Here is a 54,833-nt window from a genome sequence, read left to right as displayed (position 1 = left end):
CCAGCATCTTCCCCAGCACCAAGGCCTCCGCGGGAGACGCGTTCTTCAGCCGCAGCGACGGCAGCAACGCCGGGGACGCCAAGGCCATCGCGTTCGCCTCGCTGGCCAGGGCCGCGCAGCTCCAGCCGGTCCAGGTCGACGGCGCGATGAGCGACGTCGTCAACCAGCAGATCGCGCTCGCCGTCAGCGGCGGCGCCACCTCACGCAAGGCACTCGACGACGCGGCCGCCAAGTGCAACCAGTTGCTGAACGACTGACGCCCCGGAGACTGCACCGATGACCCACCGACGCTGGTTCACCCCGTGGCTGCTCGTCGCGCCCGCACTGCTCTGGCTGGCGGTCTTCAACATCTGGCCCTCGGTCAACACGGTGGTCCTGTCGTTCACCAACGCCAAGCCGCTCGGCGGCGGACGGTTCGTGGGCCTGGCCAACTTCCGCCGGGCCCTCACCGACGACCAACTGGCCGACGCGCTGCTCAACAGCGTGGTCTACATGCTGGTCTGCCTGCCGCTGCTGACCCTGCTGCCGCTGCTGATGGCGGTCCTGGTGGAGAAGAAACTGCCCGGCATCACCGCCTTCCGGACGGCCTTCTACACCCCGGTGATCGCCTCGGCGGTGGTGGTGGCCCTGATCTGGGGCTGGGTCCTGGACGACCGCGGCCTGGTCAACGGCATCAACCAGCAACTCGGCTGGGCCGCCGGCCCGCTGCCCTTCCTCACCGACCGCTGGCTGCTGCTGTTCAGCGCCATCGCCCTGACGGTCTGGAAGGGTCTGGGCTACTACATGGTGATCTACCTGTCGGCGCTCGGGAACGTCGGCCGGGAACTCCACGAGGCCGCCGCCGTGGACGGCGCCGGGGCCGCGCGCCGCTTCTACCACGTGACCCTGCCCGGGGTCCGGGGCACCATGCTGCTGGTCTCGGTGCTCATCTCGGTCTCCGCCCTGCGGGTCTTCTCCGAGCTGTACATCCTCTCCGACGGCACCGGCGGCCCCGGCGGGCGTGACATGTCGGTGGTGATGCTCATCCAGATGTACAGCCGGGGCTTCACCGGGCACCTGGGCTACGCCTCCGCGCTGAGCCTGCTGCTGTTCGCCGTCACCGTCGGGCCGATGCTCCTGCTGCTGCGCCTCAACCGGAAGGCGGCCTGACGATGCCCACCCCGCGACCCGTACGCGGCTTCAACACCACCTCGCCGGCCGAGAGGACGCTGCGCTACCTGCTGCTGGTCCTGGTGCTGTTGCTGACCATCGGCCCGTTCCTCTGGCAGCTCTCCACCTCCCTCAAGGGCCCCGGCGAGGACATCTACACCCGGGCCCCGAGCCTGCTGCCGCAGAGCCCCACGCTCGGCAACTACCTCAAGGTCGCGCAGACCGTCCCGGTCTGGGACTACGCGCTCAACTCGCTGACCGTGGCGGCGATCACCGTCGTGGGCAACACCGTCGGCGCCACCGCCGCCGGCTTCGCCCTCGCGCGGCTGCGCTTCCGCGGCGGGCGGCTCGTCCTCGGGCTGCTGCTGGCCACCCTCGTGCTGCCCGGCGAGGTCACCATCGTCTCCCAGTACGTGACCGTGCGCAGCCTGGGCCTGGCCGACACCCTGGTCGGCGTCGCGCTGCCGGGGGCGATCGGCATGCTCAACGTGCTGCTGATGCGCACCGCCTTCCTCGCCCTGCCCGCCGACCTGGACGCCGCCGCGATCGTCGACGGCGCCAACGTGTGGCAGCGGTTGGTGCACATCGCCCTGCCCAATGTGCGAGGCATGCTGAGCGTGATCGTCATCTTCTCCTTCATCGGGGCGTGGGACGACTTCCTCTGGCCCCTGATCGTGCTCACCGACCCGGACAAGTACACGCTCACCGTCGGTCTGCAGTACCTGAACGGCACCTTCAGCGCCAACCCGAGGCTGATCGCGGCCGGCACGATGATCGCCTTCCTGCCGATCGTGATCGTGTTCGGCACACTCCAGCGCTTCTTCTTCAAGGGCGTGGAAGAGGGCGCCGTCAAAGGCTGAACACCCTACCGAGGAGAACCCACTTGAGCGCCTTCCGTGCCCTGCACGAGGGTTGGACCCTGACCGCGGTCTCCCACGGCGTGCCGGTCGCCGACGTGCCCGCCTCCGTGCCGGGCTGCGTGCACACCGACCTGCTGGACGCCGGGATCATCGAGGACCCGTACCTCGACGACAACGAGGACCGGCTGAGCTGGATCGGCCGCACCGACTGGGAGTACCGCACGTCGTTCCGCTGGAGCGCCGACCAGCACGAGCGGACCGACCTGGTCTGCCGGGGGCTGGACACCGTCGCCGAGCTCACCCTCAACGGTGTGCCGATCGGCCGGACCGCCAACGAGCACCGCTCCTACCGCTTCTCCGTCCGGCACCTGCTCAAGGAGGGCGAGAACACCCTCCGGATCCGCTTCCACTCGGCCCACGCCTACGCCGAGGCGCAGCGGGCGGCGCTCGGCGAGCGGCCCGGCGCGTACCCGCAGCCGTACCAGTTCATCCGCAAGACGGCCTGCAACTTCGGCTGGGACTGGGGGCCGGCCCTGGTCACCGCCGGGATCTGGCGGCCCATCGGGCTGGAGAGCTGGAGCGGCGCCCGCCTCGCCGAGGTCCGGCCCCTGGTCACCCTGGACGAGCGGGGCGAGGGGCGGGTGGAGGTGCACGTCCGGGTCGAGCGCACCGACGAGCGCCCCCGGATGCTGACCGCCCAGGTCGCCGGCGTCCGCACCCGGGTGCTGCTGGCGCCCGGCGAGCGCACCGCCGTCCTCGCCCTGCGGGTGCCGGCCCCCGCCCCGTGGTGGCCGCGCGGCCTGGGCGGGCAGACCCGGTACGCACTGGGCGTCGAGCTCGCCGGCGGGGACGTCGGCGAGTCCTGGCACGGGCGGATCGGCTTCCGGTCCGTCACGCTGGAACGGGCGAGCTTCACCCTGGCCGTCAACGGCACCCCCGTCCAGGTCCGCGGCGTGAACTGGATCCCCGACGACTGCTTCGCCACCCGCGTCACCCGGCCCCGCCTCGCCGAACGCCTGGGCCAGGCCGCCGACGCCCACGTCAACCTGGTCCGGGTCTGGGGCGGCGGCCGCTACGAGAGCGAGGACTTCTACGACCTCGCCGACGAACTCGGCCTGCTCGTCTGGCAGGACTTCCCGTTCGCCTGCGCCGCCTACCCCGAGGAGGAGCCGCTGGCCTCCGAGGTGGAGGCCGAGGCCAGGGAGAACATCACCCGCCTGGCCCGGCACCCGTCCCTGGTCCTGTGGTGCGGCAACAACGAGAACATCGAGGGGCACGCCGACTGGGGCTGGCAGCCCGAGCTCGCCGGCCGCAGCTGGGGCGCCGGGTACTACTACGACCTGCTGCCCCGGCTGGTCGCCGAGCTTGATCCGGCCCGGCCCTACTGGCCCGGCAGCCCCTACTCCGGCAGCCCGGCGGCCGCGCCCAACGACCCCGCCCACGGCACCACCCACATCTGGGACGTCTGGAATCGCGAGGACTACACCCGCTACGGCGACTACACCCCCCGCTTCGTCGCCGAGTTCGGCTTCCAGGGGCCACCCGCGCACGCCACCCTGCGGGCCGCCGTCAGCGGTGAACTCAGTCCCGATTCGTCATTGCTGACGCACCATCAGAAGGCTGTCGAGGGCCAGGTCAAGCTGCTGCGCGGCCTCGCCGGGCACCTGCCACAGCCCACCGGCTACGACGACTGGCACTACCTGACGCAGCTCAACCAGGCCCGCGCCGTCGCCCACGGCATCGAACACTTCCGCGCGCTCGCCCCGCACTGCCGCGGCACCATCCTCTGGCAGCTCAACGACTGCTGGCCGGCCATCTCCTGGTCGGCCGTCGACGGCGCCGGCCGCCGCAAACCGCTCTGGTACGCGCTGCGCCGCGCCTACGCGGAGCGCCTGCTCACCGTCCGCGGCGCCACCGTCGCGGTCGTCAACGACAGCGACCGGCCGTGGAGCGGCGAGCTCTCGCTGCTCAGGTACGGGCTCGGCGGCGAGCCGCTGGCCAAGGAGAGCACCGAGATCACCGCGGCCGCCCGCAGCGTCCTGCGGGTGCCCGTGCCCGCGGCCGTCCTGCACCCCGCCGACCCCGCCGCCGAGCTGCTGGCCGTCACCCTCGGCAGCTCGCGCGCGATCTCCTTCTTCGCCGAGGACACCGCCGTGGCCTTCCCGGCCGCCCGCTACGACGCCCGCGCCGAGGCCGTCGAGGGCGGCTACCGCGTCACCGTCACCGCCCGCACCCTGCTGCGCGAGCTCGCCCTCTTCCCCGACCGGCTGGACCCGGCCGCCCACGTCGACGACATGCTGGTCACCCTGCTCCCGGGCGAGAGCGCCGGCTTCCACGTCACCACCGGCCGGCGGCTCGACCGGGCGGCCCTGCTCTCGGCGCCCGTGCTGCGCTGCCTCAACCAGGCCCCGGCCGGCCCCGCCGCCCCGGCCCGCGGCTGAGCGCCCGCAGCCGAGTGCCGGGGGGCCGGGCCGAGCGGCTCGGGCTTTCCGGTCGCGGGGCCGAGGGGCTCGTGCATCCGGGGCGGCGGACGTATCGTGGCTGCAAGGAAGGCGGGCGTGGCCCAGGGCGCCGCCTCTGCACCACCGCGGCCGGCCCGGCAGAACCGGCCCCGGAACACTCGATCGACGCCCGTCGGCCGTGCCACGCGGATCCGGGACCACTGCGCGGTGACGGAGGCGGCCCATGGCCGATCCGAAGGGGTTTCTCACCACCCCCCGGCTGCTCCCCGAGCGACGGCCGCCGGGGGATCGGGTGCGGGACTGGAACGAGGTCTACACCGGGCAGGGCCTGCTGCCCCTGGTCGCCAAGCAGGCCGAACGCTGCATGGACTGCGGCATCCCGTTCTGCCACCACGGCTGCCCACTGGGCAACCGCATCCCGGACTGGAACCGGCTCGCCTCCTACGCCGCCTGGGAGCGGGCGGCCGGCTGGCTGCTGGCCACCAACAACTTCCCCGAGTTCACCGGGCGGCTGTGCCCGGCCCCGTGCGAGAGCGCCTGCGTCCTGGCGATCAACGACGAGCCGGTCACCATCAAGAGCATCGAGGCCGCGATCGCCGACCGGGCCTGGGAGCTCGGCTGCGAGGAGCCCAAGCCGCCCGACCGCCGCTCCGGGCGCACCGTCGCCGTGATCGGCTCCGGCCCGGCCGGCCTCGCCGCCGCCCAGCAGCTCACCCGGGCCGGGCACCGGGTCACGGTGTACGAGCGCGCCGACCGGATCGGCGGGCTGCTGCGCTACGGCATTCCCTCGTTCCGGCTGGAGAAGCGCCACCTGGACCGCCGGCTGGAGCAGATGCGGGCCGAGGGCACCGAGTTCCGGGCCGCGGTCGCGGTGGGCCGCGACCTCGCGGGCGACGAACTCAGGGCCCGCCACGACGCACTGGTGGTCGCCGTCGGCGCCACCGCGTGGCGGGAACTGCCGGTCCCCGGAGGTGAGTTGGATGGCATCCACCAGGCGATGGAGTACCTCCCGCTGGCCAACCGGGTGGCTGAGGGCGACTTCGCCGACCCACCCCTGACAGCCGAGGGGCGCCGGGTGGTCATCATCGGCGGCGGCGACACCGCCGCCGACTGCCTGGGCACCGCGCTGCGCCAGCACGCCGCCGGGGTGACCCAGCTGGACATCAACCCGGAGCCGGCCACCGCCCGCGCGGACGGCCAGCCCTGGCCGGTGCACCCCAAGGTGTACCGGATCTCCGCCTCGCACGAGGAGGCCAGGGCGCTGGCCCGGCCTCGCCCCGGCCGGCCGCGGGAGCCGGCGGCCGGGCCAGGCGGGTGCGACCCGAGGCTCTTCTCCGCCGTCACGCTGAGCTTCGAGGGGGACGGGCGGGGGCGGGTCGCGGCCGTTCGCCTGGCCGAGGCCGAGCCCGTCGGCCGGCGCCCCCGCGCCGGCACCGACCGGGTGATCGGGGCCGACCTGGTCCTGCTCGCGCTGGGCTTCCGCGGCCCGGACCGGGACGGCGCCCTGGCCGAGCAGCTCGGCCTGGAGCTGGACCGGGCCGGGAACCTGGCCCGTGGCCCTGACTTCGCCGCCGGCCCGGAGGGTGTCTTCGTCGCGGGTGACGCGGGCCGGGGACAGTCGCTGATCGTCTGGGCGATCGCGGAGGGCCGCTCGGCGGCGGCCGCCGTGGACCGCTACCTGCGCGGCTTCACCGAGCTGCCCGCGCCGGTCGCCCCGGCCGACCGCCCGGTCGCGCTCTGACGCCCGGGCCCCGACTCCGGCTCCGCGCCCGCCCTACGGCCGGCCGCGCCCGGCCCTGGTCCCGGTCCCGGCCCCGGCCTTGGTCCCGGTCCCGGCCCCGGGGCCGGGGCTCGCGCCGGGCCGGGCGGCGGGCGGCAGCTCGACCTCGAACCAGACCACCTTGCCGTGGCCGGTGCTGCGACTGCCCCAGCGGTGGGCCAACTCCTCCACCAGGTGCATCCCCCGCCCGCTCTCGTCGCCCTCCCTGGCCCGCCGGGGCCGCGGCGCCTGCGAGTCCAGGTCGGCGACCTCCACCGTGAGCTCGTGGTGGCGGAAGAGCCGCAGTTCGGTGGGCGCGCCCGCGTGCAGCAGCGCGTTGGTGATGAGTTCGCTGGTCAGCAGCTCCGTCTGGTCGCTGAGCGCGCCCAGCCCCCAGGACCTGAGCGTGCTGCGGGTGAACCTCCGGGCGTGCCGCACCATGGCGTGGTCGCCGGTGAGCGGCAGGGTGGCCAGCCGGTCGGCACCGATCGGGCGGGCCTGCGCCATGATCATCGCGATGTCGTCCTCGCTGCCCTGGGTGCCCAGTGCGGCGAGGACGGCGTCACAGGCCTGCTCCAGCGAGTCCCGCCGGTCGGCGACCGTGCGGCGCAGCAGGTCGATCCCCTCGTCGAGGTCCTGACCGCGGCGTTCGACCAGGCCGTCGGTGTACAGCACCAGGATGCCGTCCTCGGGGAGGGTGAACTCCACACTCTCGAAGGGCACTCCGCCCACCCCGAGCGGAGCGCCGGTCGGCAGCGTGACCAGCCGCGCCGAGCCGTCCGGGCCGGCCACCACCGGTGGCAGGTGCCCGGCGGAGGCGGCGGTACAGCTGCGGTCCACCGGGTCGAAGACCACGCAGACGCCGGTCGCGAACTGCCCCTCACCGAAGGCGGCCGTCGCGTCGTCCAGCCGGCGCAGTACCCGGGCCGGGTCGATGTCCAGCTGCATCAGGGTCCGGGCGGCGGTGCGCAGCTGGCCCATCGTGGCGGCCGCCCGGATGCCGTGGCCCATCACGTCGCCGACCACCAGCGCGACCCGGCCGCAGGAGAGCGGCACCACGTCGAACCAGTCGCCGCCGACCTCGCTGGTCACACTGCTCGGCAGGTAGCGGTAGGCGATCTCCAGCCCCACCGCCTGGTGCACCTCCTGCGGCAGCAGGCTGCGCTGCAGGGTGAGCGCGGTGTCCCGCTCGCGCCGGTAGAGGCGCGCGTTGTCGATGCACACCGCGGCCCGGGCCGCCAGCTCCTCGGCGAGCGCCACGTCCGCCGGGCCGAACGGCTCCGGGTTGGCCGTGCGGATGAACTCGGCGCCGCCGAGCACCACCCCGCGCGCCAGCAGCGGCACCATCAGGTACGAGTGCACGCCCGCGTCCAGGCTGGGCTGCACCCGGTCGGGGGAGGCGACGATCCGCCGCAGCTGCGCCTCGTCGACCTCGGCCACCAGGATCGAGCGGCCGGTGCGCAGGCTCTCGGCGTACACCTCGGCGGACTGCGAGGTCTGCCCGACCGAGTCGGCGGCCTCGGCCATCGCCTGTTTGTCGTCGAGTTCGCCGACCGCGACCGCCCGCATCAGCAGCGAGCCGTCGTGCGAGAGCGGGGGTGTCAGCTCGTCCCCGCTGAGCGCGGCGTCCAGCAGATCGACCGTCACGAAGTCCGCGAAGCGCGGGATCACCACCTCCACCAGCTCCTGCGCGGTGCGCTGGAGGTCGAGCGTGGTGCCGATCCGGTTGCTCGCCTCGTTGAGCAGCGCCAGCCGCTGGCGGGCGGTGTTGGCCTGGTCCAGGGCCAGCTGCCGCTCCCGCGCGGTCTCCCGCTCCCGGGTGTAGAGCAGCGCGTTGTCGATCGAGACGGCCGCGCGGGCCGCCAGCTCGCGGGCGAGCGCGAGGTCCTCCTCGTCGTACGGGCGCTCGGTGACGGAGCGGTAGAAGGCGGCGACGCCGACCGGTGAGCCGCGCGCGATCAGCGGCACGATCATGAAGGTGTGCACGCCCTGCTCCACGGCGGCCTGGGCCCGCAGCGGGTCGTGGGTGAGCCAGGCCATCGCCTTCTCGTCCAGGTGGGAGACCAGCACCGGGCGGCGGTGGGTCAGGCTCCAGGAGCGCGGGGTGGTCGGGTGGAAGCGGTGGGTGGAGCCCAGCGGGGCGCTGGGCCACATCCCGGAACCCTCGACCGTGTGGTACGCCATCCGTCGCAGCAGGGCGGAGCGCTCCGCCGGGCTGAACTGCTCGCGCTCGCCCCGCAGCAGCGAGTCCAGCACCTCGACCACCACCGCGTCGGCGAGGCGGGGCGTGGCGACCTCCGCGAGCTCCTGGGCGGTGCGGCCCGGATCGAGGGTGGTGCCGATCCGGGTGGAGGCCGAGTTGACCACGGCCAGCCGTTCCTGCGCCGCCTTGGCGTCGCGCAGGGCCTGTGCCCTGGTTTTGAGGATCTGCTCCTGACGCAGGTACAGGCGGGCGTTGTCGATGGCGACGGCCGCGCGGGAGGCGAGCTCGTCGCCCAGTTTGATGTCCGCCGAGGTGAAGGACTCCCGTTCGCCGCGGCGGGAGTAGACGACCATGCCCAGGACCGCGCCGCGGGCCACCAGCGGGGTGATCCGCACCGGGCGCGAGCGCCGGCCGAGGTAGGCGCGGCGGCGCTCGGGCGGCATCCCGTAGGTCAGCAACGGCAGTTCCCACAGCGGTGCGACCACCGGCCGGCCGGTGGCGAGCGCCTGGGCGTACGCGGAGTCCGGCGGGACGTCGTACACCGTCTCGGTCGGCAGGTCCTCCACCGGGTAGCTCGCGTCCGTGCTGCTCAGGGCCAGCCGCCGGACCGGCTCCGCGGCGGCGGTGGCGGTGTCCAGCGCGGCCGGGCTGGTCTCCGACACCAGCTTGTCCAGGACGAACACCCCGCAGGCGTCGGCGACCCTGGGCACCAACGCCTCGGCCAGCTCGCGGGCGGTCCGGCGCAGGTCGAGCGTGGTGCCGATCGAGGCGGCGGCGTCCACCAGCAGGGCGAGGCGCTCCTGCGCGGCGGCGGCCCGGGACTCGGCCCGGAACCGCGCGGTCACGTCGATGATCGTGGAGCTCACCCCGAGCACCTGACCGCCGGGCTCCTCCAGCCGGAAGTACGAGGCGGACCAGGCGCGCTCGTGCATCGGGTCGCCCGGGGTGCGGCCGTGCGAGCGGGCGTCGACCACCGGCCGGCCGGTGGCCAGCACCTCGCGCATCACCGCCTCGATCTCCGCGCCGTTGACGTTGGGGAGGATCTCCGTCACCCGGCGCCCGAGGTGTTCGCGCACGGACAGGCCGTTCACCTCGGCGAGCGCCTCGTTCAGCCGGACGAAGCGCAGCTCGGTGTCGTAGACCGCCATGCCCACCGGGGACTGGGTGAAGAAGCCGTCCAGGATGGCGAGGTCGGCCTCCACCCGGCGCAGCGCGGTCACGTCGGAGGCTACCGCCAGCACCAGCGGGTGCCCGTTGGGGCCGGCGATGGGGTGGGTGCGGAACTCCAGGTTCACATGGTGGCCGTCGCGGTGGCGCACCGGGAAGACGCCGGACCAGGCCACGCCGCGCAGGATGTTGTCGAACAGCTCCGTGACCTGGGGCCGCTGCTCCTCGGTCACCAGGATCTGGGCGGCCATCGCGCCGACCGCCTCCTCGGCGGTGAAGCCGAGCAGGGCCTGCGCGTCGGAGCTCCAGTGCAGGATGCGTCCGGTGTCCTCGATCAGCGCGGTGGCGATCGGCACCGACAGCAGACCGTCCTGGGACGGCCGTCCGCCAGCCGCAGGCCAGCTGGCACCTGAAGCCGTGCCCTGCTCGTCGATCTGCATGGCACCACCCGGAGGTCGTTTGTCCGTCCTCCATCTTCCCACCGACGGGCCGCGGCCACTCGGGTGAGGGCCTGCCCAGCCCCGGATCCGGGCGCAAAGGCGCAGGTCAGGCCGGCAGGTCAGGCGAGAGCGGCGCCGCGCAGCAGCAGCCAGCAGACGTCCACGGCGGCCAGTGCGAGGGCGGCCAGGAAGGGCAGCCGGCTCTGCGTGCCGGTGCCGGTGCCCCGGTGCCCGCGCGGCGGTGCGGCCGCGGCGAGGGCGAGCGCCGCGGTGGCGGCCAGACCCAGCAGGGCTCCCGGGCCGAGCCGGCCTGCCGGCCCGAGGGCGAGCAGGGCGGAGGCCGCGAGCAGCGCGGCGGCGGCCAGGGCGCGGGCCCCGCCCGCGCCCAGGCGCTGGGGCAGGCCCCGGACACCGGCGGCGAGGTCGTCGTCGATGTCGGGCAGGACGTTGGCGGCGTGCGCGCCCACGCCCAGCAGCGCGCCGCCGGCCATCGCCCACCAGTGCGGCCAGGGCCCGCCGGGCAGCGCCATTGTGATCAGCGCGGGCAGCAGGGCGAAGGCGAGGGCGTACGGGAGCCAGGAGAGCACCGTCCGTTTGACGCCGAGGTTGTAGGCCCAGGCGGCCGCGACCCCGGCCAGGTGGGCGGCGCCGGCCGCCGCGCCGTTCGCCAGCGACAGCGGTACGCACAGCGCCAGCGCGCAGCCGGCCGCGGCGGCCACCGTACGAGGGCGGGCGGCCCCGGAGACCAGGGGCTTGTCGGTGCGCCCGCAGGCGGTGTCCCGCCGCAGGTCCACCCGGTCGTTGCACCAGCCGACCGAGAGCTGCCCGCTGAGCACGGCCAGCGCCACCAGCGCGCTGCCCGCCGGTCCGCGCCCGCCCGCCGCCGCCAGCGCGGTGCTGACGGCGGTGACGGCGGCGGCCGGGGCGGGGTGGCAGGCCTGGAGCAGTCCCAGCGCCCGCCGCTGGGCCGGGCGGTGCGCCGCGGGGAGGTCACCGGCTCCGATGCTGTGCACGCCCCGATGGTAGATCGCACGAAATGCCGTGGATGCGATGTTCCTGATGATTGTTCGGCCCGTGTCTCTATTCTGACGGGATGACATGTATCGCGGCCGTCCACGGCGTGCTCCCGCCGCACCGCTACGAGCAGGGCGAGATCACCGCGGCGGTCGCGGCCCTCTGCCGGACCGAGGGCGCGGGCCGGGCGGTGCTGGAGCGGTTGCACGCCGGCGCCGCCGTCGCGGGCCGGAACCTGGCGCTCCCGCTGGAGCGGTACGCGCAGCTCGACGGCTTCGGGCGCGCCAACGACACCTTCATCGAGGTCGCCCTCGACCTCGGCGAGCGGGCGCTCGGCGCCGCGCTCGCCGAGGCCGGCCTGACGGCCCAGGACGTGGACCTGGTGATCTCCACCTCCGTGACGGGCATCGCCGCGCCGTCGCTGGAGGCCCGGCTGGCCGGCCGGCTGGGCCTTCGGCCCGACGTCAAGCGGGTGCCGATCTTCGGGCTCGGCTGCGTGGCCGGCGCGGCCGGCCTCGCCCGGCTGCACGACTACCTCCGGGGCCACCCCGAGCAGGTCGCCGCACTGCTCTCGGTCGAACTGTGCTCGCTGACCCTCCAACGCGCCGACAGCTCCCCGGCCGGCCTGGTGGCCGGCGCCCTGTTCGGCGACGGCGCGGCCGCCGCGGTCGCCGTCGGCCGGCGCCACCCGCGCCGCCGGGCGTACGCCGGGCCCACCGTCCTCGCCACCCGCAGCAGGCTCTACCCGGGCACCGAACGGGCGCTCGGCTGGGACATCGTGGACAGCGGCTTCCGGATCGTGCTCGGCGCCGACCTGCCCGACCTGGTCCGGCTGCACGTCGGCGAGGAGGTGCGCTCCTTCCTCGCCGAGCACGACCTCAAGCCGCCGGACGTCACGGCCTGGGTCTGCCACCCCGGCGGCCCCAAGGTGCTGGACGCCGTCCAGGAGAGCCTGGACCTGGACGTGCACGCGCTGGAGGTGACCCGGCGCTCGCTCAACGCGGTCGGCAACCTCTCCTCCGCCTCCGTCCTGCACATCCTGCGCGACACCCTCGCGCTGAGCCCGCCGCCGCCGGGCACCCCGGGCCTGCTGCTCGCGATGGGGCCCGGCTTCTGCTCCGAACTCGTCCTGCTGCGCTGGTAGCCGGGACGGCACCGCGCACGAGCGCCGGACACGACGCCGGAAGGGACGAGGATGACCGCCTACACCGCACTGATCCTGCTGGTCGCCGTCGAGCGGCTGGCCGAACTGCTGGTGGCCCGCCGCAACGCCGCCTGGAGCCTGGGCCGCGGGGGAGTGGAGTACGGACGCGGCCACTACCCCGTCATGGTCCTGCTGCACACCGGCCTGCTGGCCGGCTGCCTGGCCGAGACCTGGTGGGCCCAGCGCCCTTACCCGCCCCTGCTCGGCCCGGCGATGCTGGCCCTCGCACTCGGCGCCCAGGCGCTGCGCTGGTGGTGCATCGCCACCCTCGGCCCGCGCTGGAACACCCGGGTCATCGTGGTGCCCGGGCTGCCCCTGGTCGACTCGGGCCCGTACCGGTTGCTGCGCCACCCCAACTACCTGGCGGTCGTGACGGAGGGGGTCGCCCTGCCGCTGGTGCACGGCGCCTGGCTCACCGCCGCGGGCTTCACCCTGCTCAACCTGCCGCTGCTGGCCACCCGGCTGCGCTGCGAGAACGCGGCGCTGGCCGGCCGCGCGCCGGCCGCCGCCGCGGTGGCCCGCGCGTGATCGACCTGCTGGTCGCCGGTGGCGGCCCCGCCGGGCTCGCCACCGCGATCCACGCCGCGCTCGCCGGGCTGGAGGTGGTGGTGGCCGAACCCAGGCCCGCCCCGATCGACAAGGCCTGCGGCGAGGGCCTGATGCCCGGCGGGGTACGGGCGCTGGCGGGCCTGGGCGTCACCGTCGAGGGCCGGCCCATCCACGGCATCAGCTACCTGGACGAGCGCCACCGGGCGGACGCCGCCTTCCGTCACGGCCCCGCGCTCGGCGTACGGCGCACCGCGCTGCACCGCGCCCTGGCGCAGCGGGCCGCCGAGCTCGGCGTACCCGTCCTGCCCGTCCGGGTGGACGACCTGGGCCAGGACGCCGACGGTGTCACGGCGGCCGGTCTGAGCGCCCGCTACCTGGCCGCCGCCGACGGACTGCACTCACCGCTGCGGCGCCGGCTGGGCCTGGAACTGCCCGATCCGCGCACCGCCCGCTACGGCCTGCGCCGGCACTACGCGGTGGAGCCCTGGGCGGACCACGTCGAGGTGCACTGGACGGCCGGCGCCGAGGCGTACGTCACCCCGCTGGGGCCCGGCCTGCTCGGGGTGGCGGTGCTGACCGCCGCCCGGGCGCCCTTCGAGGAGCACCTGGCCCGCTTCCCGGCGCTGGCCCGCCGGCTGCCCGCCCGGGCGGCCACCGCGGTGCGCGGCGCCGGACCGTTGCGCCAGCGGGTGCGCTCCCGGGTCGCGGGGCGGGTGCTGCTGGTCGGTGACGCGGCCGGGTACATCGACGCGCTCACCGGGGAGGGCCTCTCGCTCGCCCTCGCCGGTGCGGCGCAGCTGGTGCACTGTGTGCGGACGGACCGCCCGCAGGAGTACGAGCGGCGGTGGCGACGGGTGTCCCGGCGTCACCGCCTGCTCACCGACGGGCTGTTGTGGCTGCGGTCCTGCCCGCCGTTGGCCGGGCGGATCGTGCCGGCGGCCGCCCGGCTGCCGCGCACCTTCACCGCCCTGGTCAACCAGCTGGGCTGACGCCCAGCCGGGGGCGTCACTTCACGGTGAGGGTGCCCGTCATGAACGGGTGGATGGTGCAGATGTAGGGGTAGCTGCCGGGCGCGGTGGGGGCGGTGATGGTCGCGGTGGCGCCGCCGGCGAACGGGCCGGTGTCGAAGGCGCCGCTCTGGGTGGACGTCATGGTGTGCGCGATGCCGTCCTGGTTGAGGACGGTGATGGTCGTGCCGGGGGCGACGGTGAGGTTCGCCGGGTTGAAGGCGAAGTTCTTGATGGTGACGGTCGCGGCGGTGGTGGTGGCGGTGGCGGTCGCCGAGCCGGAGGCGGAGGGGCTCGCCGAGGCGGAGGCCGACTCCGACGCGGACGGTGACGCCGTGGTAGGCGCCGGAGTGGGGGAGGCGCTGGCCGACGCGGACGGGCTGGGGGACACCGAGGGCGAGGTGGTGGCGGAGCCGCCGCCGCTGCTGGAGCAGCCAGCCACGCTCAGCAGGACACAGCCGAGCGCGGCCGCCAGGGTGCGACCGCGCGGGCGGCGGGGGAGGGGCAGGGGCATGCGGGTTCCCTTCGGGTGCGCGGCTCCGGCCACCCAGCCCCCGGCGCACCGGGGGTGACGGGCCGGAAGGACCGGTCCACAGTGGCCGCACCACCCCGGTCCGGCACGCGGACCACACCCTCACCGCGCCCCGATCCACCCGATCGGGCGGGGCAAACGGCCTACCCGCACCGCCCTGCCCCCGGCGCCCGGACTGCCCGGCGGGGGACTCCCAAAAGATTTCCGAGATTCTTCGCCGGGCGTTGAGTACCCGGCCGCCGCGCACCGTACTGACTGGTGTGAGCGGGAAGGCGGCCGAGTCAACACCCCGGCGTCCTCCCGCGACTGTCGGAACCTCATCTCAGGGAGCACCTCTCATGCGCAGCATCGTCCGCACCTCCGCCGTCACCGCGTCCGCCATAGCCCTGATCGCCCTGGCCACCGCGTGCGGCCCGGAGAACTCGCAGGACAGCGGCACGGCCGCGGCGCCCGCCGCCACCGCAGCGGCCGCCACCGCGACGGCCGCCGGCGACACCGGGGCGGCGCCCGCGCCCGCCGGGGCCGAGACGGGGCAGGCCGCGCTGGTGGCCGCACAGTCGCCGAGCCTCGGACCGATCGTGACCGACGGCTCCGGCCACACGCTGTACCGCTTCGACAAGGACACCGCCAAGCCCTCGGCCTCCAACTGCAACGACGCGTGCGCGATGAAGTGGCCGCCGGCCATGGTGGACCAGACCTCGGTCAAGGGCATCGACGCCAAGCTGGTCGGCAGCGTGACCCGCGCCGACGGCACCAAGCAGCTGACCCTGAACGGCTGGCCGCTGTACCGCTTCGCCGACGACAAGGCGGCCGGTGACACCAAGGGCCAGGGCGTCGGCGGCACCTGGTTCGCCTCCACCCCCGAGGGCAAGAAGGCCGGCGCCGGCGCCGCGGCTCCCGCGGGCGCCGCCGCTCCCTCCGCCTCCACCGCCCCCTCCGCCACCACCGGCAGCGGCTACTGAGGCCGCTCCCCGGTCCACGCCCCCGTGCGGGCCCGTCGCCGTCGGGCCCGCACGGGTGGCCGGCCCGGCGGCACGGTCGACCGGAGCCGGTGGATTGCGGCACAATGCGCCCGTGACAGACCACCCGCTGACCGGCCGACACCCCGCCGGACGTGCCGGCCCCGCACCGGACGAGGCCCTGATACGGCTCCTGCACGATCAGCACGCCGGCCCGCTGCTCGGCTTCGTGCTGCGCCTGGTCGACGGCGACCGGCGGCGGGCCGAAGCGGTGGTCGAGCAGACCCTCGTCCAGGCCTGGCGCAACGTCCAGCACCTCGACGCCGACCCGGCCGCGCTGCGGCCGTGGCTGGTCGCCGTCGCCCGGCGGATCACCGCCCAGGGCGCCGGCGGCGAACGCGCGAGCGGCCCGCAGGCCGTCCCGGACGTGGACGAACTGGCGCGGGCACTGCGCCTGATGGCCGTCTCCGAGGCGCTCGACGACCTCACCGCGGCGCACCGCGAGGTCATCGTCGAGACGTACCTCAAGGGCCGCACCGCCAACGCGGCGGCCGCGGCGCTGGGTGTGCCCTCCGAGACCGTCCGCTCGACGCTGTTCTACGCGCTTCGCTCGCTGAAGCTCGCGCTCGATGAACGAGGAGTGACCACATGACGTCGCCGCAGGACCAGCACCTGGACGCGGGCGCGTATGTCCTGGGCATCCTCGAACCGAGTGAGCACGCCGCCTTCGAGACCCACCTCGCGTCCTGCGCCCTCTGCGCGGCGGAGGTGGAGGAGCTGTCCGGCCTCGAACCGCTGCTCGCGGAGTTCGCCGAGGCCGTCCGCCCGCAGCCGGGCAGTGCGCCCGCCATCGGCCGGGCCGCCGAGCCCGACCCGCTGCCACGGCCGAGCCCGCAGCTGCTGGAGCAGCTGGTCGGCCAGGTGGCGCAGACCCGCAGGACCACCCGTACCCGGCGGCTGTTCCTGGTCGCCGCGGCCGCCGCGTTGATCATCGGCGGCCCGCTGGCCGGTGCGCTGGCGGCCGGCGGCGGCAACGGCAGTGTCTCGGCCCACTCCACCAGCCCCGCCCAGGACCTGATGGACCATGGCGAGCCGCACTCGGCGACCGACCCGGCCACCGGGGTGCGGGCGACCGTCGCGCTGGAGACCAAGAAGTGGGGCACGCACGTGGCCCTGCAGCTCGGGAACGTCACCGGGCCGCTCGCCTGCGACCTGGTCGCCGTCTCGCGCACCGGCGAGCGTCAGACCGTCACCACCTGGTCCGTCCCCGCGGCGGGCTACGGCGTCCCCGGCTCGCCCGACCCGCTGGTCACCCACGGCGGCGCGGGTATCCCGCGCGCGGACCTGGACCACTTCGAGGTGCGCACCCTGGACGGCAGGCAACTGGTGGCGATCCCGGTCTGAGCCCGGGCCGAGCCACCCCCGCCATGCTCACTGCCGGGCCCTACGGCCGGTCGGGGAGCGCCGCCCTCAGCCGGGCGGCGACCTCGGCGGCCGCGTCCTCGTCCGGGTAGCGCGAGCGCGGCCAGAAGAAGCCGCGCAGCCCGTCCCTGGGGTTGCGCGGCACCACATGGACGTGCAGATGCGGTACGGACTGGCTGATCCGGTTGTTGGCGGCGACGAAGCTGCCGGCCGCGTCCATCCCCTGCTCGACGGCCGCCGTGACCCGCTGCACGCTCAGGAAGAACGGCCCCACCTCGGGCGCGGAGAGGTCGGTGAGGGTGCGCACATGCCGCCGTGGGACGACCAGCACATGCCCGGCGAACAGCGGCCGGCGGTCCAGGAAGGCCACCGCCGCCGCCTCGTCGAGCACCTGGTGCGCCGGCTCCTCGCCGGCCACCACGGCGCAGAAGACGCAGTCCACCCGTCCATTGAAACCCGCCGGGGGCCCGTCGGCCCGCTGCCGGGCCGCCGCCCGGCCCGCTGCTCCATGACCCGCCGCACCCCGCCCGCTGCTCCGACCCGAGGGCCGGGCGGCGGGCCGGGCTCACTCGTAGCGGTAGAGCAGCGACTCGCGCTCGGCCTGCTCGACCATCTCGATGGTCAGCCCCGGGATGCCCAGGTGGGAGAGCGTGACCTGCGCCGAGCTGGGCGCGTCCTCGGAGGAGAGCCACTTCCCGGGCTTCCATGCGGCGCTGCGCAGGAACGCCTTCGGGCAGTGCGGGTAGACCTCCTCGGCGCGCACCACGATGGCGCTCAGCGGCGGCTTGCCCACGGGGGTGAGCTGCTCCAGCAGCCGGGGATCGGTGGACACGCACGCGCGGCCGTTCAGCCGCAGGGTGGTGTCCCGGCCCGGTATGACGAACAGCAGGCCGATCCGGCCGGTCTCCAGGATGTTGTGCAGGCTGTCCAGCCGCTTGTTGCCGGTCGCGTCGGGGATGGCCAGGGTGTGCTCGTCCAGGACGGAGACCAGCCCGGGTGGGCCGCCCCGGGGCGAGACGTCGCAGCGGCCGGCGGCGTCGGCGGTGGCGATGAGGACCAGCGAGGCGCAGCCGATCAGCCGACGGGAGACCTCGTTGATGTGGTCGAGCTCCTTGTGCCGGGCGACCTCGCCGGGCTCCGGGTAGATCGCCCGCAGCCCGGCCGGTTCCCGTACGGCGTCGGCGAGGATCGCCTCGAAGAGGTCTCCGGGCGGGGTGGGCCGTACCGCTGACGGAACATCGGACTCCGGTGTGATGGTCATACGGCGCAATCTAACGGACCCCGCCGCCGCGCCCCATCCGTGGGCCCGGGCCCCGGCGGGCACCCGCTCCCGTACCGGATCCGCCCCACCCCTGCCCGGTGGGCGGACAATGGGAACAGGCGCTGGTCGAGGCGCGGCCGCGCCGGCCCGGGAGGAGGAAGCCGTGATCATCCGCATCTGGGCGGGGCAGATCATGACGGGCCACGTCGACGAGTTCTGCGACCTGCTGGTGGCCGAGGCGATCCCGCAGATCGGGCAGGTGGACGGGTGTCTCGGCGGCGAGGTGCTGCGCTCGCTGACCGACGACGGCCACCGGGTGCTGGTGATCACCCGCTGGCGGGACGAGGAGGCGCTGCGCGGGTACGCCGGGCCGATGTGGCGGATCCGGCCGATCTGGGCCGAGGGCGAGCTGCGCCACCTCGCGCACCCGCCGGAGGTCACCCACTACACCTCGGTCGCCACGGCCTGAGCGGGCCCGAGCAGATCCCGGTGTAGCGCGGTGCGTCCGGGCACGCCCGGACACGTCCGAGACTGCCCGAGCGCCGAACGCGTCCGAGATTGCCCGACCTCGCCCGACCTCGCCCGAGTCGACGCCGGCGTGGACCGCCGGGCACCGTCCGGAATTCCCCCCGGGGGAGTGAAACAGCCCACAGCAAAAGCCTCTCCCTGGCTTGCCGCGGATCATGGCACAATGACGGCAGTAGTAGCAGTGACGTTCAGCGCACTCCGGGGTCGGTGAAAATCCGAACCGGCGGTTACAGTCCGCGACCCGCCCGCAGCCAGCGGCCGGTTGACCAGGTGAAATTCCTGGACCGACGGTTAAAGTCCGGATGGGAGGCGTGCGCGACGGTTCGAGCGGTGCCGTGGTCCCCCGTGGATCACGCGAAGTGTGTGACCAGCGGGAGAGCTCTCCCTCGGCGACGGGATATCGCCGCAGGGCGGCCTGTCCGGCGAGGTCGGTGCACCCCCGTCCGTCCGTGTCCTCTCCCATGCCACACCCCGGAGTCCGCGCCCCAAGCGCGAGGAGAACCCGGGTGTTCACCGGCATCATCGAAGAGCTCGGCGAGGTCGTCTCCATCGAGGAGATCGGCGATTCCTCGCGAATCCGCCTGCGTGGCCCGGTGGTCTGTCAGGGCGCGCACCACGGCGACTCCATCGCGGTCAACGGCGTCTGCCTGACCGTCGTCGACACCCCCGAGGAACTGGCCTCCCAGAGCGGCGAGTTCACCGCCGACGTGATGAAGGAGACGCTGCTGCGCTCCAGCCTGGGCGCCCTGGCGCCCGGCTCGCGGGTCAACCTGGAGCGCGCCATGGCGCTCGGCGCCCGCCTCGGCGGACACCTCGTCCAGGGCCATGTCGACGCCACCGGCGCCCTGTTGGGCCGCGAGCCGGGCGACCTCGACACGGCCGGCCTGCCCCGCTGGGAGGTGCTGCGCTTCTCCCTCCCGCAGTCCATCTCGCGCTACCTGGTGGAGAAGGGCTCGATCACCGTCGACGGCGTCAGCCTGACCGTCGTCGAGGCAGCCCTGGACAGCTTCACCGTCAGCCTCATCCCCGCCACCCTCGCGCTGACCACGCTCGGCGCCAAGCGCGTCGGCGAGCCCGTCAACCTTGAGGTCGACGTGCTCGCGAAGTACGTCGAGCGGCTGCTCGACTCCCGCACCCTCCCCGCCACGATCGCGAAGGACGCCTCGTGAACTCCCTCAGCGGCATAGCCTTCACCGCCTTCGGCGAGCCGGTGCGGTGGGCCGACATGACCGGCAACCTGCTCGGCCTGGCCGCGCTCGCGCTCGGCTGGCGTCGCTCGGTCTGGAGCTGGCCGCTCCAGCTGCTCTCCGGCGTCGTGCTGATCGCCGCCTACCTCAACGGCCATGTCCCCGGCCTGATCGGCAAGCAGCTCATCGTGATCGCCGCCGCCGGCTGGGGCTGGACCCAGTGGCGCCGCGGGCGTCGCGACACCGGCGAGATCGCCGTCCGCTTCGCCAGCTGGACGGAGCGGGCCGTGCTGGCCGGCGCGACCGCGCTCGGTACGCTCGCCCTCGCCTGGCTCTTCCTCGCCAACCCCTCGCTCTCGTGGAACCCCTGGGGCGACGCGTACATCTTCGTCGGCACGCTCGCCGCGATGTACGCCCAGGCCCGGGGCTGGCTGGAGTTCTGGTTCGCCTGGATCGCCGTCGACGTGGTCGGCGTCCCGCTCGCCTTCAACAGCGGCTACGCCTTCTCCGGCCTCACCTACAGCATCTACTTCGTCCTCGTCCTGCTCGGCCTGCGCGGTTGGTGGCTGAGCACCCGCGCCCCCCATCCCGCCGCGAGCACCAACGTCCTGCAGGGAGCATCCGCATGAGCACCCAGCCCGTCACCGACGACCTCGCCCTCGACCCCGTCGAGCGTGCCATCGCCGACATCGCCCTCGGCCGCCCGGTGATCGTGGTGGACGACGAGGACCGCGAGAACGAGGGCGACATCGTCTTCGCCGCCTCCGCCGCCACCCCCGAGCTGATGGCCTTCACCATCCGCTACAGCTCCGGTGTCATCTGCGTCCCGATGACCGGCGGAGAACTCGACCGTCTCAAGCTGCCGCCGATGACCCAGGTCAACGAGGACCGCAAGGGCACCGCCTACGCCGTCTCGGTCGACGCCCGCGACGGCGTCTCCACCGGCATCTCGGCCGCCGACCGGGCCCGCACCGTCAAGCTGCTCGCCTCCGCCGGCACCGAGCCCGGCGACCTCACCCGCCCCGGCCACGTCTTCCCGCTGCGCGCCGTGGAGGGCGGCGTGCTGGTGCGCCCCGGCCACACCGAGGCCGCCGTCGACCTGGCCCGCCTCGCCGGGCTGGCCCCGGCCGGCGCCATCGCCGAGGTGGTCAACGACGACGGCACCATGGCGCGGCTGCCCGAGCTGGTCGCCTTCGCCCGGGAGCACAGCCTGGCGATCATCTCCATCGAGGACCTGATCGCCTACCGCCGCCGCACCGAGCTGCACGTCGACCGCGCCGCCGTCACCGCGCTGCCCACCGCCTACGGCGAGTTCACCGCCGTCGGTTACCGCGGCACCCTGGACGGCGTCGAGCACCTCGCGCTGGTCGCCGGTCCGCTGGACGCCGAAGGCCGGGTCGCCGACGGGGAGGACCTGCTGGTGCGGGTCCACTCCGAGTGCCTCACCGGCGACGTCTTCGGCTCGCTGCGCTGCGACTGCGGCCCGCAGCTCCAGGCCTCGCTGGAGAAGGTCGCCGCCGCCGGCCGCGGCATCGTGCTCTACCTGCGCGGCCACGAGGGCCGGGGCATCGGCCTGGCCCACAAGCTGCGCGCGTACGAGCTCCAGGAGCAGGGCCGCGACACCGTGGACGCCAACCTCGACCTCGGCCTGCCCGCCGACGCCCGGGACTACAGCATCGGCGCCCAGATGCTCACCGACCTCGGCGTGCGCTCGCTGACGCTGCTCACCAACAACCCCGACAAGATCGCCGCGCTCACCGAGCACGGCCTGAAGGTCAAGGGCCGCGAGCCCGTCCAGACCCCCGCCGGCGAGCACAACCTGACCTACCTGCGGACCAAGCGCGACCGGATGGGCCACGAACTGCCCTGGCTCGGCGAGGACTCCTGAGCCATCCCGGCGGCCCCGCAGTCCACCCGGCCACGACGAGTAGTCACCGCAAGTAGTCACCACACGCAGCCACCACCAGTCACCACCAGCCACCACCGAAGAGGAAGTACGCACGTGAGCGGCCACGGAGCCCCCGAGCTGACCATCCAGAACTGCGCCGACCTGCGGGTCGCGGTGATCGCCGCGCAGTGGCACGAGCAGGTGATGAACGGCCTGCTGGACGGCGCCCACCGGGCGCTCAAGGAGCTGGGCATCGAGGAGCCGACCGTGCTCCGGGTCCCCGGCACGTTCGAGCTGCCCGTCGCCGCCAAGCAGCTGGCCGACCGCGGCTACGACGCGGTGATCGCGCTCGGCGTGGTCGTCCGCGGCGGCACCCCGCACTTCGACTACGTCTGCCAGGCCGCGACCATGGGTCTGACCCAGGTCAGCGTCCAGACCGGCGTCCCGGTCGGCTTCGGCGTGCTGACCTGCGACAACGAGCAGCAGGCGCTGGACCGCGCCGGCCTGCCCGGCTCGGCCGAGGACAAGGGCCACGAGGCCGTCACCGCGGCCGTGGCCACCGCCGCCACCCTGCGGGCGGTCTCCGAGCCCTGGCGCTGACGGCCCCACCCGGACATCCGGCGTGCGGTGCGCCGGATGTCCGGCGGACTGTCCACGGTCCGGGACTGTTTACCGTCCGTCAGCCGGCAAGCCGTAAGGTGAGTCCATCATGGCTTCGAAGACATTCGAGGAGCTCTTCACCGAGCTCCAGCAGAAGGCCGCCGCAGGCGACCCCTCGTCCTCCCGTACCGCGCAGCTCGTCCAGCAGGGCGTCCATGCCATCGGCAAGAAGGTCGTCGAGGAGGCCGCCGAGGTCTGGATGGCCGCCGAGTACGAGACCGACGAGCGCACCGCCGAGGAGATCTCGCAGCTCCTCTACCACCTTCAGGTGATGATGGTCGCCCGCGGCTTGACGCTCGACGACGTGTACGCCCACCTCTGACCCGACTCCCCGGTACGGGCCGCCACCACGCGCGGCCCGTACCGCCGCACCACCCCTCACCCGCTACCTCAGCGAAGGATTCACCGCTCATGCTGCGCATCGCCGTCCCCAACAAGGGTTCGCTCTCGGGTCCAGCGGCGGAGATGCTCCATGAGGCCGGCTACCGCCAGCGCAAGGACCCCAAGGAACTCGTACTCGTCGACCCGAACAACGAGGTCGAGTTCTTCTTCCTGCGCCCGCGCGACATCGCCGTGTACGTCGGCTCCGGCCGCCTCGACGTCGGCATCACCGGCCGTGACCTGCTGCTGGACTCCGCCTCCAACGCCGAGGAGGTGCTCGCGCTCGGCTTCGGCGGCTCGACCTTCCGCTTCGCCCGCCCGCTGGGCGTGGAGGTCAAGGACGTCGAGGGCCTGGAGGGCCTGCGGATCGCCACCTCCTACACCGGGCTGGTCGAGCAGCACCTCGCCGACAACGGTGTGAAGGCGACCGTCACCAAGCTGGACGGCGCGGTGGAGACCGCGGTGCAGCTCGGCGTCGCCGATGTGATCGCGGACGTGGTGGAGACCGGCACCAGCCTGCGCAACGCCGGCCTGGAGGTCTTCGGCGACCCGATCCTGATCTCGGACGCCGTGGTCATCCGCCCGAAGGGCGCCGGCGAGGACGCGCGCGTCGAGCAGTTCCTGCGCCGCCTGCAGGGTGTGCTGGTGGCCCGCCGCTATGTGCTGATGGACTACGACATCCGGGCCGAGCAGGTCGGCGCGGCCGTGGCGCTGACCCCCGGCCTCGAGTCGCCGACGGTCTCGCCGCTGCACACCGAGGGCTGGGTGGCCGTCCGGTCGATGGTGCTCCGCAAGGAGGCCCAGCGGATCATGGACGACCTGTGGAGCATCGGCGCCCGGGCCATCCTGGTGACCAACATCCACGCCTGCCGGCTCTGACCTGCACCGCCCCCCGGCTCACTGAGCCCCCCGGCTCACTGAGCCCCCCGGCTCACTGAGCCCCCCGGCTCACCGAGCCACCCGCACCGCCGCACCACCCGCGCCTTCTGACCGGGGCGGGGACGCCAGGCCGTCCCCGCCCCGCCCGCTGCCCTGGAGACCCCACGTGTCCACCCCCGCCGAGCTGCCCGTCACCTGGGCGCCGCGCCGCACCCGCGCCGTCCTGCTGCCGGTGTGCGCGCTGCTGGTCGTCATGTTCACCGTGATCGCCTTCGCGCTGCCGGCGAACTGGCAGCTCAACGACCGGATCGCGATGGTCCTCAGCGGGGTGCTCTTCGCCGGGGTGGGCCTGCTGCTGGCCCGGCCCAAGGTGAGCGCCGACGCCGAGGGCGTCACCGTGGTGAACTTCGTCCGCCGTCGCCGACTGGCCTGGGCCGAGATCGTCCGGGTCAACTTCCGCCAGGGCGACCCGTGGGCCACCCTCGACCTGGCCGACGGCACCTCGCTGCCCGTCGTCGGCATCCAGCCTGGCCTCGGCCGCGACCAGGCCATCCAGGCCGCCCGCGCGCTGCGTGATCTGGTCGACGGCCACGCCGCCCAGGTGCAGCCGTAGGCCCGTCCTCCCCGCTCCCGCAGCCGGTTCTCCCCGGTCCCGGCCTGCTTCGTACCCGACCTCCGCCGCCGCGCCCAGCGGCACCGAACGCGCTGGCGAGCCTCGTACGGGTATCGTCTACGCTGGTAAAAGCGGGGCAAAGCCTCGCCATCTCGGCCTGCGACCTGAGGAGTGACACCTCCCCTCGATGGACGATCCGTCCGGTAGTACCACCGCCGCCCCAGTTCCGAGCCCCGGAAGGCAGGCGGCACTGTGATCACCGCCTGGCTCCTGTTGCTCGCGGCGTTCCTGCTCATCCTCGCCAACGGCCTCTTCGTGGCCGCCGAGTTCGCCTTCGTCACCGTGGAACGCGGCGCGGTCGACCGCGCCGTGAAGGCCGGTGACGGCAAGGCCCGCCGGGTCGCCAAGGCGCAGCGGCAACTCTCCTTCGAGCTCTCCGGCGCCCAACTCGGCATCACCGTCACCTCGCTGGTGGTCGGCATGCTCGCCGAGCCCGCGCTGTCCGTGCTGCTCAGCCCCGTCCTGACCGCCATCGGCGTACCCGCCTCCGTCGCCAGGGCGGTGGCCGTGATCGTCGGCATGGTGCTCGCCACCATCCTGCAGATGGTGATCGGCGAGCTCGTCCCGAAGAACTGGGCGATCTCCCGGCCGCTCCAGGTCGCCCGCGCGGTGGCCGCCCCGCACATGTGGTTCTCGGTCGCGTGCCGGCCGCTGATCAGCTTCCTCAACGGCGTCGCCGACCGAACGGTCCGCGCGCTGGGCGTGGAGCCGCAGGACGAGCTGGACCACGCCCGCACCCCCGCCGAGCTGGTCTCGCTGGCCCGGCACTCCGCGAAGGCCGGCGCGATAGACGAGGAGTCCGCGACCCTCTTCGTGAAGACGCTGGGGCTGAGCGAACTCACCGCCGAGAGCATGATGACCCCGCGCGTGGACGTCGTCGCCCTCCAGCGTGACGCCGGCGCCGCGGATGTGCTCAACCTGACCCGCGCCACCGGCCTGTCCCGCTTCCCGGTCTACGGCAACAGCCTGGACGAGGTCTCCGGCACCGTCACCCTCAAGGACGCGCTCGCCGTACCGCCGGAGCGGCGCGCCTCGGTCCGGGTGGCCGAGATCGCCGTACCGCCGCTGCTGGTGCCCGAGACGCTCCCCGCCGAACGGCTGCTCGACCAGCTGCGCCGCGAGCAGCCGATGGCCATCGTGGTCGACGAGTACGGCGGCACCGCCGGCGTCGTCACCATCGAGGACATCGTCGAGGAGATCGTCGGCGAGGTGCAGGACGAGCACGACCCCGAGGACACCCCCGAGCTGGTGTCGCTGCCGCCCGTCGACGGCATGCCGGCCTGGGAGGCCGACGGCCGGGTCCGCATCGACCGGCTGGAGGCCATCGGGTTGTACGCCCCCGAAGGCCCGTACGAGACCCTCGCCGGCCTGGTCTCCGACCTGCTCGGCCGGCTCCCCGCGCCCGGTGAGCGGGCCGGACTCCCCGGCTGGCGCTTCACCGTGGAGGCCGTCGACCGGCACCGCACCAGCCGGGTCAGGATCGAGCGCACCGCCGAGCCCCGCCACGACGAGGACGAGACCCGATGACCGTGCTCCAACTGGCCGCCGCACTCCTGCTGCTGCTGGGCAACGCCTTCTTCGTCGGCGCCGAGTTCGCCGTCATCTCCGTCCGCCGCAGCCAGATCGAGCCGCTCGCCGACGCCGGCAACAGGCGCGCCCGTACCGTGCTGCACGCGCTCTCCAACGTCTCCGCGATGCTGGCCGCCGCCCAGCTGGGCATCACCGCCTGCTCGCTGGGCCTGGGTGCGCTGGCCGAGCCCACCATCGCCCACCTGGTCGAGGGCCCGTTCCACGCGATGGGCGTGCCGGAGAGCCTGATGCACCCGCTCTCGTACGGGCTGGCGCTGAGCCTGGTGGTGTTCCTGCACATGGTGATGGGCGAGATGGTGCCCAAGAACCTCGCCCTGGCCGGCCCCGAGAAGGCCGCGCTCTGGCTCGGCCCGCCGCTCGACCGGCTGGCCCGGGTGCTCGCGCCGGTGATCCGCTTCCTGAACGCCTTCGCCAACGCCGTGCTGCGGCTGTTCAAGGTGGAGGCCAGGGACGAGGTCGAGTCGGTCTTCACCATCGAGCAGCTGATGTACCTGCTGGTCGACTCGAAGGACGCGGGCCTGCTGGACGAGGAGCGCCAGGAGCGCCTGGAGGACGCGTTGGAGCTGGGCCACCGCCCGGTGACGGAGGTCCTGCTGCCGCCGGACCAGCTGGTGACCGTCGACACCAAGGTGACCGCCGAGCAGATCGAGGGCCTGGCGGTACGCACCGGCTTCTCGCGCTTCCCCGTCGTGGACGGTGACGTACGCGAGAACGGCTTCGTCGGCTACCTCCACGTCAAGGACATCCTGGACGTCGACGATCCGTCCGCTCCCGTCCCGGCCCGCCTCTGGCGCCCGATCCCCGTCCTGCGCCGCAACGTCCCGCTGGACGACTCCCTCGGCGCGATGCGCCGGGCCGCCGCCCACCTGGCCGCCGTCGTCGACGAGGACGGCCACACCCTGGGCCTGATCGCCCTGGAGGACGTGGTCGAGGAACTCGTCGGCGAGGTCCACGACCCCGACCATCGCCCGGCCGCGGCCTGACGCCACCCCGTGACCGCCCTCCGGTGGGGGCTGGAGTGGGCGTCGGCCGGTCAGCTGTCCGGGCGTGGGCGCAGCCCGGTGAAGGTGAGCTCGACGAAGCGGCGCCAGTCGCCGCTCGCGGTGCGGATGATGTTCGAGAGGCCGCCGACGATCATGTAGACGTCCGCGACGGACACGTCCGGCCGGAGGGTGCCGGCGGCGCGGTCCTGGGCGATCAGGGCCTCGACCGCCTCCTGGAGCTGTGCCAGCAGCTCGCCCTGAGGTGCCGAGGAGCCCATGGTGGCCACGACGGAGGCGGACAGGCCCTTGTCCTCGGCCAGTACCTGACCGACATGGCGGAGGTAGCGGGCCAGCCCCTGGCCCGACCCGGGGTCGCGCCGGCTCTCGGTGCGGGCGAACTCCAGGATCGCGGCGAACCGGTGCTCCGCCGTGGCCTCGATCAGGGCCCGCCGGGTCGGGAAGTGCCGGTAGACCGTGCCGATGCCGACGCCGGCGGCGCGTGCCACCTCGGGCATCTGGACCTCGTCGCCGCGTTCCTCGAACAGCGCACGTGCTGCCGTCAGTACCCGGTCTCGGTTGCGCTCCGCGTCGGCGCGCGGCCGCCGGCCGGCGGGTGTCGAAGGCGTTGACAAGCTGAGGACTCCCCTGCCTAGACTCAATTCGGAATCGGATTCCGGTTCCGATTGTGTCATACAAGGAGGGGCCATACGTATGCCCATGCCCATGCCCGGAGACCGTTTCATCCTGCTGGACCCGGGGGCCGCGCGGCCCGGCCGGATCCCGATGCCGCCCGCGTTCGCCGTCAAGGCCACGACCGAGGACACCGAGGGGCGCTTCTCGCTGCTGGAGGTGACCGTGGCGAAGGACATCCCGCGGCACACCCACCACCGCGCGGACGAGTGCATCTACGTGCTCGACGGCGTCCTGGAGATCGAGTTCGACGACCGGACGCACCTCGCCCCCCAGGGGACGTTCGTACTGCTTCCGCGTGGCGTCCCGCATGCGCTGCGCCGCGCCGGCGACCGGCCCCCGCGCGTCCTGCAGATCTCCTCGCCCGGCGGGTGGGAGCACTACCTGGAAGACCTGATCGAGGCGGGGCCAGCCGTCCTCACCGAAGGACGGCTGGACCCCGCCAAGATCAACCCCATCGCGGCCAGGTACGACATCAGCTACCAGGAGGAGGGGTGACCCCGCTGCTACGCTCGTGACCATGGCTCGCTACTGCGGCGGGGGCAGCGGGTGGCCGGGGGCGACGACGGCGCTGATGCGGCGTGCGATGGTCTCGGAGGTGTTGCCGTCGGGGGTGTCGGGGCCCTTGGTCGTCGTGACGGCGATGGCCACCCGCTCGCAGGGCAGGTAGGCCTGCATGGCGGCGTAGCCGGAGAAGGACGGGTTCTGGATGATCCAGTCGTCCACGACGATCACGCCCAGGCCGAAGTGGGTCGCCTCGGTGTTCGCACGGCAGACGGTCTCGGGACAGGTGGCCGTGGGGCCGCCCAGACCGACCGTGCCGGGGTCGAGCTGCACCCGGAATGCGGCGGGGGAGAGCAGCTCACCGGAGCCGATGGCCACCGCCGAGCGGGCCAGGTCGCAGATGTCGGTGGTGATGACCGCGCCCGGGGCGGTGGTCCACGACGGGTTCCAGAAGGTGGACTCCTCGTACTTCCCCCGTTCGGAGGTGAAGGCGTGCAGGACGGGTGCCGGGATGTCGGGCGTGAAGTTGTTGCGGGTCTCGTGCAGGCCGAGCGGGCCCATCACGCGCTGCTGGAGCAGGTGGTCGAGCCGGGTCCCGGCGATCTTCTCCAGGGCTGCGCCGAGAAGCACGAAGTTGGCGTGCGAGTAGCTCCAGTTGGTGCCCGGGTCGTACCAGAGGGGCTTGCTCGTCGAGATGCCCACCAGCTCCTCGGGCGTCCACTGACGGAAGGGAGCGGCCTCCAGCTCGGCGAGGAAGGCGGGGTCGGTGACGTAGTCGGCGAGCCCCGAGGTGGAGCTGCCGAGCATGCGCAGCGTGATCTGCTCGGCGTACGGGGCGTCGGGCAGCCAGCGTGAGACGGGGTCGTCGAGGCCCGCCTTGCCCTCCTCGACGAGTTGCAGCAGGACGGTTCCCATGAAGGCGATCGCCACCGAGCCGGCGCGGAAGTGCATGGCGGGCTCGGCCGGGACCCCGGTCATCGACTCGCCGAGTGCGTCGGTGATGACCTCCCGCCCGTCGACGGTGACACGCAGGACGACGGACGCGAGGCCCAGCTCCTCCTTGGCCTGTTCGGCGATCCGCAGCACCTCGCGGGCCTGGCCGCCGTCGGGGCGCGGGGAACTGACGCACGGCCGGTCCCTCCCGCTTCCGTCGCCGGAGGGGGCCGAGCCGGTGGCCAGGGGCCCGGCGGTGGCCGTGACCTGGGCACTTGCGGCGATGAGCATCGTGACGCAGAGCAGCGTCGTCAGGCGGGTTCGTCTCATGCCCGCAGTATCGGCGGGCCGCATCGCGCAGGCCCGGACGTCACACCGCGACCCGCGCCAGGATCACCCGTCGGGCCCCGGCCCGGGTCCGCCCCCATCCCCGGCTCCGCTTCCGCTCTGGGCGATTCCGCCGAGAGCGTGCAGCCGTTCCCCCGGCGGCCCTCGGCGGGCAGGGTTGGCGTCATGAAGCTTCTGATACTGGGTGGGACGGAGTTCGCCGGTCGCGCCGTCACCGACGCGGCACTGGAACGAGGTTGGGAGGTGACGGTCTTTCACCGGGGGCACCACGCGCCCCCACCGGGGGTCACCGCGCTGCACGGCGACCGCACGGCCCCGGACGGCCTGGCAGCGCTCGCCGAGGGCGAGTGGGACGCCGTGCTGGACACCTGGTCGGGGGCGCCCTCGGCGGTACGGGACGCGGCGCGGCTGCTGGCCGAGCGGGTCGGCCGCTATGTCTACGTCTCCAGCTGTTCGGTGTACGTGTACCCCTCCGCGGCGGGCGTCGACGAGGCCGCGCCGCTGGTGGACGGCTCACCCGACGACTCCGAGGACGGGGACTACGCCCGCGCCAAGCGCGGTGCCGAGCTGGCCGTGGTCGACGCCTTCGGCGAGCGGGCGCTGCTGGCCCGGGCGGGTCTGATCATCGGCCCGGGCGAGAACATCGGTCGGCTGCCCTGGTGGCTCGGCCGGATCGCGAAGGGCGGTCCGGTGCTCGCGCCCGGGCCGCGTGACCTGGAACTCCAGTACATCGATGTCCGCGACCTGGCGAACTGGATGCTGGACGCCGTGGAACAGGGCCTCGGCGGCGCCTACAACCTGGTCTCGGCGCCGGGGCACACCACCACCGCTGAGCTGTTGGAGGCCTGCGCCCGCGTCACCGGCTCGGACGCCGAGCTGCGCTGGACCGACCCCGAGCCGATCCTCGCCGCCGGGATCCAGCCGTGGATGGACCTGCCGATCTGGCTGCCGCCGGGCGAGGACTACGCCCACATGCACCGGCGCGGCGTCGCCAAGGCGCTGGCCGCGGGGCTGGACTGCCGGCCGGCCGAGGAGACGGTGGCCGACACCTGGGCCTGGCTGCGCAGCATCGGCGGGGTGGCGCCGCAGCGGCCCGACCGGCCGGTCGTCGGGCTGGACCCACGGATCGAGGCCGCGGTGCTGGCCGGCCAGGGGGTGCCGACGCCCGGTGGGCTGGTCGACTGAGCTACTGCGCAGGACCGCCGAAGTTCGCCCCCGAGCCCGGGCGGGGGGAGGAGCGGCCGCCGCTGCTCCCCCCCCCGTTCGTGCGTCAGGCGTCAGGCATCAGCCCGGCCGGCCGGATCCGTCCTCCGTACGGGGAGGACGCCCCGGGCGGCGGTCAGTGCCAGACGGTGCAGCCGACCACGCCGCGGTCCATGCTGTAGATGCACCCGCGCGTCACGTAGGGCGGGCCGTCGTACAGGCTGTCCGTCCAGCCGGTGTCGTTGGTGGAGACGTTGATCCGGCCCTGCCAGCTGGTGCCGTTGTTGGACGAACGGTCCAGGTAGACCTGGAAGTTGCCGCTGGCGTAACCCTGGGCGGTCGCGTACTCGTGGTGGTCGCCGCCGAGCGAGGTCGCCAGCTTCACCCAGCCGAAGTTGTACTGGGCGAAGGTGCACCAGTACACCCCCAGGTCGCCACAGCTGCTCGCGGCCAGTGATGTGGGCCCGGCCGCGGGCTTGTCGGAGAGGATCACCGGGTTCTCCCAGGACCCGGGCTTGGCGTTCGGGTTGTAGGTGATGTGGGCACCGGGTGCCGGGGCGGCGGCCGACGCGGCGGCGGGTGCGGGTGCGGGTGCGGGTGCGGGGCCGGCGACCGGCTGGGCCGCGGCGGTGCCGGCCAGCGTCGCGATGCCGAGCAGGGTGACGGCGGCTGTCGTGGCAGCCCGGCGCCAGATCTTCGTGTTCACTCTTGTCTCCCCTGTCGAGTGGAACGGGATCGGCCGGCGCAGGCCGGACGGACGGACCGGCGGTGTGTCAGCCACCGCCCGCGCCCCCGCGGTCCCACGGCCAGTCCGGCCAGGGATCTGTGTACCTACGGATGCGGCGTCCTGTCAGGCAATGGTCGGCACGCGAAGGGGAGTTGGCGTGAATAGAACACCTGAACGTCCGGTGGAGATGTCTTGACACCGCAGGGTGCACGTGGTGGATGTGCAGTGTGCGACCTGTGTGGCACCGGTGGCGGCCGGCGCCTGCTGCCAGAGGTGGGCCGGGCGGCTCAGCCGCGGCCGTCGATCAGCTCCCCGTACGCCTGGACGAGGTCCGGCAGTCGCAGCGTGGCGAGGTCCTCCCGGCCGGGCGGCTCGCGCAGCAGCGAGAGCCGCAGGTCGCGGTAGGCGCAGGACTTCTCGTAGAGCGTGCGCATGAAGCGTCCGTTGCCGAGCTCGTCGATCCAGCCCTCGCGGACCACGTGTGCGCAGATCGAGCCGAGCTCCTCCGCCGCGTCCTCGTCCCAGCTGTCGCCGTCCCGTTCGGCCAGGGTGGCGCCGATCGCGGTCAGCTCGCCCGGGCGGTAGCTGGGGAAGTCGACCCGGGTGGTGAAGCGGGAGTTGAGGCCGGGGTTGGTGGCCAGCAGCCGGTTCATGCCCTCGGGGTAGCCGGCCAGGATCACCACCAGCCGGTCGCGGTTGTCCTCGGCCCGCTTGAGCAGCACCTGAAGGGCCTCGTCGCCGTACGCGTCGCCCTTGCTGTAGCCGGAGTTGGAGAGGCTGTAGGCCTCGTCGATGAAGAGCACGCCGTCCAGCGCGGAGTCGATCAGCTCGTTCGCCTTGACGGCCGTCTGGCCGAGGAACTCGCCGACCAGGTCCGCTCGCTGGGCCTCCACCAGGTGGTCGCCGGAGAGCAGGCCGAGGGCGTGGAACACCCGGCCGAGGATCCGGGCCACCGTGGTCTTGCCGGTGCCGGACGGGCCGGAGAAGACGAAGTGGCGCTTGGGCGGCTGCACGGGCAGGCCCTGGCCCGCCCGCAGTCGCGACATCCGCAGCTGCGCGGAGAGCGCGCGGACCTGGCGCTTCACCGGCTCCAGCCCCACCATCCGCTCCAGCGCCGCGAGCGCCGCGTCCAGTTCCTCCTGGCCGGCCGCGCGGCCGCCGAGCGCGGGCGGGCCGGTGTGCGGCGTGAGTGCGGCGGGGCGGGCCGGTGGGGCGGGGGTGGCGGCGGACGGCCCGCCGGGGGAGTCGGCGCGCTCGCCCGCGGTCTGCGGCGAGGATGCCCCGGGGTCGCCGGGGTCACCCGGTGCGCCGCCGGACTGCCCGGCCCCGAAGCCGTCCAGGGCGCCCTGGATGCCCGGGAAGCCCTCCTGCCCGCCGCCGTACCCCTCCTGAGGGGCCGCCGGTGCCGAGAGGCCCTCGTCCGTCTCGAAGTCGTCCGGGGCGAAGCCCTGCTCGGGGCAGAGGTCGTCCTGCGCCGCGTAAGCGTCCTCCGTCTCGACCTCCTCGTCGACGTCGTAGCCGTCCGTCCCGTACCCGTCCCCGCCGAGCCCGTCGGTGCCCGAGTCCCGCCCGCCGCCCGCGCCCACCCCGGGCATGCTCTCCAGCAGCGCGTCCACCAGCCCGTCCTCGGCGGCGATGGCCGCCAGCCGGGCGGCGGCGTCCATGAACGCCGGGTCGGCGCGGTGCACGGCCCGGTACAACGGCAGGGCGGCGGCGCTGCGCCCGGCACCCTCGTACGCCCGGGCCAGCCAATAGCGCAGCTCCTTGCGCTGCGGCTGCTCGGAGCGGCAGCGGGCGAGCGAGGCGGCCAGTGGGCCCTGGGCCTGCGCGCACATGTCCAGCCGGACCCTGGCCATGCCGCTGAACAGCCCGGCCTCGATGCCCAGCAGCGGGTCGTCCAGCAGCCGGTCGGTGTCCCGGATCAGCTGCTCCCAGTCCTTGAGCAGGTAGGAGCGGCAGGCGTGCAGGAAGCGTACGGAGGCGTCCTGCTCGGCGGGAGGGCAGAGTTCGAGCGCGCGGTCCAGCTCGCTCAGGTGCCTCCCGTCCAGCCAGTGCGAGGCGTGCGCGAGGGCGAGATCGCGGGCGTCCTCCAGGACCGGCTGGACCCACCAGCCCAGCCAGTACCAGGAGCTGAGGGGCCGTCGGTGGCGCAGCCGCTGCTCGCCGAAACGTTTCTGGTGCCGGTGCATCGCCAGCAGGGCGCCCGAGGTGTCGCAACGCAGGGCGTGCAGCCCGAGCCAGGCGTCGGCCATCCCCGGGTCCAGCTGGACGGCCGCGCGGAACTCCTCCTCGGCGCGGGCGTACGCTCCCGCCGTGTAGGCGTCCATGGCGCGCAGCCAGGCGCGGTCGGCGAGCCTGTTGGGGCCCCCGCCACCCGAGTTGTTGCTGTCGGAACTCTCCACCGTCGTCACTCACGCCCCCCGCGGTGTGCATCGAGGCCCGTCGGCTAAGGGTCCGCCAGTAGTCGAAGAGCCCCCGGGGCGCACATGCGCCTGCCTGGAATCGTACCGGCGCTGCGCTGATCCGGAAGGGTGCCGCGCCAGGTCAAATGAAAGCGGCGGCACGGCGGTTGGTGTGCGGGGAGGAGAACGGCACCTCCGGCTCACGGGGGAACAAACCGGAGATGCCGTGTCTGATGTTGCTCGCTCAACAAACGCTGCAACGAGTGAGAACCTAGTTCGTCCCGGTGCGACCGGTCAAGGGCATGCCCGCAGTTCACGGGGGGTGTCCGGGACAATCCGCCCGGTCACGCCGTCAATTCTCAGCTGCGCGTGCGGACGGGACGGGTCGTCGGTGAAGTGCGCCCGTTCGGCGAGCGCCCAGCCGGCCCAGAAGTCGGCCAGTGCAGGGCCGTCCCGCCGCTCGCCGCGTCGGCGCGACTCCTCCGGGCCGAGCTCCATCCAGATCAGCCCGGCCAGCCAGGGACGCAGCTCCCGCCGGCCGGCGCCCACCCCCTCGACCAGGACCACGGGCGCGGCCGGCACCCGCCGCACGGTCGCGAACTCGCGCAGGGTCCAGTCGTAGACGCGGTGCTCGGCGTCCCGTCCGGCGGCCAGCGGCTCGAGGACCTGGGCGCGCAGCCGGCCGACCCAGCCGAACAGCTCCTCGTGGGTGGCGAGATCATCCAGGTGCACCACCGGGGCGCCGCCGAGGGCGGCCGCCAGGGCGGTGGCGAAGGTGGTCTTGCCGGAGCCGGCGTGCCCGTCCACGGCGATCAGCCGCACCGGCCCGCAGGAGGGCGGCAGCGCGGCGAGCTCCGCGGCGAGCGCGGTCAGCTCGGCGGAGCCGCCCTGGACACCGTCCGAATCAGCCACACCGGCCACTCTACGGCGAAGGCCGCTCCCTCACGGACGGTGAGAGAGCGCAGGTCGTGACGGGCGGCCCAGGATCGGGCATACTCACATCGCCACGCATGTGAACGACCGTTCACCGCAATCCGGTGCCGGTCGGGCCGACCTGCCAACCCCGTGCCGGGCCCGCCACCACGGGGCCCGGTGCCCGATCGAGGAGGCGACCTACCGCCATGAGCCCCGCACCCGCGAAAGCCGTGGACCGTCAGCTGCCCAGCGAGGAGGCCAGGGAGCTCCTGAGCCTCACCCGGGACCTCGTCCAGCGCGAGATCCAGCCCCGCGCCGCCGAGGACGAGGCCGCCGGGCGCTTCCCCCGCGAGGTGTTCCGCACGCTCGGCGAGGCCGGCCTGCTCTCCCTGCCGTACGGCGAGGAGCACGGCGGCGGCGAGCAGCCGTACGAGGTCTACCTCCAGGTGCTGGAGGAGCTCGCCGCGGGCTGGCTGGCGGTGGGGCTCGGCGTCAGCGTCCACACCCTCTCCTGTCACGCCCTGGCCACCTTCGGCACCGACGAGCAGCGCGCCGAGTGGCTGCCCGGCATGCTCGGCGGCGACCAGCTGGGCGCGTACTGCCTCTCCGAGCCGCAGTCCGGCTCCGACGCCGCCGCCCTGCGCACCCGCGCCGACCTGGACGGTGAGGACTACATCGTCAGCGGCACCAAGGCGTGGATCACCCACGGTGGCCAGGCGGACTTCTACAGCGCCCTGGTCCGCACCGGCGAGGACGGCTCGCGCGGCATCAGCTGCCTGCTGGTGCCGGCAGGGGCGGCCGGGCTCTCGGCGGCGCCGCCGGAGCACAAGATGGGCATGCGCTCCTCGCCGACGGCGCAGATCCACTTCGACGGTGTGCGGGTGGGGCGCGAGCGCCTGATCGGCGCGGAGGGCCAGGGCTTCCAGATCGCGCTCTCCGCACTGGACTCGGGCCGGCTGGGCATCGCCGCCTGTGCGGTGGGCGTCGCCCAGGCCGCGCTGGACCTCGCCACCGACTACGCCCGTACCCGGCGCCAGTTCGGCCGCCCGATCGCGGAGTTCCAGGGCCTGTCGTTCATGCTCGCGGACATGGCCACCCAGATCGAGGCCGGCCGCTCGCTCTACCTCGCCGCGGCCCGCCGCCGCGATGCCGGGCTGTCCTTCTCCAAGGAGGCGGCGATGGCCAAGCTGTTCTGCACCGACGCCGCGATGCGGGTCACCACCGACGCGGTGCAGGTGCTGGGCGGGTACGGCTACACCCAGGACTTCCCGGCCGAGCGGTACATGCGTGAGGCGAAGGTGCTGCAGATCGTCGAGGGCACCAACCAGATCCAGCGGCTGGTCATCGGCCGCCACCTCACGGCCGGCTGAACCGGCTGAACCGCTGCCGCCCCCGGCTGCGGGCCCGCTCGATGCGGGCCACGTAGCCGGGGGCGGTTGCTTCGTACGATCGGGGAGCCGGCCCCCCGGCACCCGGGAGCTCCCGCCGGGCGGGCGCCGCAGCGCAGGCGGCGCCCGCCCGGTGCCGCGTGACGGCGCGGCGCGACAGCCGTGCCGTGCAGGCTCCGGGGTGTTCCCCGGGGCGGCCGGCGGCCGGCTCCCGTGGTCGCCAGCGTCAGCGGCGGGCCAGCTGGGGCCGCGAGCGCTGGGCCGGCACCCGCGCCGCAGGTGTGTGGACGGGGCTGTGGCCGAAGGCGTGCGAGAAGGGCTGGGTACGCCAGTCCAGCGCGGCCGGCAGCGCCAGCAGGTCCTCCAGGCCGGGGGCGACGGAGTCCGCCGCGAGGTCCACCTCGGGCAGGTCGTCCGTCGGCGCGCCGGAACCCGCGCAGAGCGCGGGGGAGAAGGGGTGCCAGGCGGTCGGCAGTACGGCGTGCTGCGGCAGCCGCTCCTCGTCGCCCACCAGGGCGATCGGGCGGTCGCACGCCGGGCAGTGCACCCGGATGATCTCCCAGGTGTCGGCCTCGCCCGGGTCCGCCCCCGGGGTCGGGCCGTACGCGACCGCGAAGTCCTCGCGGTCGCTCGTATCGTGGGCGTCGTCCGCGCTCAGCGAGCGCTGGTCGGCAGTGGGCATGCTGATCCCCCTCGGATCGGGCCCGGCCGGGTCGGCCAGGGCCACAACCAGCACTTCCCGCAGTGGTCAGCTCATAATCCTGCGGTCCGTGGCACTGTGATGCATCAGGTGTGTCGTTCGCCACATTCACCCGGCATGTGCCCGCCCGTAGCCCGCCCGCACCTCTCCCACGGCCGGTGCGCCGCACGCCGCGCCCTCCGGCGCCCGGTGGCGGGTACGCGCCCCCGGTGGTATCCCAACGGTCGGCAATCCACCCCCGGGGGCAGTAGGTTTGCGCCTTGTGGAGGATGTCGATCAGCGCATCGTTCAGCTGCTCCTCGCGGACGGCCGGATGAGCTACACGGACCTGGGCAAGGCCACCGGCCTGTCCACCTCGGCGGTGCACCAGCGGGTGCGCCGCCTCGAACAGCGCGGGGTGATCCGCGGCTACACCGCGATCGTCGACCCCGACGCCGTCGACCTGGCGCTGACCGCCTTCATCTCGGTCAAACCCTTCGACCCCAGCGCGCCCGACGACACCCCCGAGCGTCTCGCCGGCCTGCCCGAGATCGAGGCCTGCCACAGCGTCGCCGGCGAGGAGAACTACATCCTCAAGGTCCGCGTCGGCGCCCCGGGTGACCTGGAGGACCTGCTCGCCCGCATCCGCAGCGCCGCCGGGGTCTCCACCCGCACCACCGTCGTGCTCTCCACCCCGTACGAGGCCCGGCCCCCCAAGATCTGAGCCGGCCGGGGCGCGCCGGGCGGCTCACCGCCGGCCAGGCGCCCCCACGAGGGGCCGCCCGCCCCCGCAAGGCCGCGCCCCGGAGGACGGGGGCCGTCCGTACGGGTGCAGACTGGTGCGCATGACCGAACGCACCTCCCGGACCGTGCTGCTGCGCGGCGGCTCCGTCTACAGCCCCGCCGACCCCTTCGCCACCGCGATGCTCGTCGAGGGCGAACACGTCGCCTGGGTCGGCAGCGACGGCGCGGCCGAGGCCTACGCCGACATCGCGGACGAGATCGTCGAGCTCGACGGTGCGCTGGTCACCCCCGCCTTCGTGGACGCCCACGTGCACGCCACCGCCGCCGGTCTGGCGCTCACCGGCCTCGACCTGACCGGCTGCCCCTCGCTCGCCGAGGCCCTCGCCCGGATCGCCGCCTTCGCCGCCGCCCACCCGGGCGACGGCGTCCTGATCGGCCACGGCTGGGACCAGACCGCCTGGCCCGAGGGGCGCCCGCCGACCCTCGCCGAGCTCGACGAGGCGGCCGGCGGCGCCGCCCTCTACCTCTCCCGCACCGACGTCCACTCCGCGCTCGCCTCCACCGCCCTGCGCGCCCTCACCCCGGGCCTCGCCGACGAGCCCGGCCACACCGCCGAGGGCCCGCTGGCCCGCGAGGCCCACCACGCCGTCCGCCGGACCGCCCTCGCCCACGTCGGCTCCGAGCAGCGCCGCCGCGCACAGCGCGCCACCCTCGCCCGCGCCGCCGAGCTCGGCATCGGCTCGCTGCACGAGTGCGCCGGCCCCGACATCTCCTCCGAGGACGACCTGGCCGAGCTGCTCGCGCTCGCCGCCGAAGGCGAGGGCCCCGAGGTTTTCGGCTACTGGGGCGAGCTCGGCGGCCCCGGCCGCAGCGGGGTGGAGACCGCCCGCCGCCTCGGCGCCGTGGGCGCCGGCGGGGACCTCTTCGTGGACGGCGCGTTCGGCTCGCACACCGCCTGTCTGCACGTCCCCTACGCGGACGCGCCGCACACCGGCACCGCGTACCTGACCACCGAGCAGATCGCCGACCACGTCGCGGCCTGCACCGAGGCGGGCCTGCAGGCCGGCTTCCACGCCATCGGCGACGCCGCGATCACCGCCGTCCTGGACGGCGTGCGCGCGGCCGGCGACCGGGTCGGTCTCGCCCGGGTGAGGGCACTGCGCCACCGCGTCGAGCACGCCGAGACGCTGGACGACAAGTCCGTCGCCGCCTTCGGCGAGCTCGGCCTGGTCGCCTCCGTCCAGCCCGCGTTCGACGCCGCCTGGGGCGGGCCCGAGGGCATGTACGCGCAGCGCCTGGGCGCCGCCAGGGCCGCCGCGCTCAACCCGTTCGCCGCGCTGCTGCGCGCCGGGGTGCCGCTGGCCTTCGGCTCGGACGCGCCCGTCACCGCCCTCGACCCGTGGGGTACCGTCCGTGCCGCGGCCTTCCACCGCACTCCCGAGCACCGGATCTCCGTCCGGGCCGCCTTCACCGCCCACACCCGGGGCGGCTGGCGGGCGCTGGGCCGCGACCAGGACGGTGTGCTGGTGCCCGGCGCGGCCGCCAGCTACGCGGTGTGGGCGGCGCGGGAGCTGGTCGTCCAGGCCCCGGACTCCCGGGTCGCCGGCTGGTCCACCGACCCCCGCTCCGGCACCCCCGGCCTGCCCGACCTCACGCCCGGCCGCCCGCTGCCGGTCTGCCTGCGCACCGTGGTCCGCGGCCGCACCGTCCACCAGGCCTGAGCCACCCACGCCCGGGGCGCAGCCCGCCCGGACCGGCCCGGCCCGGCCCGAGCGAGATCATCCTGAGATCCCGGTGCCGGGCATTCCGGGGTACCGTCTTCGGACAGCGTCCGAACTACGGACGGTGCAAGACGCGCGAACAGTACGACCAGAGAGATGGTGCGCAGGTGGCACTGCCCGTCACGCAGGAGCAGCCCGAGGCGGCCCCCGAGGCGCAGGCCTCCCGGGCACCGGCCTCCGGGCGGGCCGCCCGCGCCCTCGCCAAGGTCCGCGCCGGGCTCCCCCGGACGGCGCTCGCGGTGCTGTGCGGCCTGCTCCTCGGCCTGGCCTTCCCGCCGTACGACCTGTGGCCGCTGTCGATCGTCGGCGTCGCCGGGCTCTCGCTGCTCACCCGCGGCCGTACGGCCCGTCAGGGCGCCTGGACGGGCTTCGCCTTCGGCCTGCCGTTCTTCGTCCTTCTGCTCAGCTGGCTCACCGTGGTCGGGCCGGACGCGATGATCGGCCTGTCCATCGTCGAGGCGCTGTTCCTGGCCGCCCTCGGCGCCGCGCTCGCCGTCTCCTCACGGCTGCGCGCCTGGCCGCTGTGGGCGGCCTGCCTCTGGGTCACCCAGGAGTGGGCACGCGACCGCCTCCCGCTGGGCGGCTTCCCCTGGGGCCGGCTGGCCTTCGCCAACACCGCCACCCCCTTCACCCCGCTCGCCGCGCTCGGCGGAGCGCCGCTGGTGACCTTCGCCGTCGCGCTCTGCGGCACCCTGCTGGCCTGGGCGGGGCTGCGGCTGCGCCCAGGCCCGCGCCGGGCCCCGCGCGCCGCCGCCCTGGCCTCGCTCGGCGCGGTGGCGGCGATCCTCGCCGGGTACCTGGTGCCCGTCCCGACCGCGCCGGCCGACACCTTCAAGGTCGCCGTCATCCAGGGCAACGTGCCCAACCCGGGCATGGACTTCCTCGGCCGCCCGATGATGGTCCTCAACAACCACGCCTCGGCGACCGAGCGGCTGGCCGCCGACATCGCGGCGGGCCGCGCCGAGCGTCCCGACGTGGTGATCTGGCCGGAGAACTCCTCCGACCTGGACCCCTTCGGCGATCCGGCCGCGTACCGCAGGATCGACGACGCCGTGCGCCGGATCGGCGTCCCGACACTGGTCGGCACGCTGGTGGACGGCCCGGACGAGCAGCACGTGCAGAACGAGGGCATCGTCTGGGATCCCAGGACGGGCCCGGGCGCCTCGTACACCAAGCAGCACCCGGTGCCCTTCGGCGAGTACGTGCCGTTCCGTGACCAGCTCTCCAAGGTCATCACCCGCCTCCAGCGGGTCGCCCGCGACTTCTACCCCGGCACCACCACCGGCGTGATGCAGCTCGGCCCGGCGAAGATCGGCGACGTGATCTGCTTCGAGGTCGCCTACGACGAGATCGTCCGCGACACCGTCAACAAGGGCGCCCGGGTGCTGGTGGTGCAGACCAACAACGCCACCTACGCGCTGAGCGGCCAGCCCGACCAGCAGCTGGCGATGTCCAGGCTGCGGGCCGTCGAGCACGGCCGGGCCGTGCTGATCGCCGCCACCAGCGGCATCAGCGCCGTGATCGCCCCCGACGGCTCGATCGTCAGCCGCACCCACGAGCTGACCGCCGCCGAGCTGTCCGCCGTGGTGCCGCTGCGCGACGGCACCACCGTCGCCGACCGGGTCGGCGCGGCGCCCGAGTGGACGCTGGCCGTCGCGGGCCTGCTGGCCTGCGGCGCGGGCGTGCTGGCGGGCCGGCGCAGGCGGACAGTCGCCGGCCACCCCGCCGAGGGTGACGCCGCCGCAGCGCCCGCCCGGAGCGCGGCCGAGTCCGCCGCGCCCAACAAGCCCACCGCACCGGCCGCACCTGCTGCGCCCGCCGATCCCTCCGCGTCCACGGCGCCCGCCGAGCCCGGCACCGACGCCGGCGTCGGAACACGCGGCGAGGCGGGTTCGTTGTCCCAGGTGGTGCCGTAGCCGGCCCGGACTTCCCCGGGCCGGTGCGCAGAGCACCGCGATGGAGTGGATTCGTACCGTGACCCAGCAAGCTACCCCCGCCCGTCCGGCCCCCAGGGGCAAGCTCCGGCGGGTGCTGCCGCTGCTGATCACCCTGTGGCTGGTGCTGGAGATCTGGCTGCTGATCCAGGTCGCCTCGGTGCTCGGCGGCTTCGGCGTCCTGCTGCTGCTCGCCGGCGGCGTGTTGCTCGGCGGCTGGCTGATCAAGCGGGCCGGGCGCAGGGCGCTGTCCGCGGCGATCGACCAGACCCGTGACCCCAGGCCCCGGCAGGTCCAGACCGGTACCAGCCTGACGGTGCTCGCCGGGCTGCTGCTGATCATCCCCGGCTTCCTCTCGGACGTGCTCGCGCTCACCCTGCTGTTCCCGCCGACCCGGGCGCTCTGGCGTGCGGGCGGCCGCCGGCTGGCCGGTACGGCGCTGCGCAGCACCTCGCCCGCCGGCGCCGCGCCCTTCGCCGACGCGGTGCGGTTGCAGGAGCAGCTGCGCATCCACCGCCCCGACGGCAAATTGATCCAGGGCGAGGTGGTGGAGCCCGGGCAGGGTCCGCGGGACCCGCAGGGCCCGGACCTGGAGTACCGCCCGCCGATCGCCGGCTGAGCAGCCGGATCGCGAGAGGGCCGGATCGCGTGAGGGCACCAGCGCGTGAAGGCCGCAGCGCGTAGGGCGGACGCGGGTACGCGAAAGGGGCCCTGATCACTCAGGGCCCCTTTTCGAGTGCGCCCGCCGTGGCGGGCGCCGGGTCAGGCGCTCTTGCGGGTGTCGCGGGGGTGGACCGCGAGGTTCATCCCGCCGGAGCGGAGCACGGCCAGCCGCTCGGCCAGCACCTCCTCCAGCTCCTCGCGCGTCCGGCGCTCCATCAGCATGTCCCAATGGGTACGCGTGGGCTTGGTCTTCTTCTCTTCCGGCTCATCGCCGTCGAGCAGTACTGCCTCCTGGCCACAGAAGCGGCATTCCCAGGCCGAGGGGATCTCCGCCTCGACGGAGAAGGGCACCTCGAATCGGTGTCCGTTCTGACATGCATACTCGACGGTCTGGCGGGGAGCCAGATCGATACCACGGTCGGTCTCGTAGCTAGTGGCCCCGAGTCGCGTGCCGCGGAGAGCTCGCTCGCTCATGAATCGTGCCTCCCGGGCTTATGGCCCACAGGACTAGTTGGTCGCTGTCTTCGTCGTTCGGTCAACGCGCGGCTGTCGACGAAGATTCCCGTCCGGGGACATGCGTCGTCTGTCGTGCCGTCCCTGTTTGTACCCATCGGCGCCCGATTTGTCACATCTGGCCGGTGATATCACCCTAGGTGTCACTTCTCTCACATCGGGTGATCGTTTCGACGTTCTACCACGAGCGTACCGGGACGGGATCCGCTGGCGCCGCCCGCCCCCGGTGCTCGGGGGTGGCGGGGCGCTCGGGCGGTGCTCACCACACCGGGCGCGGGCGCGCCCCGGAGTGCTCCTTGGCGGGGTCGGCGACCGGGTCGGCGGCCACCTCCGCACCCTGCCGGGCGTCCATCGCCGTGGCGGGCGTGGCCGGGGGGTGCTCCGGGCGGGCCGGCGGCTCGACGGGCGGCGCGGCGGCCTCGGTGCGGGTGTCGTGGTGCGGGAGCAGCGCGATCACGGCGTCCCGCAGCTGGGCGGGTGCCTCGTCGTCCAGCGGGTCCACCGTCGCCGGGACCTGGAGCCTCACCGGCGCGGTGTTGCCGATCCGGGCGTAGCCGCGACCGGCCGGAGCGTGCACGGCGGGTGCGATGTCCAGGGGTGCGCCGAGCGCGGCGTGTCCCTCGTCGGCGGTGGTCGGGCCGAGGACGACCCGGGCGCGGGTGGTGGCGCGGACGGCCGGGGTGATCCGGTCACGGGCCTCCATGTCGTCGGCGATCACCACGGTGACCCGGGCGGCCCGGCCGTGCCGCAGCGGGGTCTCCAGCAGGTCCTGCGGGTCCGGGCGGCCCTCGGCGTGGGCGAGCTCGCTGAGCTCGGTGGGGTGGTCCAGCAGCAGCCAGAGCGGGCGGGTGGCGTCCTCGGGGGGCTGGGTGCCGGCCTGCCGGGCGGCGTTGAGGGCGGCCAGCCGCCGTTCGGTCTCGCGCGCCGCCCACTCCAGGGCCGCCAGCGTGCCGTGCAGGCTGGTCTCCACGGTGTGCACGCCGGGACGGTTGACCAGGCAGGCGTGCTCGCCGGTGCCGGCGCCGTCGATCACCACCAGGTCGCCGAACGGCAGCGCCTGGAGCGCGATCGAGCGGAGCAGGGTGGAGGTGCCGTAGCCGGTCGCACCGAGGGCCAGCAGGTGCGGCTCGGAGCTGCGCGGGCCGGTGCGCCAGATCACCGGCGGCTGCTGGGCGGAGACGCCGGCCTGGTTGACCGGGATCATGCGGGGGCTGCCGGCCTCGTCGGTGAAGCCGAGCACGATCTCGCCCGGCGCGGTCACGAAGCGCTGGGCGGCGATGTCGGTCGGCAGCGGGGCGAGCGCGCTGATCCGCAGCCGGTTGGACTCCTCGTCCCAGTCGAAGCGGTACTCCCGGGCGCGGCCCGCCTTGCCCTGGATCACCTGCTCGATCCGGGCCCGGGCGCCCGGTTCGGTGTCGGTGAAGTATGCCGGGTAGGTGATCTCCAGCTCGGCCAGCCGCCCGTCGCCGTCGAACGCCCAGTTGCCGAAGGCCGTCCGGTAGTCCCCCTCGAAGCGGTAGAGCGGGCTGAGGTCCTCCGGCCCGGCCAGGTACGGGGTGAGCGCGGTGTACAGCGCGGCGAGCTTGAGCTCGGCGACGTCCGGCTCGGGCGGGGTGGGCGGGCCCTTGGGGGAGCGTCCCACCCAGGCGGCGCTGGCCATCAGTGCCACCAGGGCGAACAGTGGCCCGTGCGGCAGCAGGAAGATGCCGACCAGGCAGGCCGCGCCGAGGAAGAGCGTGGGGCCGCGCCGGTCCTTGGGGGTGGCCCGCCACCGGTTCCTGGTCCACTCGGCGTGGCGCCGCAGCCCGCGCCCGATGAGGGTGAGCGGCGCGAACATGTCGGCGGCGTGGTCGCCTGCCGTACGGGCGAGGTCGCGGCTCTTGGTGAGATGGCGGTTGAGGGACATTCCTTGACTCCCCGGGCGGATGGGACGGTCGGTGGGGGCTGGTGGAGCAGCGGGCTGGGTGGAGCAGGGGCTGGTGAAGCAGGGGCGGGCCCGGGGCGGTGGGATCCGCGCCCGGGCCCGTACGGGGAGTGGCGGCTCAGAACTTGATGCCGCCGAGCAGGCCGGCCAGGCTGGCGCCGCCGGCCGTGATGCTCGGGGCGATGGAGGAGCCCGCCACGTAGAAGCCGAGGAGGGCGCAGACCAGGGCGTGGGACGGCTTTAGTCCGTCCCGGCGGAAGAACAGGAAGGCGATGGTGCCGAACAGGACGATTCCGGAGATAGAGAGGATCACGCGTCTGCTCCTCGGTGAGGGTGACTGGGACAGCGTCACGGAAAGTGCCCTAATCGTGACAAAAAGTAATAGATGATGGAACGGCGCAAATGGGTGGTTCCCTTTCGGATCGCCGATCGGTGGCGTACGCGAACCGCCCCGGTTCGGCCTTGCCGGGCCGCTCCCCGGCTGCGCCGAGGCATTCCCGCGGCGGTGGCCGGAAACAGCCGGTGGCCGACCGAAGTTCGCTCGAACGGCGGCGTAACCAACGCGCCCGCGTGTCCTACCCCGCAGGGCGTGTTCCCGGCGCGCCGCGGCGCGCCGGGAACACGGCCGCCCCGGCCTCGGCGCCACATTCCGGACAGTCGCTGGATCGCCCCCGCGCCCGCCGCTACGGTGCGGTACGTCACCCTCCGTCGAAAGGTTCACCATGGCCGACTCCGCCGACCCCACGCCGCAGACCCCCGACGCCGAGGTCGTCGAACTGGCGGGTCGGCTCTTCGACGCCGCCCGGACGGGCGACTCGGCGACGCTCGCCGCCTACGTCGACGCCGGCGCACCCGCCAACCTCTCCAACGACCGGGGCGACACCCTGCTGATGCTGGCCGCGTACCACGGCCACGCCGCCACCGTGCAGGTGCTGCTGGAGCGGGGCGCCGATCCGGACCGCGCCAACGACCGGGGCCAGACCCCGTTGGCCGGCGCCGTCTTCAAGGGTGCGGACGACGTCCTGGACGTCCTGCTCCAGGGCGGCGCGGACCCGGCCGCCGGCACCCCCTCCGCCGTCGACACCGCCCGGATGTTCGGCAAGGAGGACCTGGTCGCCCGCTTCGAGGACCGCTGACCGCCCGGGCGGGCGCACCGCCTGCCCCGAGCCGGGCGAGCGGCCCGCGGGCCTGCCCCGGCACCCCCGCGTCGTAGGCTGGTCCACCATGGAGAACACCCTGGAGACCACCGTCGACATACGAGTGACCGGCTACGGCCACCCGGACGCCCAACGCCTCTCGGCGGAGGTCCAGGAGGAGTACGTGCGCCGCTACGGCGACCCCGACCTCACCCAGATGCACCCGGACGACTTCGAGCCGCCGGCCGGTCTCTTCCTGATCGCCTACCTCGGCGGTGAGCCGGTGGCCTGCGGCGGCTGGCGCGCCAAGAAGGCCGACCCGCACGGCCTGCGGGACGGCGACGCGGAGCTCAAGCGGATGTTCGTCGCGCCGGCCGCGCGCGGCCGGGGCCTGGCCCGCGCGGTGCTGCGCCGCCTGGAGGAGACCGCCGCCGAGGCGGGCCGCGTCAGAGTCGTCCTGGAGACCGGCACCGAGCAGCCCGAGGCCATCGCGCTCTACACCTCCACCGGGTACGGCCCGATCCAGAAGTTCGGCATCTACCGCGACCACCCGCAGAGCGTCTGCCTCGGCAAGGAGCTGCCGGCCGGCGAGGCCCCGGCGCCCTGACCCGCCCGTTGACCCGCCCCTGACACGCCGACAGGATCCGCCCCGCTCAGCGCGGTCCGGCAGGCCGCGAGCTGGGTAGGCTCCCCGCCGACGGCGAGGAAGGTGGGGACATGACAGCGGGGGACATGACGGTCGGCAGCGGCCCGTTGACGGCGCTCGTACGGGAGGGCGTGCGGCGGGCGGGCGTCGGAGCCGTCTGGGCGGCCGGCGGCGCCGAGGGCATCCGGGCGCATGGCTGCTCCGGCCCGGCCGGCCGCGGCTCACCGCGGCCGGCGATGGCCCAGGACACCGTCTTCGACCTGGCCAGCCTCACCAAGATCGTCGCCCTCTGGCCCTGTGTCGGCGCCCTCTGGCAGGCCGGGCGGCTCCCGCTGGACGACCCCCTCGGCACGTACTGGCAGGAGGTCACCGGCCTGCCGGTCGGCGCCCTGACGGCGCGCCGACTGCTCACCCACACCTCGGGCGTCCCCCTGCGGACCAACTTCGAGCGGCTCTACGGCACCGACCCGGCCGCGATCCGGGCCGGCGTGCTCGCCGCGCCGCTGCACCGGCCGCCGGGGGAGGCCGTCGAGTACACCGACCGGTCCGCGATCATCCTCGGCTACCTGGTCGGGTCGCTCACCGGCACCCCGCTCGCCGAACTCGCCGCCCGCGAGGTCTGGCGGCCGCTGGGCATGACCGACACCCGGTACGGCCCGCTCACCGGCGAGCTGCTGGAGCGCACCGCTCCCACCGAGTACCACGAGAGCACCGGCGGCTACCTCAGGGGCGTGGTGCACGACCCGTCCGCCCGGCTGCTCGGCGGCGTCTGCGGCAGCGCCGGCGCCTTCGCCACCGCCGGGGACCTGGGACTCTTCCTGACCTCCCTGCTGCGCCCCTCGGCCCGCGAAGACTGGGTCGAGCGCTCCCTGCGCGAGCACACCAACGGCCTCACCCCGACCCGCGGCCTCTCCTGGCTCTGCGCGGCCGGAGCGGACCCGGCCCACGGGATCTTCATGCACTACGGCTTCACCGGTACGGCGATCTGGCTCTCCCGCAGCCTGGGCCGTTGGGCCGTGCTGCTCACCAACAAGGTCCACTACAGCCGCGACATCCAGCTGCTGACGGACCTGCGCACCGCCTTCCGCCGCGAGGTCTTCGGCAGCTAGCAGCGCGGTGGCCGGAGCACACCTCGCCGCGCCCGCAGCCGGGTGGCCCGCGGAGCGGCCCGGGCCGGCGCCGGTGATGCGGCAGGGGTCAGAGCTCGATGACGGTCACGTGGTTCCCGCAGAGCGCGGTGAGGTCCTCCGGACCGGCGGTGAGGACGGTGGTGGGCCCCGCCGTGGCGAGTGAGGTGGCGGCCGGCACGGCGTCGATCACAAGGTGGGACAGCATCCACTTGAGGGCCGGCCGTCAGATGAGTGTGCGCCAGTAGTACCAGAAGCGGTTGAGGACCAGCAGGGCGATGACGGCGTACCAGAGCGCCGGGACGGCCCAGTGGTAGCGGGCGGTCTCGCGCACCACCGGGCGCAGCGGCCGGGGGACGGGGATGACGCCGCCGCGCAGGTTGTGCAGGGTGGTGTACCAGAACAGCGCGAACGTGGCGGCCCAGACCACCATGCAGTACGGGCAGAGCGCCCCGATGTCGTAGAGCGCCGCGGTGATCAGCCAGTGCACCATCGCCAGACCGAGCAGTGCGCCCAACTGGAGGCCGAGCCAGAACCAGCGGTGGAAGGCCGCGCCCGCCAGCAGCGCGATGCCTATCGTCAGCAGCGCGGCGAACCCGGCGAGCCCGAGCAGGGAGTTGGGGAAGCCGAAGGCCTCGGCCTGCTCGCTGCGCATCACCGAGCCGCAGCTGACGATCGGGTTGATGTTGCAGCTGGGGATGTACGAGGGGTCCTTGAGCAGCCGGAGCTTGTCCAGCGTCAGTACGGCCGAGGCGATCAGGCCGAGCAGCCCGGTCAGCGTCAGCAGCAGCGCGAAGGCGCGGCCGGCCGGGATGGGCGGGCGGCCGGGCGTGGTCGGGGCGGACATGGGCGCACTCCGGTGAGGTTGGAGAGACCTTCGAGGTGAGGGGAGAGGAGCCGGCCCGGCCGGTGGCGGCCGGGCCGGCGGTGCTCAGTGTGCGGCGGTGGCCTGCTGGATCTGTGCGGTGAACTGCTCCGGCGACATGGTCCGGCCGCCACCCGCGAACAGCGTGAGCGGCTTGCCGTCGAGCTTCACGGTGGGGGTGCCGGTGACGCCGCTGGAGTCGAAGGCGGTGGCGACCTTGGCGGCCCAGGGGGCGTAGGTGCCCTCGGTGACGGCCTTGGTGAAGGCGTCGGTCTTCAGGCCGGGCACCTTGTCGGCGAGGGTGAGCAGGTGGTTGACGTCGCCGAAGGCGTCCTCGCGCTCGTCGGGCTGGTTGGCGTAGAGCACGTCGTGGAACTGCTTGAACTTGTCGACGCCCTCGTTGAGCGCGGCGCCGGCGGCGGCCAGTGCCGTGTGCGAGCCCTTGCCGCCGAGGTTGGTGTCCAGGAAGGCGGCCAGGTGGTACTCGATCTTGTAGGTGCCGTCGTCCGCGAGCTGCTGGACGGCCTTGCCGTCGGCCGACTCGAAGGTCCTGCAGACCGGGCAGCGGAAGTCCTCGAACACCTGGAGGGTGTGCGGGGCGTCGGCCTTGCCGTAGACGACCAGGGTGCCGTCGGGGCCGGAGGTGTTGGCGGGCACCACCAGCGGGGCGGAGGCCGCGGTGACATCGACAGTGTCCGTGGCGGCGGCGCCGTCGGAGCTCGCCGCGTTGATGGCGAGGGCGGTGCCGCCGGCCAGGGCGAGGAGGGCGGTGGCCGACACGCCGATCACTATCCGGCGGCGCAGCCGGTCGGCGCGGGCCTGGCGCTCGTGGGCCTGCTGGATCCGCTCGCGTGCGGTGAGCCGGTCGGCGTGGTTCTGGTTCTGCTTCTGGTTCTGGGTCATGGCTGGTCAACTCCTGTACGGCTGCGCGGGCGCGGGTGCGCGCCGTTCCGCAGGGCCGCGCGGTGTACGGCGGCGCGCCTGCGGGCGCTGGACGGTGGTCGGGGCGGGGGCCCGTGCCGGGTGCCGTCCGTCGGTGCCGGGGTGCTTGCGCGGCTCGGTCGAGCAGTGCGCACACCCGGCGCCCGTACCGCTGCGGCACGGCTCGTGCACGGCACTCCTAGGAGCAGGAGCGGCGGGAGCGGCAGGGGTGGGCGGACGGCGTCAGCAGGCGGGCGCGAACACCGGTGGGCCGCGCCGGGGAGCTGGGCTGAGTACGACGAGCTCGCGCCGTGGGCGCGGTCGGTCGGAGGCCGGCAGGGGCACCCGCAGCACCGGCCTGGCCGGCACCGGGGCGAGCAGCAGCAGGAACCGCAGCGGGGTGGCGACGCTCTGGCGCAGCGAGCGCAGCGCGCGGGCCAGGCCGCTCAGTGCGGCGTCGCCCAGGCGCAGCCAGACGGCGGCGGCGAGCGCGATCGCCAGATGCACCAGCAGGACGAACAGCTGCGTCAGGGCGGGTGCCACCGGGCCGGGGTGGCCCAGCTGCTCGGAGAGGAACGAGCCGTCCACCGAGCCTCCGCCGCAGACCAGCAGGCCCATCCCGCGGGTGGGCAGGTGGTCGGGCCCGAGGGCCGGGGCGCAGGTGGCCTGGCCGAGGTTGAAGGTCGTGTTGAGCAGCAGTTCGACGGGGACGAGCACCGCCGTTATCTGCACCAGCCGGCGCTCGGACCCGGCCAGCACGGCCGCGACCAGGAAGACTGCGACGGTCGCGGCGGCCACCAGCGTGAGCGGTAGCGGGCGGCCGGTCAGGACGACCTGGCCCAGTGCGGACAGGGGCACGGCGAGCGCGGTGAACACCGCAGCCCGCAGGGCCCTGGTCGCATGGGTGGACGTCATGCTCCGGAGTATGCCATGGGGTGGGCGCAGGGCACGAGGGTGTGTCAGGGTTCTCCGGCCGACGGGGAACGGATGCCGTGTCATCGGTCGTCTGTCCGGATGGGACGACGATGGCGTTCACCCTTGCGATGGGTTGCGCGATCACGGCCGGTGGTGGTCCGTCAGCCGGCGCAGGCTGATTGCACAATCGGCTGATGGACGATGCCCCCCACCCTCAGCTGCCGCCGCCGATGCCGCTGCTGCCGACGGCCCCTTCGCCACCCGTGTTCCACCCGTCGCACTTGCCACACCCCTCCTTGGCTCCCGAGTTGATCGAGTGGCACGCGTTGCCCGCGCTGCCCGAACTGTCCGAGTTGCCGGAGCTGCCGGAGGCTCCCGTAGCCCGGCCGCCGCACCTCCCGCACCTCCCGCATCTGCCTCACCTGCCCCACGTACCGCATCCTCCCCATCCTCCCCATCCTCCCCATCCTCCCCATCCACCTCGGCCGCCGGAGCCTCCGGAGCTGCCCTGCCCGCCGTCCCCGCCCGCGGTGCCGGATCCGCCCGCGCCCACCCCGCCGCCGGCTCCGGAACCGTCCGTCCCCGCTCCACCGCAGCCTTCGCAGCCGGTGCCCACGCCCCCGGCTGCGCCGAAGGCCCCGCTGCCCCCGGTGCCTGCACCGGCGAAGGCCGAGGCCCCGGCGGCCGCCCCGCACCAGGAGGCACCCGCCTCACCCGCGCCGCGCCCGGCCAAGGCCGTACCCGCCGTGGCGGTGGTGCCGCAGGCACCGCCCACCGCGCCGCCACCCGCCCCACCTGTCGTGCACGCACCCGCGCTGGTGGCCGCCACGGCCGTCCCGGCCGCGCCGCCGCTGTCCGCACCCCCTGCTCCGCCCGGTCTCGAACCGACCGTGTGGGCCGTCGTCCTGCTCGTCACCGTTCTTGTCCCGGCCGCGCTGGCCGCCCTCTTCCACCCCTCGCCCCGGAGTCTCAGATGAACCTCGCCCCGCTGATCGGTGCCACCACCGCGATCACGGTCGCCGTCGCCAGCCTCGCCACCGCGCACCGGATGCGCCCCGCACTCCCCGAGGGTGAGGAGGCCGAGGGCCCGCACCCCGCGCTGTCGACCATCGGCGCCGGCCTGCTCTCCGGGTTCGTGCTGCTGACGGGCTTCCTGGTGGCCACCGGCTGGGCCGCCCACACCACCAACGTCGTGCCGCCCATCGGCCTGTACGCCGCCGATGTGGCCGCCGGGTCCGCCGTCCTGCTCTACCCCGCCCTCGCGGGCCTCCCCTTCACCGCGCGTCACGCCACCGCCGTCGCCTTCTTCGGCGCACTGGTCGGCTACACGCTCTCGCTGGCGATCCAACTCCGGCCCTAGCCGGGCGCGTCGGCGCACCGGTCGCGCGGCGGGGTGCTCCTCGCCCGTCCGCCCATGGGCCGGTGCGCCGACACCGGCCCCGGCCCTACGCTGGACTGGGACCGCCGGAGTCCCGCCCGGCCGCCCGCCTCTCGGAGTCCGCCCGCCTCTCCGGCCGTCCCGAGAGGTCCGGTCGTGCCTCGGAAGGGGTGAGCGCCTTGACGAAGCGCGTGACCACGGTGGGGGATGCGTTGCTGGCCCGGCTGGCGGCGCAGGCCGAGGTGCTGGCCGCGCTGGAACCGGCCGTGCGGGCCGACGAACCCGACGCCGTCCACCGGATGCGGGTGGCCTGCCGGCGGCTGCGAAGCGCCCTGCGGACGTACCGCCGGCTGCTCGCCGCCGGCCCCGCCCGGGACCTGGCGACCGAGGCGAAGTGGCTCGGCGCGGCGCTCGGGCAGGCCAGGGACCACGAGGTGCTGCGGGAACGGCTGCTCGCGGCGGCCCGGGAGCTGCCGGCCGAGTGCGAGCCGCAGCGCACCGCCGAGCGGCTGACGGCCTGGTCGGAGCGGGAGTACCGGCGGGCCTGGCCCGAGGTCGTGGACGCGCTCGACAGCCCGCGCCACCGCGCCTTCACCGAGGCGCTGGACCGGCTGCTGGCCGATCCGCCGCTGCGGGGCCGTGCCCGGCGTCCGGCCGGCCCCGAACTCGCCCGCATCGCCGCCCGCGAGCAGCGCCGCACCGCCGTACGGGTACGCCGGGCGCTGGCCACCGGCGCCGGGCCGGAACGCGACCTGGCGCTGCACGAGGCCCGCAAGGCGGCCAAGCGCGCCCGGTACGCGGGGGAGACCGCGAAGCCGGTGGCCGGGCGCCCGGCCGAGCGTTACACCGAGCGGATGAAGGCGGTCCAGGACGCGCTGGGCGAACACCAGGACGCGGTCGTGGCGGCGGGCGCGCTGCACACGCTGGCGGAGAACGGCGGGCCGGACGCCTTCGTCTTCGGGGTGCTGTACGGCGGGCAGCTCGCGGCTGCGGCGCGGGCGCGCGAGGAGCTGCCGGGCGCCTGGGCCCGGGCGGCGAAGCGGAAGCTCAGCCGCCTCGCCTGAGCCGCCGCGAGGCTTCGGGGCTCCGGGGTTCCCGTCCCCTCGGCTCGCTTCTCACGCATCCGGTTCCGGTGCGGGTTCCAGCCCGGCGGCCAGCGCGGCGGTCCGCAGGACGTCCCGCAGCATCGGGGTGGTCAGCCGCCCGGTGTACGTGTTGCGCGGGCTGACGTGGTAGCAGCCGTACAGCTCCAGCGGCGCACCGCCGTGGGCCGCCGGCAGGGTGGCGTGCGCACCGTGGCCGAAGCGCGGCCGGGGCCGGGGCGGCTCCCAGCCGGCGGCGGCCAGCGCCGGCAGCAGCGCCTGCCAGGCGAAGCCGCCGAGCGCGACCACGGCCCGGACGGTGGGCCGCAGCAGCGCGAACTCGCGGGCGATCCACGGGCGGCAGGTGTCGCGCTCCAGCGGGGTGGGCCGGTTCTGCGGCGGGGCGCAGCGGACGGGGTCGGTGATCCGCACGCCGTGCAGCTCCAGGCCGTCGCCGAGCTTGACCGAGTGCGGCCGGGAGGCGAGGCCCAGGTCGTACAGCGCGGCGTAGAGCAGGTCCCCGGAGGGGTCGCCGGTGAAGATCCGGCCGGTACGGTTGGCGCCGTGGGCGGCGGGGGCGAGTCCGACCAGCAGCAGTGCGGCGTCCGTCGGGCCGAAGCCGGGCACGGGACGCCCCCAGTACTCCCAGTCCTGATAGGACTTCCGCTTGGTGCGGGCGGCCTCCTCACGCCAGCCGACCAGCCTCGGGCAGGCCCGGCAGCCGACCACGACCGCGTCCAGCGCGGCGAGCCGCCCTGCCCGGGCGGCGGCGCGGGCCGGGAAGGAGGGGTCGTCCGGGCTGGCGGCGCGGCTGGGCGAAGGCTGCGCGAACGGGCTGGGCTCCGGCATGCGCCGATCCTACGCAGGGCGCCCGAGCTGCCCGTTCCGGCCGCGCCCGCTCAGGCGTAGCGTGGAAGCAGTTGCTCCGGTTGCCGTCCGCCCCACCGGGCAGGGACGGCGGCCGGAGTGCGGTAGCGCCCGAGGTGACAGCGATGCTGATTGTCGATGTGGTGGTGGCGGTCGTACTGCTGGCGGCGGTCTGGGCCGGGTTCAGCCTGCGCGTGGTCCAGCAGTACCAGCGGGGTGTGGTGTTCCGGTTCGGGCGGGTGCGGCAGGAGATCCGCCAGCCGGGGATGGTGTTCCTGCTGCCGGCCGCCGACCGGCTCCGTAAGGTCAATGTGCAGATCGTGACGATGCCCATTCCCGCCCAGGAGGGCATCACCCGGGACAACGTGACCGTCCGGGTGGACGCGGTGGTCTACTTCAAGGTCACCGACCCGGTGCTGGCCACCGTCAACGTGCAGGACTACGACTTCGCGATCTCGCAGGTCGCGCAGACCTCGCTGCGGTCGATCATCGGCAAGAGCGAGCTGGACGACCTGCTGGCCAACCGCGAGCCGCTGAACCAGGGCCTGGAACTGATGCTGGACAGCCCGGCGCTCGGCTGGGGGATCCAGATCGACCGGGTGGAGATCAAGGACGTCGCGCTTCCGGAGTCGATGAAGCGCTCGATGTCCCGGCAGGCGGAGGCCGAGCGGGAGCGCCGGGCGCGGATCATCACCGCGGACGGCGAGTTCCAGGCCTCGGCCCGGCTCTCGGAGGCCGCGGCTGTCATGAGCGCCACCCCGGCGGCGCTCCAGCTGCGGCTGCTGCAGACCGTGGTGGAGGTCGCGGCGGAGAAGAACTCGACGCTCGTCCTGCCGTTCCCGGTGGAGCTGCTGCGCTTCCTGGACAGCGCGACCGATGCCCAGGTTCTGGCGGCCGCGGCGTCCGCCGCCAAGGCCGAGGCGGCGCTGACCGGCGGTGAGGAGCCGGAGCTGGCGGAGGCCGCGGAGGCCGCGGATGCCGTGGAACAGCTGGAACTGCCGCCACTGGAGGAGTTGCTGGCGCAATCGCCGCTGGACGGTGTGACCGAGCGGCGCCTGGAGGACGGGTCCGCGCCGGACGACCACGGGGCGGACGCGCACGCGGCGAACGGGCACGACAGGGTGAGGCCCCCGGGCCCGGTGGCGGACGCCCCGGGAGCGGACCAGGATGGAGTAACCGGACTGGGCAGGCAGGGTCAGGAGGGCCGATCATGACGAAGGCCAGTGACATCATGCACACGGGGGCGGAGTGCGTCGGCCCGGGTGACACACTCGCCGACGCCGCGAGAATCATGAAGGAGCGCGACGTCGGAGCGCTGCCGATCTGTGACGAGAAGCAGAAGCTGCTCGGCATCATCACCGACCGCGACATCGTGCTGAAGTGCGTCGCCGAGGGCGGTGACCCGGCCGAGGTCACCGCGGGCGACCTGGCCCAGGGCTGGCCGATGGTGGTCGAGGCCGACGAGGACACCGATCAGGTGCTCCGGGTGATGGAGCAGTACCAGGTTCGCCGGCTGCCGGTGATCGACCACCCGGACCACAAGCTGGTCGGGATGATCAGCGAGGCGGACATCGCGCGCAGCCTCCCGCAGGCGCGGGTCGCCGAGTTCGTCACGGCGGTGTGTGCGGAGTAGCCCGGGTCGTACGGGTCGTGGAGCAGGGGTTCGCGCGGTGGCGGGGGGGGGGGGGGGTGGGCCCCCCCCCCCCCCCGGGGCCCCCCCGGGGGGGGGCGCCCGGGTTTAACCACCCCCGCCCGCCGCCCCCCCCCCGGCCCCTGGGGGCCGGGCCCCCG

55 protein-coding genes and 1 riboswitch (1 of these 56 running past the window's edge) are annotated in these 54,833 nt (G+C 74.2%); of the genes, 36 read left to right on the top strand and 19 right to left on the bottom strand.

The window, feature by feature from the left end; genetic code table 11:
• The 5 genes from ACIBH3_RS24200 to ACIBH3_RS24180 all read left to right on the top strand — a co-directional run.
• Nucleotides 1-257 carry the 3' end of an ABC transporter substrate-binding protein gene (locus tag ACIBH3_RS24200; protein ID WP_396314146.1) on the top strand. Its footprint begins 1,024 nt before the window's first position, so the window shows 257 of its 1,281 coding nt (coding positions 1,025-1,281); its start codon lies beyond the left edge, outside the window; its stop codon occupies nt 255-257.
• A 19-nt stretch (nt 258-276) separates the two neighbouring features.
• Nucleotides 277-1,149 carry a carbohydrate ABC transporter permease gene (locus tag ACIBH3_RS24195; RefSeq protein ID WP_396314145.1) on the top strand — a complete coding sequence of 291 codons (873 nt, stop codon included), beginning with the start codon at nt 277-279 and terminating at the stop codon, nt 1,147-1,149.
• 2 nt (nt 1,150-1,151) lie between these two features.
• Entirely contained in the window at nt 1,152-2,009 is an 858-nt protein-coding gene (locus ACIBH3_RS24190; protein WP_396314144.1) for a carbohydrate ABC transporter permease, read from the top strand.
• A gap of 23 nt (nt 2,010-2,032) precedes the next feature.
• Nucleotides 2,033-4,450 (top strand): glycoside hydrolase family 2 protein, encoded by a 2,418-nt coding sequence (locus tag ACIBH3_RS24185; RefSeq protein WP_396314143.1) that lies wholly within the window; start codon nt 2,033-2,035, stop codon nt 4,448-4,450.
• A 244-nt stretch (nt 4,451-4,694) separates the two neighbouring features.
• On the top strand, nt 4,695-6,212 hold the full coding sequence (locus tag ACIBH3_RS24180) for a glutamate synthase subunit beta (RefSeq protein ID WP_396314142.1): 1,518 nt from the start codon (nt 4,695-4,697) through the stop codon (nt 6,210-6,212).
• A gap of 33 nt (nt 6,213-6,245) precedes the next feature.
• Here ACIBH3_RS24180 and ACIBH3_RS24175 read toward each other — a convergent pair whose 3' ends face one another.
• Both ACIBH3_RS24175 and ACIBH3_RS24170 read right to left on the bottom strand, forming a co-directional pair.
• Nucleotides 6,246-10,040, bottom strand: a complete 3,795-nt coding sequence (locus ACIBH3_RS24175; protein WP_396314141.1) for a SpoIIE family protein phosphatase — start codon at nt 10,038-10,040, stop codon at nt 6,246-6,248.
• A gap of 119 nt (nt 10,041-10,159) precedes the next feature.
• Nucleotides 10,160-11,053 carry a UbiA family prenyltransferase gene (locus ACIBH3_RS24170; RefSeq protein WP_396314140.1) on the bottom strand — a complete coding sequence of 298 codons (894 nt, stop codon included), beginning with the start codon at nt 11,051-11,053 and terminating at the stop codon, nt 10,160-10,162.
• A gap of 80 nt (nt 11,054-11,133) precedes the next feature.
• Between ACIBH3_RS24170 and ACIBH3_RS24165 the strand changes: the two genes are divergently transcribed.
• Genes ACIBH3_RS24165 through ACIBH3_RS24155 form a run of 3 tightly spaced genes read left to right on the top strand, consistent with a single transcriptional unit; the run spans nt 11,134 to nt 13,796 of the window.
• Nucleotides 11,134-12,198 carry a type III polyketide synthase gene (locus tag ACIBH3_RS24165; RefSeq protein WP_396314139.1) on the top strand — a complete coding sequence of 355 codons (1,065 nt, stop codon included), beginning with the start codon at nt 11,134-11,136 and terminating at the stop codon, nt 12,196-12,198.
• A 51-nt stretch (nt 12,199-12,249) separates the two neighbouring features.
• Nucleotides 12,250-12,786, top strand: coding sequence for an isoprenylcysteine carboxyl methyltransferase family protein (locus tag ACIBH3_RS24160; protein WP_396314138.1), 537 nt, complete (start codon nt 12,250-12,252; stop codon nt 12,784-12,786).
• On the top strand, nt 12,783-13,796 hold the full coding sequence (locus ACIBH3_RS24155; RefSeq protein WP_396314137.1) for an NAD(P)/FAD-dependent oxidoreductase: 1,014 nt from the start codon (nt 12,783-12,785) through the stop codon (nt 13,794-13,796). Before ACIBH3_RS24160 ends, ACIBH3_RS24155 begins: the two co-directional genes overlap by 4 nt.
• 16 nt (nt 13,797-13,812) lie before the next feature.
• Here the strand turns inward: ACIBH3_RS24155 and ACIBH3_RS24150 are convergent, their stop codons facing one another.
• Nucleotides 13,813-14,328 (bottom strand): cupredoxin domain-containing protein, encoded by a 516-nt coding sequence (locus tag ACIBH3_RS24150; RefSeq protein ID WP_396314136.1) that lies wholly within the window; start codon nt 14,326-14,328, stop codon nt 13,813-13,815.
• A gap of 356 nt (nt 14,329-14,684) precedes the next feature.
• On the opposite strand from ACIBH3_RS24150, the gene ACIBH3_RS24145 reads away from it, so the two are divergent.
• The 3 genes from ACIBH3_RS24145 (at nt 14,685) to ACIBH3_RS24135 (ending at nt 16,709) form a co-directional block, all read left to right on the top strand.
• A complete protein-coding gene (locus ACIBH3_RS24145) occupies nt 14,685-15,308 on the top strand; it encodes a hypothetical protein (RefSeq protein WP_396314135.1) in 624 nt (207 codons plus the stop codon).
• A 112-nt stretch (nt 15,309-15,420) separates the two neighbouring features.
• Nucleotides 15,421-15,957 carry a sigma-70 family RNA polymerase sigma factor gene (locus ACIBH3_RS24140; RefSeq protein ID WP_396314134.1) on the top strand — a complete coding sequence of 179 codons (537 nt, stop codon included), beginning with the start codon at nt 15,421-15,423 and terminating at the stop codon, nt 15,955-15,957.
• Nucleotides 15,954-16,709 (top strand): hypothetical protein, encoded by a 756-nt coding sequence (locus ACIBH3_RS24135; protein ID WP_396314133.1) that lies wholly within the window; start codon nt 15,954-15,956, stop codon nt 16,707-16,709. The genes ACIBH3_RS24140 and ACIBH3_RS24135 overlap by 4 nt, the downstream gene beginning before the upstream one ends.
• A 40-nt stretch (nt 16,710-16,749) precedes the next feature.
• On the opposite strand, the gene ACIBH3_RS24130 is transcribed toward ACIBH3_RS24135, so the two are convergent.
• Nucleotides 16,750-17,169 carry an HIT family protein gene (locus tag ACIBH3_RS24130; RefSeq protein WP_396314132.1) on the bottom strand — a complete coding sequence of 140 codons (420 nt, stop codon included), beginning with the start codon at nt 17,167-17,169 and terminating at the stop codon, nt 16,750-16,752.
• A 123-nt stretch (nt 17,170-17,292) separates the two neighbouring features.
• Nucleotides 17,293-17,988 (bottom strand): MSMEG_1061 family FMN-dependent PPOX-type flavoprotein, encoded by a 696-nt coding sequence (locus ACIBH3_RS24125; RefSeq protein WP_396314131.1) that lies wholly within the window; start codon nt 17,986-17,988, stop codon nt 17,293-17,295.
• 163 nt (nt 17,989-18,151) lie between these two features.
• Here ACIBH3_RS24125 and ACIBH3_RS24120 point away from each other — a divergent pair, with 163 nt between their 5' ends.
• The 10 genes from ACIBH3_RS24120 (at nt 18,152) to ACIBH3_RS24075 (ending at nt 26,757) form a co-directional block, all read left to right on the top strand.
• Entirely contained in the window at nt 18,152-18,457 is a 306-nt protein-coding gene (locus tag ACIBH3_RS24120; protein ID WP_396314130.1) for an antibiotic biosynthesis monooxygenase family protein, read from the top strand.
• Nucleotides 18,458-18,706: 249 nt separating this feature from the next.
• Nucleotides 18,707-18,834, top strand: a riboswitch (FMN riboswitch).
• 188 nt (nt 18,835-19,022) lie between these two features.
• Nucleotides 19,023-19,685 carry a riboflavin synthase gene (locus ACIBH3_RS24115; protein ID WP_396314129.1) on the top strand — a complete coding sequence of 221 codons (663 nt, stop codon included), beginning with the start codon at nt 19,023-19,025 and terminating at the stop codon, nt 19,683-19,685.
• 56 nt (nt 19,686-19,741) lie between these two features.
• Entirely contained in the window at nt 19,742-20,332 is a 591-nt protein-coding gene (locus tag ACIBH3_RS24110; RefSeq protein WP_396314200.1) for a nicotinamide riboside transporter PnuC, read from the top strand.
• A complete protein-coding gene (locus ACIBH3_RS24105; protein WP_396314128.1) occupies nt 20,329-21,591 on the top strand; it encodes a bifunctional 3,4-dihydroxy-2-butanone-4-phosphate synthase/GTP cyclohydrolase II in 1,263 nt (420 codons plus the stop codon). Before ACIBH3_RS24110 ends, ACIBH3_RS24105 begins: the two co-directional genes overlap by 4 nt.
• Nucleotides 21,592-21,705: 114 nt before the next feature.
• Nucleotides 21,706-22,191: a 6,7-dimethyl-8-ribityllumazine synthase gene (gene ribH, locus ACIBH3_RS24100; RefSeq protein ID WP_396314127.1), complete on the top strand. Its 486-nt coding sequence runs from the start codon at nt 21,706-21,708 to the stop codon at nt 22,189-22,191.
• A 109-nt stretch (nt 22,192-22,300) separates the two neighbouring features.
• On the top strand, nt 22,301-22,573 hold the full coding sequence (locus ACIBH3_RS24095; RefSeq protein WP_396314126.1) for a phosphoribosyl-ATP diphosphatase: 273 nt from the start codon (nt 22,301-22,303) through the stop codon (nt 22,571-22,573).
• Nucleotides 22,574-22,662: 89 nt separating this feature from the next.
• On the top strand, nt 22,663-23,511 hold the full coding sequence (hisG, locus tag ACIBH3_RS24090) for an ATP phosphoribosyltransferase (protein WP_396314125.1): 849 nt from the start codon (nt 22,663-22,665) through the stop codon (nt 23,509-23,511).
• A 166-nt stretch (nt 23,512-23,677) separates the two neighbouring features.
• Entirely contained in the window at nt 23,678-24,124 is a 447-nt protein-coding gene (locus ACIBH3_RS24085) for a PH domain-containing protein (protein WP_396314124.1), read from the top strand.
• 252 nt (nt 24,125-24,376) lie between these two features.
• A complete protein-coding gene (locus ACIBH3_RS24080) occupies nt 24,377-25,711 on the top strand; it encodes a hemolysin family protein (protein ID WP_396314123.1) in 1,335 nt (444 codons plus the stop codon).
• Nucleotides 25,708-26,757 (top strand): hemolysin family protein, encoded by a 1,050-nt coding sequence (locus ACIBH3_RS24075; protein ID WP_396314122.1) that lies wholly within the window; start codon nt 25,708-25,710, stop codon nt 26,755-26,757. Before ACIBH3_RS24080 ends, ACIBH3_RS24075 begins: the two co-directional genes overlap by 4 nt.
• 50 nt (nt 26,758-26,807) lie before the next feature.
• Here the strand turns inward: ACIBH3_RS24075 and ACIBH3_RS24070 are convergent, their stop codons facing one another.
• Nucleotides 26,808-27,389: a TetR/AcrR family transcriptional regulator gene (locus ACIBH3_RS24070; protein ID WP_396314121.1), complete on the bottom strand. Its 582-nt coding sequence runs from the start codon at nt 27,387-27,389 to the stop codon at nt 26,808-26,810.
• Between the two features lie 91 nt (nt 27,390-27,480).
• On the opposite strand from ACIBH3_RS24070, the gene ACIBH3_RS24065 reads away from it, so the two are divergent.
• A complete protein-coding gene (locus ACIBH3_RS24065; RefSeq protein WP_396314120.1) occupies nt 27,481-27,945 on the top strand; it encodes a cupin domain-containing protein in 465 nt (154 codons plus the stop codon).
• Between the two features lie 30 nt (nt 27,946-27,975).
• Here the strand turns inward: ACIBH3_RS24065 and ACIBH3_RS24060 are convergent, their stop codons facing one another.
• Nucleotides 27,976-29,214, bottom strand: coding sequence for a serine hydrolase domain-containing protein (locus ACIBH3_RS24060; RefSeq protein ID WP_396314119.1), 1,239 nt, complete (start codon nt 29,212-29,214; stop codon nt 27,976-27,978).
• Between the two features lie 183 nt (nt 29,215-29,397).
• Here ACIBH3_RS24060 and ACIBH3_RS24055 point away from each other — a divergent pair, with 183 nt between their 5' ends.
• Nucleotides 29,398-30,417: an SDR family oxidoreductase gene (locus ACIBH3_RS24055; protein ID WP_396314118.1), complete on the top strand. Its 1,020-nt coding sequence runs from the start codon at nt 29,398-29,400 to the stop codon at nt 30,415-30,417.
• A gap of 154 nt (nt 30,418-30,571) precedes the next feature.
• Here ACIBH3_RS24055 and ACIBH3_RS24050 read toward each other — a convergent pair whose 3' ends face one another.
• The 3 genes from ACIBH3_RS24050 to ACIBH3_RS24040 form a co-directional block, all read right to left on the bottom strand.
• Complete coding sequence (locus ACIBH3_RS24050) at nt 30,572-31,141, bottom strand: hypothetical protein (protein ID WP_396314117.1); 570 nt, start codon at nt 31,139-31,141, stop codon at nt 30,572-30,574.
• Nucleotides 31,142-31,449: 308 nt separating this feature from the next.
• Entirely contained in the window at nt 31,450-33,489 is a 2,040-nt protein-coding gene (locus ACIBH3_RS24045) for an AAA family ATPase (RefSeq protein WP_396314199.1), read from the bottom strand.
• Nucleotides 33,490-33,858: 369 nt separating this feature from the next.
• Nucleotides 33,859-34,476: a hypothetical protein gene (locus tag ACIBH3_RS24040; protein WP_396314116.1), complete on the bottom strand. Its 618-nt coding sequence runs from the start codon at nt 34,474-34,476 to the stop codon at nt 33,859-33,861.
• Nucleotides 34,477-34,685: 209 nt separating this feature from the next.
• Here ACIBH3_RS24040 and ACIBH3_RS24035 point away from each other — a divergent pair, with 209 nt between their 5' ends.
• Entirely contained in the window at nt 34,686-35,849 is a 1,164-nt protein-coding gene (locus ACIBH3_RS24035; protein ID WP_396314115.1) for an acyl-CoA dehydrogenase family protein, read from the top strand.
• Nucleotides 35,850-36,093: 244 nt separating this feature from the next.
• Here the strand turns inward: ACIBH3_RS24035 and ACIBH3_RS24030 are convergent, their stop codons facing one another.
• Complete coding sequence (locus ACIBH3_RS24030) at nt 36,094-36,549, bottom strand: hypothetical protein (RefSeq protein WP_396314114.1); 456 nt, start codon at nt 36,547-36,549, stop codon at nt 36,094-36,096.
• Nucleotides 36,550-36,829: 280 nt separating this feature from the next.
• On the opposite strand from ACIBH3_RS24030, the gene ACIBH3_RS24025 reads away from it, so the two are divergent.
• The 4 genes from ACIBH3_RS24025 (at nt 36,830) to fxsA (ending at nt 41,624) form a co-directional block, all read left to right on the top strand.
• Nucleotides 36,830-37,270, top strand: a complete 441-nt coding sequence (locus tag ACIBH3_RS24025; protein WP_396314113.1) for an Lrp/AsnC family transcriptional regulator — start codon at nt 36,830-36,832, stop codon at nt 37,268-37,270.
• Between the two features lie 121 nt (nt 37,271-37,391).
• Nucleotides 37,392-39,011 carry an amidohydrolase gene (locus ACIBH3_RS24020; protein ID WP_396314112.1) on the top strand — a complete coding sequence of 540 codons (1,620 nt, stop codon included), beginning with the start codon at nt 37,392-37,394 and terminating at the stop codon, nt 39,009-39,011.
• Nucleotides 39,012-39,178: 167 nt separating this feature from the next.
• Nucleotides 39,179-40,987, top strand: a complete 1,809-nt coding sequence (lnt, locus tag ACIBH3_RS24015) for an apolipoprotein N-acyltransferase (protein WP_396314111.1) — start codon at nt 39,179-39,181, stop codon at nt 40,985-40,987.
• 58 nt (nt 40,988-41,045) lie between these two features.
• The gene (gene fxsA / locus ACIBH3_RS24010; RefSeq protein ID WP_396314110.1) at nt 41,046-41,624 is read left to right on the top strand and encodes an FxsA family membrane protein; all 579 of its coding nucleotides are present in this window, start codon (nt 41,046-41,048) and stop codon (nt 41,622-41,624) included.
• A 143-nt stretch (nt 41,625-41,767) separates the two neighbouring features.
• Here fxsA and ACIBH3_RS24005 read toward each other — a convergent pair whose 3' ends face one another.
• The 3 genes from ACIBH3_RS24005 to ACIBH3_RS23995 all read right to left on the bottom strand — a co-directional run bounded on the left by ACIBH3_RS24005 (nt 41,768) and on the right by ACIBH3_RS23995 (nt 44,418).
• On the bottom strand, nt 41,768-42,142 hold the full coding sequence (locus ACIBH3_RS24005) for an RNA polymerase-binding protein RbpA (RefSeq protein WP_030396357.1): 375 nt from the start codon (nt 42,140-42,142) through the stop codon (nt 41,768-41,770).
• A gap of 298 nt (nt 42,143-42,440) precedes the next feature.
• Complete coding sequence (locus ACIBH3_RS24000; RefSeq protein ID WP_396314109.1) at nt 42,441-44,087, bottom strand: hypothetical protein; 1,647 nt, start codon at nt 44,085-44,087, stop codon at nt 42,441-42,443.
• Between the two features lie 136 nt (nt 44,088-44,223).
• Nucleotides 44,224-44,418 (bottom strand): hypothetical protein, encoded by a 195-nt coding sequence (locus tag ACIBH3_RS23995; RefSeq protein ID WP_396314108.1) that lies wholly within the window; start codon nt 44,416-44,418, stop codon nt 44,224-44,226.
• 409 nt (nt 44,419-44,827) lie between these two features.
• On the opposite strand from ACIBH3_RS23995, the gene ACIBH3_RS23990 reads away from it, so the two are divergent.
• From ACIBH3_RS23990 to ACIBH3_RS23980, 3 genes are all read left to right on the top strand, one after another.
• Nucleotides 44,828-45,241, top strand: a complete 414-nt coding sequence (locus ACIBH3_RS23990) for an ankyrin repeat domain-containing protein (protein ID WP_396314107.1) — start codon at nt 44,828-44,830, stop codon at nt 45,239-45,241.
• Between the two features lie 88 nt (nt 45,242-45,329).
• Nucleotides 45,330-45,848, top strand: a complete 519-nt coding sequence (locus ACIBH3_RS23985) for a GNAT family N-acetyltransferase (RefSeq protein ID WP_396314106.1) — start codon at nt 45,330-45,332, stop codon at nt 45,846-45,848.
• Between the two features lie 110 nt (nt 45,849-45,958).
• Entirely contained in the window at nt 45,959-46,996 is a 1,038-nt protein-coding gene (locus tag ACIBH3_RS23980; RefSeq protein ID WP_396314105.1) for a serine hydrolase domain-containing protein, read from the top strand.
• Between the two features lie 88 nt (nt 46,997-47,084).
• Here ACIBH3_RS23980 and ACIBH3_RS23975 read toward each other — a convergent pair whose 3' ends face one another.
• From ACIBH3_RS23975 to ACIBH3_RS23960, 4 genes are all read right to left on the bottom strand, one after another.
• Complete coding sequence (locus tag ACIBH3_RS23975) at nt 47,085-47,222, bottom strand: hypothetical protein (RefSeq protein ID WP_396314104.1); 138 nt, start codon at nt 47,220-47,222, stop codon at nt 47,085-47,087.
• A gap of 18 nt (nt 47,223-47,240) precedes the next feature.
• Nucleotides 47,241-47,861 carry a vitamin K epoxide reductase family protein gene (locus ACIBH3_RS23970; RefSeq protein WP_396314103.1) on the bottom strand — a complete coding sequence of 207 codons (621 nt, stop codon included), beginning with the start codon at nt 47,859-47,861 and terminating at the stop codon, nt 47,241-47,243.
• 84 nt (nt 47,862-47,945) lie between these two features.
• Nucleotides 47,946-48,782 carry a DsbA family protein gene (locus ACIBH3_RS23965; protein ID WP_396314102.1) on the bottom strand — a complete coding sequence of 279 codons (837 nt, stop codon included), beginning with the start codon at nt 48,780-48,782 and terminating at the stop codon, nt 47,946-47,948.
• 261 nt (nt 48,783-49,043) lie between these two features.
• A complete protein-coding gene (locus tag ACIBH3_RS23960) occupies nt 49,044-49,715 on the bottom strand; it encodes a hypothetical protein (protein WP_396314101.1) in 672 nt (223 codons plus the stop codon).
• 650 nt (nt 49,716-50,365) lie between these two features.
• Between ACIBH3_RS23960 and ACIBH3_RS23955 the strand changes: the two genes are divergently transcribed.
• From ACIBH3_RS23955 to ACIBH3_RS23945, 3 genes are all read left to right on the top strand, one after another.
• Nucleotides 50,366-50,692, top strand: coding sequence for a hypothetical protein (locus ACIBH3_RS23955; RefSeq protein WP_396314100.1), 327 nt, complete (start codon nt 50,366-50,368; stop codon nt 50,690-50,692).
• Nucleotides 50,689-51,075, top strand: coding sequence for a hypothetical protein (locus ACIBH3_RS23950; RefSeq protein ID WP_396314099.1), 387 nt, complete (start codon nt 50,689-50,691; stop codon nt 51,073-51,075). Before ACIBH3_RS23955 ends, ACIBH3_RS23950 begins: the two co-directional genes overlap by 4 nt.
• Before the next feature lie 197 nt (nt 51,076-51,272).
• Nucleotides 51,273-52,157: a CHAD domain-containing protein gene (locus ACIBH3_RS23945; protein WP_396314098.1), complete on the top strand. Its 885-nt coding sequence runs from the start codon at nt 51,273-51,275 to the stop codon at nt 52,155-52,157.
• Between the two features lie 51 nt (nt 52,158-52,208).
• Here the strand turns inward: ACIBH3_RS23945 and ACIBH3_RS23940 are convergent, their stop codons facing one another.
• Complete coding sequence (locus tag ACIBH3_RS23940) at nt 52,209-53,024, bottom strand: uracil-DNA glycosylase (RefSeq protein ID WP_396314097.1); 816 nt, start codon at nt 53,022-53,024, stop codon at nt 52,209-52,211.
• A gap of 143 nt (nt 53,025-53,167) precedes the next feature.
• On the opposite strand from ACIBH3_RS23940, the gene ACIBH3_RS23935 reads away from it, so the two are divergent.
• Together ACIBH3_RS23935 and ACIBH3_RS23930 are read left to right on the top strand one after the other, a co-directional pair.
• The gene (locus ACIBH3_RS23935; protein ID WP_396314096.1) at nt 53,168-54,256 is read left to right on the top strand and encodes a slipin family protein; all 1,089 of its coding nucleotides are present in this window, start codon (nt 53,168-53,170) and stop codon (nt 54,254-54,256) included.
• Nucleotides 54,253-54,675: a CBS domain-containing protein gene (locus ACIBH3_RS23930; protein WP_396314095.1), complete on the top strand. Its 423-nt coding sequence runs from the start codon at nt 54,253-54,255 to the stop codon at nt 54,673-54,675. The genes ACIBH3_RS23935 and ACIBH3_RS23930 overlap by 4 nt, the downstream gene beginning before the upstream one ends.
• The last annotated feature ends 158 nt before the right edge of the window (nt 54,676-54,833 follow it).

This window comes from Kitasatospora sp. NPDC050543 (assembly GCF_044457565.1).
GTDB lineage: Bacteria > Actinomycetota > Actinomycetes > Streptomycetales > Streptomycetaceae > Kitasatospora.
This window is presented reverse-complemented; position numbering and strand designations above follow the sequence as displayed.

What these genes read in the sequence shown, in the direction of transcription:
- ACIBH3_RS24195 (WP_396314145.1), top strand. Translation starts at nt 277, where the DNA reads ATGACCCACCGACGCTGGTTCACCCCGTGGCTGCTCGTCGCGCCCGCA.
- ACIBH3_RS24190 (WP_396314144.1), top strand. Translation starts at nt 1,152, where the DNA reads ATGCCCACCCCGCGACCCGTACGCGGCTTCAACACCACCTCGCCGGCC.
- ACIBH3_RS24180 (WP_396314142.1), top strand. Translation starts at nt 4,695, where the DNA reads ATGGCCGATCCGAAGGGGTTTCTCACCACCCCCCGGCTGCTCCCCGAG.
- ACIBH3_RS24175 (WP_396314141.1), bottom strand. Translation starts at nt 10,040, where the DNA reads ATGCAGATCGACGAGCAGGGCACGGCTTCAGGTGCCAGCTGGCCTGCG.
- ACIBH3_RS24165 (WP_396314139.1), top strand. Translation starts at nt 11,134, where the DNA reads ATGACATGTATCGCGGCCGTCCACGGCGTGCTCCCGCCGCACCGCTAC.
- ACIBH3_RS24160 (WP_396314138.1), top strand. Translation starts at nt 12,250, where the DNA reads ATGACCGCCTACACCGCACTGATCCTGCTGGTCGCCGTCGAGCGGCTG.
- ACIBH3_RS24150 (WP_396314136.1), bottom strand. Translation starts at nt 14,328, where the DNA reads ATGCCCCTGCCCCTCCCCCGCCGCCCGCGCGGTCGCACCCTGGCGGCC.
- ACIBH3_RS24145 (WP_396314135.1), top strand. Translation starts at nt 14,685, where the DNA reads ATGCGCAGCATCGTCCGCACCTCCGCCGTCACCGCGTCCGCCATAGCC.
- ACIBH3_RS24135 (WP_396314133.1), top strand. Translation starts at nt 15,954, where the DNA reads ATGACGTCGCCGCAGGACCAGCACCTGGACGCGGGCGCGTATGTCCTG.
- ACIBH3_RS24125 (WP_396314131.1), bottom strand. Translation starts at nt 17,988, where the DNA reads ATGACCATCACACCGGAGTCCGATGTTCCGTCAGCGGTACGGCCCACC.
- ACIBH3_RS24110 (WP_396314200.1), top strand. Translation starts at nt 19,742, where the DNA reads ATGACCGGCAACCTGCTCGGCCTGGCCGCGCTCGCGCTCGGCTGGCGT.
- ACIBH3_RS24105 (WP_396314128.1), top strand. Translation starts at nt 20,329, where the DNA reads ATGAGCACCCAGCCCGTCACCGACGACCTCGCCCTCGACCCCGTCGAG.
- ACIBH3_RS24095 (WP_396314126.1), top strand. Translation starts at nt 22,301, where the DNA reads ATGGCTTCGAAGACATTCGAGGAGCTCTTCACCGAGCTCCAGCAGAAG.
- hisG (WP_396314125.1), top strand. Translation starts at nt 22,663, where the DNA reads ATGCTGCGCATCGCCGTCCCCAACAAGGGTTCGCTCTCGGGTCCAGCG.
- ACIBH3_RS24075 (WP_396314122.1), top strand. Translation starts at nt 25,708, where the DNA reads ATGACCGTGCTCCAACTGGCCGCCGCACTCCTGCTGCTGCTGGGCAAC.
- ACIBH3_RS24065 (WP_396314120.1), top strand. Translation starts at nt 27,481, where the DNA reads ATGCCCGGAGACCGTTTCATCCTGCTGGACCCGGGGGCCGCGCGGCCC.
- ACIBH3_RS24060 (WP_396314119.1), bottom strand. Translation starts at nt 29,214, where the DNA reads ATGAGACGAACCCGCCTGACGACGCTGCTCTGCGTCACGATGCTCATC.
- ACIBH3_RS24055 (WP_396314118.1), top strand. Translation starts at nt 29,398, where the DNA reads ATGAAGCTTCTGATACTGGGTGGGACGGAGTTCGCCGGTCGCGCCGTC.
- ACIBH3_RS24045 (WP_396314199.1), bottom strand. Translation starts at nt 33,489, where the DNA reads ATGGACGCCTACACGGCGGGAGCGTACGCCCGCGCCGAGGAGGAGTTC.
- ACIBH3_RS24035 (WP_396314115.1), top strand. Translation starts at nt 34,686, where the DNA reads ATGAGCCCCGCACCCGCGAAAGCCGTGGACCGTCAGCTGCCCAGCGAG.
- ACIBH3_RS24030 (WP_396314114.1), bottom strand. Translation starts at nt 36,549, where the DNA reads ATGCCCACTGCCGACCAGCGCTCGCTGAGCGCGGACGACGCCCACGAT.
- ACIBH3_RS24020 (WP_396314112.1), top strand. Translation starts at nt 37,392, where the DNA reads ATGACCGAACGCACCTCCCGGACCGTGCTGCTGCGCGGCGGCTCCGTC.
- ACIBH3_RS24005 (WP_030396357.1), bottom strand. Translation starts at nt 42,142, where the DNA reads ATGAGCGAGCGAGCTCTCCGCGGCACGCGACTCGGGGCCACTAGCTAC.
- ACIBH3_RS24000 (WP_396314109.1), bottom strand. Translation starts at nt 44,087, where the DNA reads ATGTCCCTCAACCGCCATCTCACCAAGAGCCGCGACCTCGCCCGTACG.
- ACIBH3_RS23990 (WP_396314107.1), top strand. Translation starts at nt 44,828, where the DNA reads ATGGCCGACTCCGCCGACCCCACGCCGCAGACCCCCGACGCCGAGGTC.
- ACIBH3_RS23985 (WP_396314106.1), top strand. Translation starts at nt 45,330, where the DNA reads ATGGAGAACACCCTGGAGACCACCGTCGACATACGAGTGACCGGCTAC.
- ACIBH3_RS23980 (WP_396314105.1), top strand. Translation starts at nt 45,959, where the DNA reads ATGACAGCGGGGGACATGACGGTCGGCAGCGGCCCGTTGACGGCGCTC.
- ACIBH3_RS23975 (WP_396314104.1), bottom strand. Translation starts at nt 47,222, where the DNA reads ATGCTGTCCCACCTTGTGATCGACGCCGTGCCGGCCGCCACCTCACTC.
- ACIBH3_RS23970 (WP_396314103.1), bottom strand. Translation starts at nt 47,861, where the DNA reads ATGTCCGCCCCGACCACGCCCGGCCGCCCGCCCATCCCGGCCGGCCGC.
- ACIBH3_RS23965 (WP_396314102.1), bottom strand. Translation starts at nt 48,782, where the DNA reads ATGACCCAGAACCAGAAGCAGAACCAGAACCACGCCGACCGGCTCACC.
- ACIBH3_RS23960 (WP_396314101.1), bottom strand. Translation starts at nt 49,715, where the DNA reads ATGACGTCCACCCATGCGACCAGGGCCCTGCGGGCTGCGGTGTTCACC.
- ACIBH3_RS23950 (WP_396314099.1), top strand. Translation starts at nt 50,689, where the DNA reads ATGAACCTCGCCCCGCTGATCGGTGCCACCACCGCGATCACGGTCGCC.
- ACIBH3_RS23940 (WP_396314097.1), bottom strand. Translation starts at nt 53,024, where the DNA reads ATGCCGGAGCCCAGCCCGTTCGCGCAGCCTTCGCCCAGCCGCGCCGCC.
- ACIBH3_RS23935 (WP_396314096.1), top strand. Translation starts at nt 53,168, where the DNA reads ATGCTGATTGTCGATGTGGTGGTGGCGGTCGTACTGCTGGCGGCGGTC.
- ACIBH3_RS23930 (WP_396314095.1), top strand. Translation starts at nt 54,253, where the DNA reads ATGACGAAGGCCAGTGACATCATGCACACGGGGGCGGAGTGCGTCGGC.